This is a genomic window from Luteitalea sp., from assembly GCF_044337415.1.
Taxonomy (GTDB): domain Bacteria; phylum Acidobacteriota; class Vicinamibacteria; order Vicinamibacterales; family Vicinamibacteraceae; genus Luteitalea.
This window is the reverse complement of sequence record NZ_JBIINP010000010.1, coordinates 1-54,071: the sequence shown is the minus strand read 5'-3', so window position 1 is coordinate 54,071 and position 54,071 is coordinate 1. Positions and strand designations below refer to the sequence as shown.

Genomic DNA, 54,071 nt, shown 5'->3' with positions numbered 1-54,071 from the left:
ATCTTCGTAGTGGCCGCCGTCGTGACCCCGAGCCCGGACGTCGTGTCACAGTTCCTGCTCGCGCTGCCGATGTTCGTGCTGTACGCCTTCAGCATCGTCGTCGCCTGGGTGTTCCAGAAGCGCACGCCGCCGGCCGAGGCCTGACCTGCGCGCCGGGACTACTCGACGCCGGTCAATGTCCCGATAAACTTACCGATGCGTTTGACGGCTGCCTATGCGCCCCAGTAATATACCCGGTAGCTTCATCTCGCATGAAGGTTCGTTTCAGCAGAAGAAATTCGAGGACACGCACATGACACGCCTCTTCAGGGTAGGTCTCGCCGCCACGATGGGTCTGGCGATGGCTGCGCCTGCAGGGTTCGCGCAGCAGCCGGCGGCGCCCACGCCCGCGCCGGCCGCGAGCCTGGTGGTGACCGAAACCCGCAGCGCCGCCCCGACATTCCAGGGCGATACGGGTCTCTGGTTCGTGCCGCTCGGCGAGGTGCTGCCGGCGGGTCGCTGGTCGGCCAGCGCCTACTACACGAACTTCGATCGCCAGGAAGGCTTCACGAACATCGGCATGTTCCCGCTGACCTTCGGGTATGGCGTCGGGGGACGCGCCGAGTTGTTCGCGGCGGTGTCGGCGGTCACGCGTATCGACCGCGACATCCGTCCGGTCTTCGTGCCCGGCAATGAGGCCGGCGGCCCGAACAACGAGTACCCGCTGGTCAGGCAGGGGTGGTCGGGCTCGACGTTCGGCGACATCCACGTCGGCGGCAAGGTGGCCCTCACCTCCCAGGCCAAGGGCGCCCCGGTGGCGATGGCCCTCAAGGCGATGGTCAAGCTGCCCACCGGCTCGGCCGACAAGGGCACCAGCTCCGGCCAGGCCGACTTCTTCCTCGACTACATCGTCAGCAAGGAAGTCAACGAGCGCATCGACCTGTCGGGCTACGCCGGCGTGGCCGTGCGCGCCGATGCGGAGCGCACCGACCAGAGCAACGGCCTGCGCTACGGCTTCGGCCTCGGCTTCCCGACGCGCAGTGGCCTGAAGCTGACGGCGGAGCTGTTCGGCGAGGCGTACTTCGACGACACCATCACCTCGAGCGGCCTCAGCGCCTTCGACGGCTCGCTGAGCACGGGCACCTGGCCCATCAAGAGCCCGCTCGACGCAGCGATTGGCGCCACCTACTTCAGCAGCAAGGGTTTCTTCGCCGGCGCCGGTGTCACCTACGCACTGAAGCACGACGGGCGTAACGACCTGTACCGCTTCCAGGAGAACGAGGGCCTCGACAAGGTGTCGATGCAGTTCCGCATCGGCTACCACCCGGGTGTGGCCACGGCGTACGTGACCCCGGCCCCGCCGCCGCCCCCGCCGCCCCCGCCGCCGGCCGTCCAGGAGAACCGCCCGCCGACGGTCAAGGCGCGCTGCAACCCGTGCACCGTGGAAGTTGGCAAGAGCGCGACGATCACGGCCGACGCGAGCGACCCGGATGGTGACCCGCTCACCTACAAGTGGTCCTGCCCGGCTGGCACGATCGCCCAGCCCGGCAACCGCGAGACGCTGTGGACCGCCCCGGGCCAGGAAGGCCCCGTCCCCTGCACCGTCACGGTGACCGACGGCAAGGGCGGCACGGTGACCGACACGGTGACGATCCAGGTGGTCAAGCCGGCCATCAAGGACTACACCTTCGAGGACGTGCACTTCGACTTCGACCGCTACACGCTGCGGCCCGAGGCCACCCGCATCCTCGACGAGGCCATCAAGGCGCTGACCGACAACCCCGAGCTGCGCATCGAGGTCGAGGGTCACACCTGCAACATCGGGACGGCGGAGTACAACCTGGCCCTCGGTGAGCGCCGCGCCTACTCGGTGCGTGATTACCTCGGCTCGCGCGGCATCGGCGCCAACCGCATCCGCACCGTGACGTACGGTGAGGAGCGGCCCAAGCACGACAACAGCCGCGAGGAAACGCGCCGCCTCAACCGCCGCGCCGCCCTCACGGTCCGCGTGACGCAGTAACAGCCCCCAGGCTTCACCAGAATGGGCCCGCATGGCTTGCGCCGTGCGGGCCCTTTCTGTTTCCGCCTGCAGAACAGGGGCTGGGCGCTGGGCGCTGGGCGCTGGGCGCTGGGCGCTGGGAGCTGGGAGCTGGCCTCAGCCTCGCCCCCTTGCCCTTGCCCTTGCCCTTCCGCCCTTCCGCCCTTCGGCATGAGGCATGAGGCATGAGGCATGAGGCATGACGAGCCGTTAGGCGTTACGCGTTAAGCGTTACAATCGCCCCGCCGTGCCCTCCCGTCCCGGTCAGTCCAAGGTGCTGCTCGATGCCCTCCTCGAGAGCCACGACCCGGTGGGCGTGGAGGCGACCATCGCGCGCCTGGCCATCCTCGGCCGCCCCGCCCTGCGGCCGGTCATCCTGCGCCTCGGCGCGGTCGACGACACCCATCGCCCCCGCCTGCTGCGCGTGCTCGAGCGCATCGGCGACCCGTCGGCGCTGGCGGCCATCCGTCCGTATCTGGCGCACACGGTCACCGACGTCGCGGTCGCCGCCGCCGATGCCATGGGCGCGCTGCTCGACGCCAGGGACGGCGCGGTCGCGTCGGCGGCACTCGATGCGCTCACGGGCACCCTCCTCGACACGGGGCTGGGCGACGCCGTGCGCCTGCGTGCCCTCGAGGCCATCACCAACGCGCAGGATGCGACCGGTCAGTACGAGGCCGACGTCGTAGTGCCGCTGCGGGCGCGCCTGCAGCAGGACCCCTCCCCGGCGCTCCGCGAGGCCGTGCAGGCCGCGTCGGGCGCGGCGCCCACCGAGCGCGGTGCCTCGTCGGGCGAGGCCGTGCTGGAAGCGGCGGCCTCGGGCGACCTCCCGGGCGACGCCGAGCACCTCCGGCAACTGGTCACCTCGCACGGGGCCGAGGCCCCGCTGACCGTGCTCCACCGCCTCGTCGAGCGGACGCGCGCGCACGAGGCGACGGTGGCGCCCGACGAGGTCGACGCGTGGCGGGTGATTCGGGCGACGGCGCACCTGGCACTGGCAGCACGAGGCAGCCGGCTGGCGGTGTACGACCTGCGAGAGACGCTGGAGACACTCGGGGAACACACGCCCGTGGGCATGCTGTCGGCCCTGCAGCAGGTGGGCGATGTGTCGGCGCTCGATGCCGTGGTCGAGGCCTGGCTGGCCACCGACAACGCGTGGTTCCGCGGGCAGCTCGCGACGACCTTCCAGGCGGTCGTCGCTCGCGAGAAGATCACGCGGCGCCATGCCGCCATCAAGAAGATCGCCGCGCGCGCGCCGGAAGCCCTCGCGGCGCTCTGGGGGTGACTCGGGGCTCGGGGCTTGGGGCTCAGGGCTCAAAGAGCCTCCTGACATCCTGACGAACGTCGGGGTCGGGAGGCTCTCTGAGCCTTGAGCCCTTCTAGTACGCCTTCGCGAAGCAGGCCATCACCGTCGCGGGACGGCCGGTGACGAAGCAGGCCTTGCCCTCGTGCGAGGGCGCGACGAACGGGTAGTTCCTGATCGTGGCCTGCGTCTCGGTCTTCACCTGCGCCTCGACCGCCGCGTCGTCGCACCACGGCGCGAACACGAAGCCCGGACGCGCCCCCGCCATCAGCGTCTTGAACTCGTCGTAGCTCTCCGTGTAGTGCGTGCGCTCCTCGCGGATCTGCGTCGCCTTCTCGAACAGTGATGCCTGGATGGCCTTCAGCCAGTCCTGGACCTGCGAGACGAGCCCGTCCATCGGCACGAAGGCCTTCTCGCGGGTGTCGCGGCGCGCGAGCACCACCTGCTGCTTCTCGATGTCCTTGGGGCCGATCTCGAGGCGCACCGGCACGCCGCGCATCTCCCAGTCGGCGAACTTCCAGCCGGGCGTGTAGGCGTCGCGGTCGTCGAGCATCACGCGCACGCCGGCGGCCACCAGCTGGTCCTTGATGGCCTGCGCGTGCGGCAGCACGGTCTCGCGCCAGTCGCCGCGCGGGATCGGCACGATCACGACCTGGTACGGCGCGATGTTGGGCGGCAGCACGAGGCCGCCGTCGTCGCCGTGCACCATGATCAGCCCGCCGATGAGGCGCGTCGACACGCCCCATGAGGTCGTCCACGCGTGCTGCTCGACCTTGTCGCGGCCCTGGAACTTGATCTCGAAGGCCTTGGCGAAGTTCTGCCCGAGGTTGTGCGACGTGCCGGCCTGCAGCGCGCGGCCGTCGCCCATCAGCGCCTCGATCGAGTAGGTCTTAGAGGCGCCCGCGAACTTCTCCGCGTCGCTCTTGCGCCCCTCGATGACCGGCATCGCGAGTTCGGTCTCGACGAACTCCTTGTACACGCCGAGGATCTTCAGCGTCTCCTCCTCGGCCTCGACCTCGGTCTCGTGGACCGTGTGCCCTTCCTGCCAGAGGAACTCGGTAGTGCGCAGAAACGGCCGCGTCACCTTCTCCCAGCGCACCACGTTGGCCCACTGGTTGATGAGGATGGGGAGGTCGCGCCACGACTGCAGCCACTTGGCGTACATCGTGCCGATGATCACCTCCGAGGTCGGCCGGATGGCGAGCTTCTCCTCGAGCTTCTCCTTGCCGCCGTGCGTGACCCAGGCCACTTCCGGCGCGAAGCCCTCGACGTGCTCGGCCTCCTTCATCAGGAGGCTCTCCGGGATGAACAACGGGAAGTAGGCGTTGACGTGTCCGGTCGCCTTCAGGCGCGCGTCGAGCAGCTGCTGGATGCGCTCCCAGATGGCGTAGCCGTAGGGGCGGATGGTCATGCAGCCCTTCAGGCCCGGCGTGTAGTCGGCCAGTTCCGCGCGGAGCACCACGTCGAGGTACCAGCGCGAATAGTCCTCGGTCTGCGAAGTGATCGCCGTGACGAAGGCCTCGCCCTTGGCGCCACCCTTCCCCTGTTGTCCCTGCCCCTTGCCCTGCTGCTCGCTCATGATCCTCGTCAATCCGATCTGCGCTGCAGCACGTCGCTGCAGTGATGGCTCCACCTGTCGTCGCGGCGCTCCGGGAAGTCCGTCCGGTAGTGCCCGCCTCGGCTCTCTTCCCGGCGCAGCGCGGCGCGGCCCATCAGCCACGCCACGGTCACCAGGCTGCGCACCTGCGCGGCCGCCAATCCCTCGCCCGGGGCTACTGCGCGCGCCGCCCAGGCCCGCGCGAAGAACGCCTCGGCATCGCGTAACCCCTCGGGCGTGCGCACCAGCCCGAGGTCGCGCCAGGCCCGTTCCCGCACCTCGGCCCCGTCGAGCCCGGCCGGCCACTCCCCGCCCGGTTCCGGCAGCGGGTGATCGCACACGACCAATCGATCAGAGGTCCACGCCTCGCGCGCCCGTGGCGCCTCGCCCATGGCCACGCCGGCGCGCGCGCCGAACACCAGGCCCTCGAGCAGCGAGTTGCTCGCCAGTCGGTTCGCTCCGTGTACGCCGGTGCAGGCCACCTCGCCGGCCGCGTACAGACCGGGCACCGACGTGCGGCCGTCGAGATCGGTGACCACGCCGCCCATCACGTAGTGCACCGCCGGGCTGACCGGAATCGGCTCCCGCGCCAGATCCAGGCCGACCTCGCGGCACGCCTCGGAGATCTGCGGAAAGCGCGCGTGCACGTCCAGGTCGGTCAGGTGTGCCAGCGACAGGAACACTGGCGCGCCTGTGCGTTGCGACTCGCGCACGATCGCCCGCGCCACGCGGTCGCGCGGGGCCAGTTCCGCGGCCGGCTCGTACCGCGCCATGAACGCCTCGCCCTGCGCGTTCAGCAACCGGGCGCCCTCCCCACGCAGGGCTTCCGACAGGAGGAAACGCGCCCGTCCTGGCACGTCGAGCACCGTCGGATGGAACTGCACGAACTCGAGGTCGGCCACCTCGGCGCCGGCCTCGAAGGCCATCGCCATGCCGTCGCCGGTGATGACGGCAGGGTTGGTGGTCTGCGAGAACACGTGTCCCGCGCCACCGGTCGCCAGCAGCGTCGCCACCGCGCGCGTCTCGCGGCGCTGCCCGTCGGCATCGCACCAGGCCGCGCCCACGCAACGGCCGTCCTCGATCAGCAGGTCGGTGACCACGGCGTGATCGACGAGCGTGATGGCCGCCGACGCCGCGACCTGCTTGTGCAGCACCCGGCTGATCTCGCGCCCGGTCGCGTCCTCCGCATGCAGCACGCGCCGCACGCTGTGCGCAGCCTCCCGGGTCGGCGACGGACGTCCGTCCGGCGAGCGATCGAACGCCGCGCCCCACGCGAGGAGTTCCTCCACGTAGGCAGGGCCGGACTCGACCAGCATGCGCACGGCGCCCGGCTCGCACAGGCCGTCGCCGGCCGCCAGCGTGTCCTCGTAGTGCAGGGCCGGCGAGTCGTCATCGCCCATCGCCGCGGCGATGCCGCCCTGGGCCCACACGGTGCTCCCCTGCCCCGGGTCGCCCTTGGTGAGGATGCAGACACGCCCGCGCCCCGCCAGCGCCAACGCCGCGCGGAGCGCCGCGATGCCGCTGCCGAGTACCAGGAAATCGGGTGTGGTCGTCACCAGTGGGGTGTCAGCTCCTGTCCGCGCGGACCGCAACCCCGCCGGGACCCTGCTATCCTACCACCCGCCTTCGCCACGGCTGCGGCAGGCACACCGGCGTTTTCCGCCCTGTTTTCGATCATGCTCCCCACTGTTCTCGAGGTGCACACCCGGTCCGCCGTGGTGTCGCGGATCCTGATCGCGCCCGGCCTCATCGGCTCGCTCGGCGCCCGCGTGCGCGAGGCCTGCCCCAACGCATCGCGTCTCGTCGTCGTCTCCAGCCCGACCGTGTGGCGACTGCACGGCCAGGCCATCCGCGACGGGCTCGGACTCGCCGTCGACGACGAACCGGTGCTCGTCAACGACGGCGAGAAGGCCAAGACGATGGCCACGATGGGCAAGGTGCACGACGCCCTCGTGATGCGCGGCATCGACCGCAAGGCCGTGCTCGTGGTGGTGGGAGGCGGCGTCATCGGCGACCTGGCGGGGTTCGCCGCGGCGAGCTACCTGCGCGGCATCCGCCTGGTGCACGTGCCCACGACCGTGGTGGCACAGACCGACAGCGCCATCGGCGGCAAGGTGGGCGTGAACCACCGCCTCGGGAAGAACCTGCTCGGGGCCTTCCACCAGCCGGCGCTCGTGGCCGTCGATCCCGTGGTACTCGGCACCCTGAACCGCCGCGAACTGCGGGCGGGCCTCTATGAGGTGGTGAAGTACGGCGTGATCGCGTCGGCGCCGTTGTTCGCGCGCTGCCAGGAGACCATGCCGGCGCTGCTCGACGGCGACGCGGCGGCGCTGCTGCCGGTCATCACCGAGTGCTGCGCCATCAAGGCCGATGTCGTCACCAAGGACGAGCGCGAGGACGGCCTGCGGAAGATCCTGAACTTCGGCCACACGATCGGCCATGCCCTCGAGGCCGTGACGCAGTACCGGCTCCTGCGCCATGGGGAAGCCGTCGCCTACGGGATGAAGGCCGCCTCGGCCATCGCGGTGGCGCGGGGCACGTGGGCGCGCGAGGCGCACGACGCGCTGGTCGCCCTGCTCGAGGCCATGGGCCCGCTGCCGGCCATCGCGCACCTCGATCCCGACGCCATCGTGGCCGCGACCAGGCGCGACAAGAAGGTCGTGGCCGGTACGCTGCACTTCGTCCTGCCGACGCGCATCGGCGAGACGACGATCGCGACCGACGTGGACGAGGCGCAGGTCAGGCAGGGGCTGGCGGCGCTCGGGCTGTAGAACCTCGGTGATTTCAAGATTTCAGAATTGCAGGACTTTCAGGGCCTCGTCGGTCGTGAAATTCTGAAATTGGAGATTCTGCGATCACGTCTTCGGGGCGAGCTTGAAGTCGCGGATGCGCGCCAGCAGCAGGCGCGGCGGGATCTGCAGCGCCGCCGACGCCCTGGCGTGATCCCAGCGGGCATCCTCGAGCGCCTGCGCGATCTTGCGGCGCTCCACTTCCATCAACACGCGGCGTGACGCCTCGGGCAGCGTGCCCGACAGGTCGATGTCGTCCCAGGGATCGCGCGGCGGTGCCACCGGCGCATCGCGCACGATCTCGCCCGCCCCCAGGTTGAGCTGCGGCGCGTGAATCGTGTCGCCCTCGGCCAGGATGACGGCGCGCTCGATGCAGTTCTGGAGTTCGCGGACGTTGCCGGGCCAGGCATGCCGCTCGAGCGCCTCCACCGCGGTCATCGACAGGTGCGGCGGCCGCTTGTTCTGCTCGCGCGCGAACCGCTCGACGAAGTGCCTCGCCAGGATCGGCACGTCGCTCGCGCGCTCCCGCAGCGGCGGGATCGTGATCGGGAAGACCGAGAGCCGGAAGAACAGGTCCTCGCGGAACCGACGCTCGGCCACTGCGGCCCGCAGGTCGCGATTGGTCGCCGCCACCAGGCGCACATCCACGTGCAGGGTCGTGTTGCTGCCGACGCGCTCGAAACTCCGCGACTCCAGCACCCGCAGGACCTTGGCCTGCAGGTTGACGGGCATCTCCCCGATCTCGTCGAGGAACAGCGTCCCGCCGTGGGCCACCTCGAACTTGCCCGGCTTGCGGGCGTAGGCCCCGGTGAACGCGCCCTTCTCGTGCCCGAACAGCTCCGACTCGAGCAGCGTCTCGGGAATGGCCGCGCAGTTGATCGCGACGAACGGCCCGTCGGCGCGGTCGCCGTGCGCATGCAGCGCACGGGCGAACAGCTCCTTGCCGGTCCCGCTCTCGCCGCCGAGCAACACCGTGGTCTCGGTCGGCGCCACGCGACGCAGGCTCTTCAGTACGTCGAGCAGCACGGGGTGCTCGCCGATGATCGTCGGGGCGCCATGCCGCGAGCCCAGCGCCTCCTTGAGGAGCAGGTTCTCGGTGACCAGCCGTCGCTGCTCGATGGCGCGGCTGACCATGAGCAGGAGGTGCTCGTGGTCGACCGGCTTGGGCAGGTAGTCGAGCGCGCCCTCGCGCACGGCGGTGACGGCTTCCTCGATGGCGCCATAGCCGGTCATGAGGATCACCGGGAGGGCGGGGTCGAGTTCCTTGGCCGCGCGCAGCACCCCGAGGCCATCGCCCGTGGGCAGGCGGAGATCGGACAGGACCAGCGCGGGGCGGTGGAGTCGGAGCGCATCGACGGCGGCCGGCTCGTCGGCGGCCTCGATGATGCGGTAGCCCTGCCGCGACAGGACGGTGGCGAGCACGTACCGCAGGTCGTCGTTGTCGTCGACGAGCAGGACGTCTGGCGTGTCGCGCGGTGCGGCTGACATCGGGAATCAGGCAGACACGAGGGGGCCCGGCACGCTCGCCACCCCACCCGTCCGTGAGTCCGTCAGTCTACTGGATCCACGCCGGGGGCACGCCAGCGGCGCGGGCTTCCTGCTGCAAGGCCTCGTGGGCGGCGGTCGCCTTCGCGAACGCCTCCTCGGCCTTGGCCACCTGTGCCTTGAGGTCGATGCGCTCGGCACTGGCGCGGGCGGCGATGTCGGGGTTGGCGGCCTGCGATTCGAGGGAGAGGCGGTCGCCGAGGGCCTTGAGTTGGCGAACCTGCGTGCGCGCCGCCGCGAGCGCACCATTGACCACCGCCGCCCGCGCCTTCCACCCGTCCTCATCGTCTGCAGGCTCGGTCTTCTTCGCGGCCTCGGGGGCCGCAGGCGCCCTGGTCTTCGCCTGATCGGCCGCGGCTGCGGCGCCCTCGGTGCCCTGCGCCGCGGCGGCCGCGTCGACGAGGCTGGCAGTGGCCTCGGACGCTGGAGCGCCAGGACCGGCCGGCGCCCCAGCCGGCGCCAGGACCGCGGAGGCTGGCAGGTCGGCGTTGGTCAGCACCTTGGCGCTGGCCTTGATCTGCTCCCGACGTGCCGCCTCCTGCCGCGCCACGTCGCCAAGCGACTGCGCGGCAACCGGATGCGCCGCGATACCGAACATCAGGCAGGCCATCAGGCCCAGGCCTCGAGCAGTCATCTCATGCCTCCCTGGCACACCCCGCGGCAGACCGTGCCGCAGACAGGCGTCCTCCGAATGATCGGCCACTGGCCGCAGAAACTTGACTCAGCTGCCTGCGCCGGTGCGCCAGGCCAGGAGCGTGACCGGCGCCCCGGAGGCCGTTCGCCCGATCGTGGCCGTGGCGCTCGCACGCGCGCCGTCGCGCCCGGCGGCCACCCCGTGCACGCGGAGGCGCTGATTCGTGTCGCGCCCAGGCTCATCGTCTCCCTCCACATCATCGGCGACCCACACGGCCACCGAGGGCGCCGGAGGCCGGGTGGGCCACAGCGAGAACACGCCAGGGGCGTGACAGGTCCACGCCAAGCGCCAGCGCGGCGTCTCGGCGGGCCAGCGACTCGCGGCGTCCTCCACGGCCTGGAGTGCCGTGGTCTCGCCGACGTCGTCGAGGGGCACGACCGCGCCAGGCCATGCCGGGCAGTCGAGGGGCACCGCGAGCACATCGACGCGAGACCAGTCTGGCACGCGGGCGAGCGCGAGCGCGGCCACCTGTGTCGCGGCCTCGGCAAGGCGAGCCGTCTCCTGCTCGTCGGCCAGGGCCGTGGCCACCTCGCGGTCCACGCGGACATGCCCGACCAGCCAGCCCGTGACACCGACCAGGCACGCCAACAGCAACAAGGCGGCCGGCAAGGCCGCGCCCCTCTCACTGCCCCCAGGCGAGATTGGGCAGCACCGTGAACGTGTCGACCTCCACATCATGCACCTCCTGGGCGGGATGCCGCGCCTGCCCGGGTATCGCGAACCACTCGGGACGACGCCCCCTGACGGCCGGACTGCCTGCCTGCACACGCCAGGCGAGACGCACGGCACGCACGCGCAACAGGTCGGCGTCGAATCGCCACCTGCCGCTGCCGCACCACGGCCCATCGGTGAAGTCCGCGGGTCCGAGTTCCACGGGCGGCCCCGGGAGGGGCCCGAGCAGGCCGAGGCGCGGCGTGCCGTCGGCTGCGGTCACGCAGGTCTCGAGGCCGGGCACGGACGGCGAGCGTGGTGCCGCCGGCGACCCGTAGTAGCGGGCGCGGAGCGACACCACCTCGTCGGTCACCGGTTGGCTGGGCGCGGCGCCGTCGGCGCGGCGCAGCTGGCGTCGCGCGGCGTCGAAGGTGAACGTCGACACCTGCACCACGGCCAGGACGGCCGGCGCCGGGATGTCCTGGTCCACCGCCGTGGCGAGTTGCACGAGGAGGCCCGTCGCGTCGCTCACCGACCCGATGACCAGCGCGCCGGTGCGGCCATAGAGCAACACCGTGTCGCCTCGCCGGAAGCCACACGAGGGGTGGGTGCCGCAGGCCGGATGCCAGGCGAGCGGCACCTGGGTGGCGCCGACGGCGATGGTCCCGATCACCGGCGCCTGGGCGGCCCGTGCGGGCACCGACACCCACGAGAATCGATCGGCCCAGGCCGTGCCCGGGGCATCCGGCGCGCCGAGCAGGCGCCGTGGCCACACGGCCGGTCCCACCTGCGAGATCGGCCCCTCCCCCAGCAGGTCGGCGCCGGCGCCCGCAGGCGCGAGAGCCGCGGTCACGAGCGCGTCGGTCGCACGTGCGCGCTGCAGCAGGTCGGCGTGTTCCGGCACGGTCTGCACGACGTCGAACAACGGCGGCAACGCCCCGACCACCGTCGCGATCGTCGCCAGTACCAGCGCCAGTGCGACCAGCATGTCCAACAGCGTCGTGCCGGCCTCCTGGCCGCTGGTCCTCATGGCTGCCGTGCTCCCCACGGGCACTGCACACCCGGCGCGAATGCCTCGGTCCCGGCCAGGCGCGTCGACACACGGACCCACACGCGCACGCATCCCTCAGGGCCAGCGACGAACGCCCACTGCCGGAGGAATCGCGCGGCCGGGCCTGGCGCCGGACCGGCCGCGTCCCAGTGCCCGCGGGCATCGAGCCACTCGCTGTACCCCGGCTCGATCGACGTGAGCACGCCGATGTCGACCTCGCGCAAGCCGGTGCCGCCGGGCGCGAACGCCGCAGCGCCGCCCAGCCCGGTCTGCTCGTCGCGCACGAGGTCAGGGCCCGATCGCAGGTGCGCGAGCGTGCCCGCTTCCGCAAGCCGTTGCGAGGCGAGCAGGGCCGCGGTCGCCCGCGTGCGCCCCTCGTGCGTGGATCTCCGTGCGGCGAGGACGAGCGGCCACAGCCCGCCGAGCAGGACCACCAGGAGGCCGGAGGCCACGACGGCCTCGAGCAGCGCGGCGCCCCGATCGGTGGCCGGCGGCACTGCGCGCCCCGCAGGCGATCTCCGTGCGAGACGAGAGGGTGAGGAAGGCATGCCATGGGCAAGGCAAGCCCGGGGCCAACGTGAAGGCGACGGATCTCCCCGATATCTACGAGGGCGGCGGACGCGGGGCGGCAGAAATCGCCAACCGGCGGTCGCGTCGGGATGGCAACGGCTGCGAGGTGTGCCGTGCGCGCGCACGGCAAGCCACCACGGATTTGGCGTCCGATGCTTACGCGACGCGCTCGACGTGCACGAGGCACAGCACGCCGTCGACGTCGCCGTCAGGGCTGCGCAACGGCATGGCTGTCACGGGCACCGGCGCGCCAGGCGCGCCAGGCCCGACGACGGTGGCGTCGTGCCGGGCCATGCGCTGGAGGCATTCCTGCGCCATCCGGCGGAGGGGCTCCGTGCCCTCGAGCGTCCACAGCACCTGGCCCTCGACCCGCGTGGGCAAGCCCAGCCAGCGAAGGGCTTCCGTGTTGGCGACGCGCAGGTTGCCGTCGCGCCCGAGCACGAACAGGCCGCCGGGAAGACTCTCGACCACCTGATCGAAGAAGCCGGCCAACGCCTCGTATCGCGCCTGGTGCGCCAGCTCCTGGCCGCGCAGCCGGGTCAGCGCATCGGACATGGCCGAGGCCAGGCCCGCCTCGCTGCTCCGCCCCCGCGTCCGGGCCGCCTCGAGCGTCGCCGTGCGGTGGGCGGCGCGCCGCACCGACAGGGCCAGCACGAAGCAGAACAGGACCAGCGGTCCGACGAGCCAGAGGTAGGTCTGGAGCGGCATCAGCGGTAGAACCCAAGATACCAGTCCAGCACCGGCTGGCCCACCAGGGAGGCCAGCAGCGCGGCGGGGGCCAGGAAGGAGCCGAACGGCAGGGCCGTGGTGCGAGCGTCGGCCTTGAAGGCCAGCAGCACGGCACCGACGAGCCCGCCGGCCATCGACGACCAGATGAGCGTGAGGATCATCAGCGGCCAGCCCAGCACCGCGCCGATCATCGCCAGCATCTTCACGTCGCCCATGCCCATGCCCTCCACGCCCCGGACCCGCTCGTACAGCGCGCCGGTGGCCCACAGCACGCCGCCGCCGAGGACCACCCCGAGCAGCGAGGAGACCCAGCCGGGAGGCGTCACCACGAACGACGCGATCAGGCCGGCGATGGTGCCCCCCACGGTGATCTCGTTGGGAAGGATGCGGCAGTCGAGATCCGTGAAGAAGAGCACCAGCAGCGCCGAGGCAAACAGCACCCGCACCACCAGCAGGCCGTCCCAGGGGAACCACACCGCGTGCAGCATCCACAGGGCGGCATTCAGCAGTTCGACCACCGGATAGCGCCAGTGGATGGACGCGCGGCAGAACGCGCACCGGCCACCGAGGGCGAGCCAGCTCACCACGGGCACGTTGTGGTACCAGCGCAGCGGGTGCTCGCACGAGGGGCAGTGCGAGGCCGGGAACGACACCGACAGGTCGCGCGGCAACCGGTAGATGCACACGTTGAGGAAACTCCCGACCACCAGCCCCAGGAGGCCGAGGAGCGCGACGAGGACGGGGTCGTGAGTCACGGTTGACCTCGACCGGCAGCCTTGCGGGGCTCCACCGGCATCGGCCACAGGCTCGAGTGCCGATGCACGTCGACGCGACCGGTCGTCATGTCGATGGCAAAGGGCACGCCGGTGGGGTCGACGGGCAACTGCCGCAGGTAGCCCGCCTGGAACAGCTGCGGCCACGACCAGGGTGCGGTCGCGCCGGCGGCGCGCGCCTTGTCGACCAGCGCCTGCAGCGCGTCGATCCGATCGAGGGCATCGAGTTGCACCAGGCGCCGCTGCGCGTCCCGCCGCAGGAACTCGTTGTCGGGCGTCTGCGCCAGCGCGCGCCACAACAGGCGCGAGGTGTTGCGGTCCCCACCCTGCGTGAGCGTCACGGCCGCCAGCGACTTCATCCACCACGGCGCGCCCGGCACAGCCGCCCCGCGTGAGAACGCGTCGGCCGCCTTGGTGTAGTCGCCGGTCCACCAGTAGTGCACGAATCCGATGTCCTGGTGGTACTCCCAGCGATGCGGATTGGCCGCGATGCCCTTCTCGAGCAGCGCGATGGCCTGATCCGGGCGTCCGGGGCCGCCGGGAGGCTGCTCCGAGAGGAAGATCGCGCCGAACCGGTAGGCGATGTTGAAGCGGGCATCGAGCGACGTCGCGAGATCGAGGAACGGGTGCAGGTTCTCGAATCGCCTGGGGCCGCCGGTGCGGAGACGGGTGGCGCCGAAATGCTGCAGTGCCCGCATCCAGTACAGGTCGGCCGCCAGCATGTCGAAGGACAAGACCGCGCGCCGCGCGACCTCCGGCGTCTGCAGGTACAACACCGCGGGGAGTTGCTGTGTGGGTCGCTGCGCGAGGGCGAAGGCCTGCAGGCCCGCGGCAGTGGCCAGCAGCAGGCCCGCGGCAGCGAGCCAGCGCCAGGGGCCGGCAGCGGGGCGCGCGGTCGACGCGGCGGATGACGTCACTTGAAGTCCCGGCGCTGGAAGATCGCGACGGCAATCGCGAGCATCGCGACGCTGTAGGCGGCGCCGTACCCGACGGCGCCGATCACCTGTCCCCACGGCACCGGCACGCCGTGCACGACCTCGGCCTTGACGTCGAACAGCGCCAGGTTGGGCAGCACCCACGACGCGGCGCGCGCGACCCACACGGTCGGGCCCGAGGCGCCGATCGTCTCGAGCGTGCGGAGGTCGCCCACGAAATGCCCCGCGACCCAGATCGCGGAGGTGAACGTGGCCGAGAGCAGCGCCGACGAGTACGTCGAGAAGAGCAGCGCGATGGCGGTGACCACCGCGAGTTCCACGTAGATCAGGCCGAGGGCGATCAACAGCCGCGGGTCCACGGCCGGGGCGGTCCAGACCGCCTGGACGCCGGCAGGCGTGAGCCGCCAGTAGACGAGGAGCACCGCGTAGAGCGCGACGGTCATGACGGTGATGTTCACCGCCAGCGTCAGCAGGAGGCCGACGTACTTGCCCAGCAGGAACACCGGCCGCGGCAGGGGCTTGGACAGCGTCGCATGCACGCTGCGCCGCTCCACCTCGCGGGCCACCAGCTGTATCCCGATGAAGATGGCGATGCCGACGCCGAACAGCAGCGAGGCCGCCAGGCCGAGGTCCTTGATGATCTTGACGTCCTGCCCCGCCACCAGTTGCCCGATCACGAGCGACGTCCCGACCAGCAGCACCGCGAACAGCAGCAGGTTGTAGAAGACACGATCGCGGACGGCCTCGCGGAACGTGTTGAGCGCGACCACCCAGGTCAGGCCCATCATGCCGCGCCCCCGTCCGGGACGTCGCGGCGCTTGCCTTCGACGTACTTCAGGAACACGTCCTCGAGCGTCTCGCGCACGGGCTGCAGCGACAGCACGCGCACGCCGCGGGCCGCCAGGTCCTGCAGCAGGGACTCCGGCGCGACCGTGCCCGGCAAGTGGGCCTGCACACGGTCGCCGCCGAGCGAGGTGAGCATGGCTCCCGTTTCCTGCAACCTGCCCCGGGCTCCCTCGTCGAGGCCATCGAGCACCAGTTCCCAGGCACGCACGGAGAACTCGACGAGGTCGGTCATGCTGCCGATCGCCTGCAGGCGCCCCGCGGCGAGGATGGCCACGCGGCTGCACAGCGTTTCGGCGTCCGACAGGATGTGCGAGCTGAACAGGACGGTCTTGCCCTCGTCGCGCAGCGAGAGGATCAGGGCGCGGACATCGCGCCGGCCGATGGGGTCGAGCCCCGACATCGGCTCGTCGAGGATCACGAGATCGGGGTCCTGCACCAGCGCCTGCGCCACCCCCAGCCGCTGCACCATGCCCTTCGAGTAGCGCCGCACCGCCAGCCGCCGCTCGGCGCCGAGGCCGACGCGGTCGAGCAGGGTGGTGGCGCGGCTGCGGGCGTCGCGCGCACGGAGGCCGCACAGCTGGCCGTAGTACGCCAGCAGTTCCTCGCCGGTGAGGTAGTCGTAGAAGACGGGGTTCTCCGGCAGGAAGCCGACGCGCGCGCGGGAGGCCACGTCGGACACCGGCACGCCGAACAGCCGCGCGGTGCCGGAGGTCGGCGTCACCAGGCCCATGAGGAGCTTGAGCGTGGTGCTCTTGCCGGCACCGTTCGGCCCCAGGCACCCGAACACCTCGCCTGCCGCGACCGACAACGTGAGGTCGTCGAGGGCGCGATAGGGCCGGGGTCGCCAGAAGCCGACCGGATAGTCCTTCGAGAGGTGTTCGACGGCGATGACCGGATCAGTCATGGGTTGCCGGCGAGGCGCCCGTCGGGGGGGCCGGCGCCCCCTCAATCGGCAGCCGTGGCCATCACTTCACGGCTGCAGGAGCGGCCTTGCTGATCTCGTACTCGAGGATGTACTCCAGCACCCGGGGGGCGATCCCGCCCGGGATGCGGACACCGTTGATGAAGAAGGTCGGCGTGGACTGGACGCCGAGGCTCGCGCCGAGGGCCGTGTCGCTCTTGATTGCCGGGATCACGGAGGGATAGCGCGCGTCGAAGTCGGTGATGCCGGCGACCTGCTTCAGGCCGTCCTTGACCAGTTCGGGCGACAGCGACGACTGATTGGCAAAGAGCCAGTGCTCGAACTCGTTCGCCTTGCCGACGGTGCGGGCCATCCGTACAGCCGCGGCCGCCTCGCAGGCGGCCTGGTGCGAGCCGCTGGGCGCGCTGGCGTTGCACTCGCCCTCGAGCGGGAAGTCGCGCGAGATGAACTTGACCTTGCCGGCGTACCGGGCCCAGATCGGCTCGTACAACTCGAAGGTCTGGCGGCACGGCGGGCACTGGTAGTCGTTGAACTTGACCACCACCACTGCGGCGCCCTCGGCATCGGCCGGCACGATCATCCGTGGCTGCTGGTCGTACGACGCGCGCAACTGTGCCTTCTGCTCGTCGGTGAGGGGCGGCTCGCTGGCGGCCTGGGCCGCGGCCGCGGCCGACGCGCGCTCGGCCGCCGTGGCGGTCGCACCGCCGGAGACCGCGGTGGACGCCGCCGGGTCCTTCGGGAAGAAGGCGGCCGACGCGGCGGTCGCGCCAATCACCAGGGCACAGGCAGCCAGGGCCAGCGGCGTGGCGACCAGCCGACGGAGATCACGAGAGAGGCGTTCTGGCACGTCGATCATGGGGACACTCGCCGCGGCTCCGGCGATGAAGAACAGGCCGACGACGGCCGCGTAGGTCGCCAGGCACAGCAGGCACAGGGTGCCGATCACGAAGAACGTGGCCCACGCGAGGTACAGCACGAAGCCGAGTCCGACCAGCGCGGCAAGGAGCAGGTAGCTGGCGAGGGCCTCGAGCCGTCGCCCGAGCGTGACCAGCGCCAGCAGGGCCGCGAAATAGCCTGCGCCCAGGATCGAGACCGGCACACCGAGCAGCCGACCGTAGGCGCTCTGGTACACCTGCGTGCAGTTGAAGGTGGCGTTGACGTCGCAGAAGCTCTCGTAGCCGGGCGTGGTCGCGAGCTGGTAGTGCACGACCACGGCCGCAACGGAAGCGACCAGGCCGACGAGGATGCAGACGAGAGCGGCAGAGTGGGCGCGCGACGACATGGGATCGCAGGAATCCTAGCATGCCGTCCGAAGGCCCCGGCACACGCCCGGTGCGGCGGGTCAGTGCTGTGCGAGGGGCGAGATGGTGGCGCCCGCCGTGAATGGCTCGGGGGGCGCGGTGCCAGTCGTGTCCTGCCAGATGGTCGCCACCTGATTGGTGGCGAACCCGCGTTGACCGGTCGTGGCCGAAAGCGGTTCGGCACGGAAGTAGTACCCGGTCGTGGTCGGCGCGCCGGTGCAGTCGGCCGGGCGAACGCGGCTGCCCTGCCCCGCCACCAACTGGAAGCCGTAGCCGCTCTTCGGCGTGATGTCGATGTCGGGCGAGGCGAACCGCTCACTCACGAGCGTCGTGAGCGACGTCGTGTAGTTGGTGCTGCCGCACGTGCTGGCGAACGTCGATTGCGCGGTGACCAACGTGCGGAGCGTCTGGATGGCAGACGCCTCGTTGGCCACGGCCCGCGCCCTGAGCAGGCCGGGGATCGCGATGGCGGCGACGATCCCCAGGATGGCGACGACGATGAGTAGTTCGATGAGGGTGAATCCGTGAGATGAACGCCGCGTCGGCATGGCAGAGTGACCCCTCCAGGTCCCGCCCGGATCTCTGCAATTCCGGGGCCGTGCATCGCGACGGGGCGAACAGCGGGCAGCGTGGCGCGGCGCCGCGCCCGTGCCGTGCGGAGCGTCTCGCTTCGTGAGTGCACACGGACGAACGCCCCGCACGGCGCAGGCCGTGCGGGGCGTTCGGGTCGGACGAGTGGCGGCTGGCTTACTGAACGGTCGCCGTGCCGGCAGGAATCGGGTCGGCGATGCGGTTCCCGATCGGGTCCTGGAACACGGTGCCGCGCTGGTCGGTCGCGAAGGAGCGCTCACCGGTCGTGCCCTGGTTGGTCGGCCACGCATCGGCGAAGTACGCACTCTCCGGCGTGGTGTTGTTGCAGGCCTGGTTGGCGAAGGCCGTCGAACCCGCGCCAGCCACGACCGCGACCTCGTAGCCGCTCTTGGACGTCTCGCCACCGTTGATGCCCGCGTTGACGGCCGGGTCGAGGTCGGGGCTCACGAAGCCGGCGGTGCCGCCGTTGGGCGGGGCCACCAGGTCGGCCAACGACACCGCGAATCCGCCCGCCGCGCAGCTGGACGAGTAGGTCGCCTCACCGCTGTTGATCGAGCGGAGCGAACCGATGGCCGAGGACTCGTTGCCCGACATGCGGGCGCGCAGCAGGCCCGGGATCGCGATGGCCGCGATGATGCCGATGATGGCGACGACGATGAGCAGCTCGATGAGCGTGAAACCCTGGTTGTTGCGGATCTTCATGATGTCCTGTCTCCTCTGTGCGTCCTGCGTGACCCCTGCGTGTGAGCCGCGGTCAGCGGCCCCGGAACCTTCGTGCCATTCGATAAAGCAAGCGCGGTGCCAGCAGGGCCCTGCACGCGGGATCGGCACAGATCCACCGAATTCCTGAGGTTTTGACGCACGAGGGCGTCGTCCGGCCGTCAGGGCCGCTTCCCGTACCGACGGCTGGGTGACCAATTGTGTCAGTACCGACAACTCACGTTACCGCGCAGCGCCATTAGTTGTCAGTCGGGAGCGCACGCCAGGGAGCGGGAGGGCGGAGGTGAGGCGGGGCCGGTGTCGACCAGGCGGCCCGCGATGGCGGCCCGTGTGAGGGCCCCCGCACCCGGTACCCGGCACCCGGTACCCGGTACCCGGTACCCAGCCGTTGCTAGAGGTTGTACTTCTTGGCGTAGTACCGGAACGAGCGGAAGCTCATGCCCAGCAGTTCGGCCGCCCGCATCTTCACGCCATCGGCGCGGCGGAGGGCCTCGGCCAGGTACTCCCGCTCCATGTCCTGGACGTGCCGCTCCAGGTCGAAGCCCTCGTCGGGGAAGAGCGGCGCTGGCGCAAGTGTCGCTCCCGCGTCAACGGTGGTCGACGCGGCGGCCACGGCAAGTGGCGCGACGCTGAGCAGGTGGTCGGGCAGGCTGGCCAGGGTGATGGCCGGCGAGGTCTCCAGCGCCACGGCCCGCTCGAGCACGTTCTCGAGCTCACGGATGTTGCCCGGCCACGGGTGGCGCAGCAGGGCGTCCATCGCCTCGGGCGTCAGGTCGGCGCCCGGGCGCCGCATGTCGCGAGCGAAGCGCGCGACGAAGTGGCGCGCGAGCACCGGGATGTCGTCGCGACGCTCACGGAGGGGCGGCAACGCCACCGGGATGACGTTGACGCGGTAGTACAGGTCCTCGCGGAACGTCCCGTCGGCCACCATCTTCGACAGGTCGCGGTTGGTGGCCGCGATGATCCGGATGTCGGCGGCCAGTTCGTCGTGCCCGCCGACGCGCCGGAAACGCCGTTCCTGCAGCACGCGCAGCAGCTTGACCTGCATCATCGGGCTCATCTCCCCGAGTTCGTCGAGGAAGATGGTGCCCTTCTCGGCCTGCTCGATGAGGCCGCGCGTGGTGGCCATGGCACCGGTGAACGCCCCCTTCTCGTGACCGAACAGCTCGGACTCGAGCAGGGTCTCGGTCAGGGCGCCGCAGTTGAGGGCGACGAACGGGCGATCGGCGCGTGGCGAGAGCCGGTGGATGGCGCGGGCCGCCATCTCCTTGCCCGTGCCCGACTCGCCGGTGATCAACACGGTGCTCGACGTGCCGGCGATCGCCTCGATCATGGCGAACACGCGCTGCATCGCCGGGCTGCGCCCGATCATGCTGTCGCGCGCGTGCGGCCGGCCGTCGTCGACCTGCCCCTCGCTTCCCGGCGCCTCGTCGGCAGCGGCAGGCGCCTGATCGCGGAAGTGTCGGCGCTCGAGCGCCTGCGCGACCACGCGCTTCATCTCCTCGACGTCGAACGGCTTGCTGATGTAATCGAGCGCGCCGGTGCGGAGCGCCTCGATGGCCGTCTGTGTCGACGAGAAGGCGGTCATGAGGATGCCCGGCAGGTCGAGCTGCAGGGTCTTGGCCTCACGCAACACGTCGATGCCGCTGCAGTCGGGCATCCGGATGTCGGAGATCAGGAGGTCGAAGGGACGCTGGCGCAACGCGGCGAGCGCCTGCGCGCCGTTCTCCGCGGCCACTACCTCGTATCCGTCGCGGGTGAGCATGATCGCGAGGAACTCGCGCATCGAACGCTCGTCGTCCACCAGCAGGATGCGTGCGGAAGGGTGAGTCATGGACCTGCGGTCTGACGCGCTGCGTCAGGCCCTCTGGAGTTCGGCCGCGCCGTGCGGCTGCGACACCGGCGCGGGGAGCACCACGGCGATCTCGGTGCCCTGCCCCGGCGTCGACGTGACGGTCACGCGGCCGCCGTGGTCGGTGACGATGCGACGGACAATGGCCAGGCCAAGGCCGCTTCCCTGCCTGAACCCGCTCTGGAACGGCTGGAACATCCGCTCGACTTCAGCCGGGGCCATGCCGATCCCGCCGTCGCGCACCCACAGGCGGGCCGCGCTGGCATCGTCGGAAGCGCCGCGGGCCACTCCGAGCACCAGCGTGCCGCCCTGGGGCATGGCCTTGAGCCCGTTGCTGGCGAGGTTCCACACCACCTGTCGCACCTGCGCCTCGTCGACGTCATGGTAGACCGGTTCGGGCAGGTCGAGGCGGACCTCGAGGGGCGGGGTGGCGCCCGACACCTGCTGTCGCAGGAGCGCGCCGACCTCACGCACCAGTGCCGCGACGTCGACGCGCGCGCGGGTCACGCGCTGCGGGCCGGCGTACGAGAGGAAGTTCTTGATGATGTCGTTGAGGCGCTGCGACTCGCGCATGACGATGTCGAGCAGCGTCGCCTGGTCGTCGCGCAGGCTCAACTCGCCGCGCAGCAACTGGATCGAGCCGCTCATCGACGCCAGCGGGTTCCGGATCTCGTGGGCGATGCCCGCGGCCATCTCGCCGACTGCCGCCAGTCGTTCCTGCCGCTGGCGTTCGGCCTCGCGCTGGTTGATCAGCGTGACGTCCTGGAACGTCACGAGCTGGCCGGCGCGCTGGCCGGCCTCGCCGAGCAGCGGCGCCAGCGTGGCGCCCAGTTCGAGGACGGTGCCGTCCTGCCGCGTGAAGGGAATGGTGACGCGTTCGGGAGCGTCGGCGTCGGGCACCGGCGGCAGCGGCAGCACCAGGCCGAGGGGCTGCCCGAGGACCTGCTCGGCAAGCCGCCCGGTGATGGCCTCGGCGGTGCGGTTGAAGAGCACGACCTGCCCCTGCGCATCGGTGACCACCAGGCCGCCGGCGAGGCTGTCGATCACGCGCTGGCTGAGGGTCGTGAGGTCGGCCAGGCTGCTGGTGGCACGGGCCAGGTCGGCGCCGGTCCGCGTCAGCGACTCGGAGAGGTGCCCCACGAGCAGTGCCGTCGCCACCACCCCGCCGATGTTGGCGATCACGGTGTACACGCCGAGCGCGAGGGGCGGCAGCCGGCCGTGCCGCAGCGGATCGCTCATCGGCGCGGGCACGGACAGCCACTCGTACTGCACCGCCGCCATCAGCAGGATGCCGGTGGCGATGACGGCCGAGGTCTGCAGGCCGGCGCGTCGACCGCCCAGCACGCTCGCGGCGAGGGTGGGCAGCAGCAGCAGCGGCGTGTAGGAACTGAGCAGGCCTCCCGTGCTCCACACGACGGCGAGCACGATGGCGGCGTCGGCGGCCGACTGCAGCGCCAGCGCACGCGCCGACATGCCGGCGCCCACCAGCAGGCCCCAGGCGCTGCCGGCCAGCGGCACGAGCGGCAGCAGCGCCAGCCACGCGGCCTGCCGCAGGTGCCCCTGCCCCGCCGTGAAGGCCGCGAGCGGCGCCAGCAGCGAGACGGCGACGAGGGCCCGCAGGCCAGCGAGCCAGGACAGCGCCGCGCGCCGTGGCCGGAACCACGGCGCGGAAGAGGGCGCGTCCGCCGGGGGCGGCGTGCGCATCTAGGTCAGCTTCGAGATGAGGTCGAAGATCGGCAGGTACATGGAGATCACGATGCCGCCGACGACGACGCCGAGGAACGAGATCATGATGGGCTCGATCAGGGTGAGCAGGCCGGCCACCGCCGTGTCGACTTCGTCTTCGTAGAAGTCGGCGATCTTGGCCAGCATCATGTCGAGGGCGCCGGTCGCCTCGCCGACGCCGATCATCTGCGTGACCATCGCCGGGAACACCTTCGTGTCCTGCAGCGGCTTGGAGACGGTCTCGCCGCGCTCGATGCTCGCGCGGGTCTCCATGATGGCGTCCTCGATGATGGCGTTGCCGGCCGTGCGGGCGGTGATCTCGAGCCCGTCGAGCAGCGGCACACCGGAGCTCATGAGCGTCGACAGCGTGCGGCAGAAGCGCGCCACCGCGACCTTGCGGAGGATGAGGCCGAGAATCGGCAGGCGGAGCAGCAACCGGTCGATGACGTGGCGGCCGTTGTTGGTCCGATAGTAGGTGCGGACCGCGAACGCCACCGCGGCCAGGCCCATGATGATGAACGGGCCGTAGGTCACCAGGCCGTTGCTCATCGCGATGACGATGCGCGTGGGGAGCGGCAGCGTGGCTCCCAGGCCCGCGAACATCTGCGCGAAGGTCGGGATCACCTTCCACAGGATCACGCTGACCACCAGCGCGGCGATCACGATCACCGCCACCGGATAGATCATGGCGGACTTGACCTGCGAGATGAGCTTGACGTTCTTCTCGATGTAGGTCGCCAGGCGCTTCAGGATCGTGTCGAGGATGCCGCCCGCCTCGCCGGCCTGGATCATGTTGGTGAACAGGGCGTCGAAGGTGCGCGGGTGCTTGCGCATGGCCTCGGCCAGCGACATGCCGCTCTCGACGTCCTCGCGCGTCTTGAGGATGGTCGCGGCGAAGCCCTTGTGCGGCTCCTGGCGCCCGAGGATGTCGAGGCACTGCACCAGCGGCAGGCCCGCGTCGATCATCACGCTGAACTGCCGCGTGAAGATGGCCAGGCTCTTGGGCGGCACCTTGCCGCCGGCCCGGGCGCCGGCCCGCGCCGCCTTCACCTTCACCGGGTCGATGCGCGTGATCAGGATCTGCTCGCGACGCAGCGCCGCCACCGCGGCCTCGAGCGACTCGGCCTGCCGCTCGCCGTTGACCGTCTCGCCGGCCCTGGTCCGTCCGGAAAATGCAAACGCCTGCATCAGTTCACCCTCTCAACGTCCTGGAAGATCCGGGTACCGGGTACCGGGTGCCGGGTGCCGGGTTCGATGGCCTCATGTGTCGGTGTGGCGAGAACGGGCTCGACATCCCGGCATCGCAGCATCGCGGCATTGGTCGTCCCTACCGCCTGACCGGCACGCCGGGCATGCCGGGCCGGTTCATGCCGGCGCCCGGCACGATGCCGCTGCCGCGCTGAATCATTTCCTGCAGCTCTTCCTTCATCGACGAGGCGGACATGGCCGTCTCCAGCGTGATCTGGCGCGCCATGTACAGCGAGGCCAGCGACTGGTTCATCGTCTGCATCCCGAGCTTCTCCTGCCCGGCCTGCATCATCGAGTAGATCTGGTGCACCTTGTCGTCGCGAATCAGGTTCCGGATGGCGGGCGTCGGCACGAGAATCTCGAGCGAGACGACGCGGCCAGGGGCGTTGGCGCGGCGCAGGAGCGACTGACAGACGATGCCCTCGAGCACGAGCGAGAGCTGGGTGCGGATCTGGGACTGCTGGTGTGCCGGGAAGACGTCGATGATGCGGTTGATTGTCTGCGAGGCGGAGTTGGTGTGCAGGGTCGCGAAGGTGAGGTGGCCCGTCTCCGCGATGCGCAGCGCCGACTCGATGGTCTCGAGATCGCGCATCTCGCCGATGAGCACCACGTCGGGATCCTCGCGGAGCGCGGCGCGCAGCGCCAGGCCGAAGCCCTGCGTGTCGCTGTGGACCTCGCGCTGGTTCACCAGGCAGCCCTTGTGCTGGTGGATGTACTCGATCGGATCCTCGATCGTCAGGATGTGCTCGTTGCGCTCGGTGTTGATCTTGTCGATCATCGCCGCCAGCGTCGTCGACTTGCCGCTGCCGGTCGGGCCGGTCACCAGCACGAGCCCGCGCGGCCGCTCCGACAGCTTGGCGAGGATGGGCGGCAGGTTCAGTTCCTGGAAGCCGCGGACCTTCTCGGGGATCAACCGATAGACCGAGGCGACGGCGCCCCGCTGGTTGAAGATGTTGCAGCGGAAGCGCCCGACGCCACGGATGCCGAAGGAGAAGTCGAGTTCCTGCGTCTCCTCGAACCGCTTCTTCTGCGCGTCGGTGCACACGCTGTACGCGAGCTGCTTGGTCTCGGGCGCGGTGAGGGCGGGCAGCTTGAGGGGCACGAGCTTGCCGTGCACGCGCACCGTCGGCGGCGCGCTCGTCGTGAGGTGGAGGTCGGAGCCGTCGAGCTCCACCGTCGTCTTCAGCAGTTCGGGCAGTGTCGCCATTGGTCTGTCTGGTGCCGCGCGCCGGGCCCGCGGTCGGCCGCGGTCAAGGGTCTGCGGTCCCGGCACATCCGGCCGCGGACCGCGTGTGGACGCTGCGCGCGCCGGCCCGCTAATCGGCAGGCCGACGGGTCGCGTGAACGCCCGATCCCGGCTGACTGCAACCTCGACGCCAGAAAACGTCACCCCCGGGCCTCCACGGGTGGAAATCAGGCAAGTGGCGTCGAGTCAGTGGCTTGCGGACGTCTGGCGAGATGGACGCCGGGCAGCGCCACTGACCGAAGTGCGGGAATTGCGTACCGGGCCTGACGGTGGGGCGACAGTTTTGGGAATCGGGGAGCGGGAAGCGGGTCACGGGAAGCGCCGCTCCCTGCTCCCCGATACCCGATACCCGCTACCCGATACCCGCTACCCGGTGCTACTTCACCGTCTCCCGCGTGACCTCTTCCGTCGTGGTCACGCCTTCCTTGACCTTGAGCAGGCCGCTCTGGCGGAGGGTGATCATCCCTTCCTCGATGCCCTTGCGCCGGAGATCGAGGGCGGAGGCGCCGGTCAGGATCAGCTCGCGCATCTGGTCGGTGACTTCGAGGACCTCGTAGAGGCCGACGCGTCCCTTGTAGCCGGTGCGGTTGCAGGTGTCGCAGCCCTGGCCCTTCATGGGCACGACGACCTGGGCGTCCTCGGGGGAGAAGCCGATGTCGATGAGCGCCTGGGGCGGCACCGGATGCGGCACCTTGCACTTGGCGCACACCCGGCGGACGAGGCGCTGGGCGCAGATCAGGTTCACCGAGCTGGCCACGAGGAAGGGCTCGATGCCCATGTTCATCAGGCGGCTCACGGTGCTCGGCGCGTCGTTGGTGTGCAGGGTGGAGAGCACCAGGTGGCCGGTGAGGGCGGCCTTGACGGCGATCTCGGCCGTCTCGAAGTCGCGGATCTCGCCGACCAGGATGATGTTGGGGTCCTGCCGCAGGAACGAGCGGAGCGCGGCCGCGAAGGTGAGGCCGATGCTCTCGCGCACGTTCACCTGGTTGACGCCCGCGAGGTTGAACTCGACGGGGTCCTCGGCGGTCATGATGTTGGTCTCGAGCGTGTTGAGCTGCGAGATCGCCGAGTAGAGCGTGTTGGTCTTGCCGCTGCCGGTCGGGCCGGTGACCAGCACCATGCCCCAGGGCTTCTCGATCTGCGTCTTGAACTTCGACAACGAGCTGGCCTCGAACCCCAGCTTGGTCATGTCCAGCATCAGCTTGTCCTTGTCGAGGAGGCGGAGCACCACCTTCTCGCCGAACAGCGTGGGCAGGCAGGAGACGCGGAAGTCGATCTCCTTGCTGTGGCCCTGGTCGTTGATGCGGATCTTGATGCGCCCGTCCTGCGGGAGGCGCTTCTCGGCGATGTCGAGCTTGGCCATGATCTTCAGGCGCGAGATGATCGCGTCCCTGAACTTCATGGGCGGGTTCATGACGTTGTAGAGGATGCCGTCGACGCGGAACCGGATGCGGAACTCGCGCTCGTACGGCTCGATGTGGATGTCGCTGGCGCCCTTCTGGATGCTCGACGTGAGCACCATGTTGACCATGCGGATGACCGGCGCCTCGCCGGTCTGCTTCTCGAGCGCCGCAACGTCGATTTCCTCGAGGTCGTCGAGCACCTCGACGGCGTCGTTGTTGGCGTCGGCCGCCTGCTGGGCATCCTCGAGGGCGCGGTTGGCGAGCTCGAGCGTGTTGGGCAACGCCGAGGCGCGCGTCGGCGTCGCGTAGTACTTCTGCAGTGCGTCGCCGACGGCCTGCTCGGAGGCGACCACCGGCTCGACGTTGTAGCCCGTCATGAACTTGATGTCGTCCATGGCGAACACGTTGGTCGGGTCGGTCATCGCCAGCGTGAGCGTGGCGCCGGCGCGGCTGAGCGGGACGACCTGGTACTTCTGGGCGGTCTCGGCGGGAATCAGCTTGACGACGGCGGGGTCGATCTCGAACTTGCCGAGATCGATGGACGGCACCCCGTACTGGCGGCTCAGCAGCGCGGTGATCTCCTCATCGCGCACGAAGCCCAGCTTCACGAGGTTCAACGCCAGCTTGCCGCCGTTGGCCTTCTGGTAGCCCAGGGCCTCCTGCAGCTGCGTGGGCGTGATCTTCTTCTCCTTCAGCAGGAGCTCGCCGATTCTGACCGCCATGTTCCCCTGACGAGATGATGCACCCTGTCGAGCACCCGGTGGGACAACCGTGTGCCGGCCCGGGCCTGGGAGCCCGGACGCAGGAGGCCCTCTCCGCCAAGGCAATCGGCACGGGCCCTGCAGAAACTTAGGCGGGGCGGCACAACCAACTCAAGAACTCAAAATTCAGGATTCAGAATGAAGGGAGGCGGCGCCGCTAGAACACCACGCGCACGCCGAGCCCGAATCCGTCAGACGCCGCCTGGTCGAGCCCGACGGCCACGTAGCCGTCCGCGAAGATCCCACTGCGGACCGCCACGCTGCCCCCGGCGGTCAGGGTCGGCCTGGCCTCGCCGGCCGTGCTCATCCGGACGCCCCCACGGACGGCCGCCTTCCCCTGCCGGAACCGCTGTTCGATGCCCGCCGCCAGCGACCGCAGGTCTCCGGTGACATCCGGGGACCGTGTCAGATCGGCGTCCAGGGACACCAGGAGGGTGTCGGTCGCCCGGAGCGCGGCGCCGGCCCGCACCTGGCGGGTCAGGCTGGCGCGGGCGCCGTCCTCCGCCTCGAACTCCGGCTCGAACAGGTTGCGCACGGTCAGCCCGAGCTTCACCCGTCGCAGGTCGGCCATCACCCCGGCATCGACGTCGGCGCGATGGCTCCCGCGGGTGGGCAGGTCTCCCGCCAGGTCGAGCGGGTCGCCCGGCACCGGCGCGACGAGGGCCGACCCGGCCGATCCGTACACGTACTTGATCGTCGCCCCCACGTGCAGCCCGGACACGATCGACTGGAGGACGTTGACGCCGACGTGTGTGGTGGTGAGGCGCGTGAGGGCGGCAGGTGCGCCGGCCGGGGCCGTACCTCCCACGCCCGGAGTCCGGGCCGCCACCGACGTCAGGCGATAGAACGTGGCCCCGACGGGCCAGGTGCCGAGCGCAACCAGGGTGCCGCTGCGGAGGCCCTGCCCCTCACGGGCGGGCCCGGTCGGGAGCGGGGCGTCCTCGACCGTGGCGCGGTTGTACTCCACGACCGCCGAGAACAGATCCCCCGTCACCAGGCCCGCAGGGTTCCAGTAGGTCGCCGAGGCGTCGTCGGCCACGGCCACGAAGGCGCCCCCCATCCCGAGGGCGCGCAATCCGACGGCCTCCATGCCCTGTGCGGCCGCCGGACGGGCGTTCGGGCCCACGAGGAGGCACCCCAGCAGGAACAGGCGGCCGACGGTCATCTGGTGAGTGTAACGGACCGGGGTGTCCGCTTCCGAACATCCATCACATGGGTTGCGTACTATACGCGTGACGCCCAAGCTCCCTTGGACGACACGCCGTGTCGCGGGGTGCATCCGGTTCGTCCCGGCTCAGTTTGTCCATGTCCACCGCATCCTCGTCTCCGGCGGCCCCGCCGCTTTCCTTCGTCCAGCGCGTCATCGGCGTGGTCGTCTCCCCGGGGGAGACCATGGCCCGCATCGCCGCCGCGCCGCGCTGGGTCGACGTACTGGTCTTCACGACGGTCCTGGTGGCCGCCGGCTTCGCGGCGTTCCTGTCGTCGGACGTCGGCAAGGCGGCCTACGTGGACCAGGCCGTCGCCAGCATCGAGTCGTTCGGGCGGACGGTGAACGCCGACATCTACGCGGCACTGCAGAAGCAGGCGACGATCGCGGCGTGGATCCAGGGCGGGACCATCCTGTTCTTCTCGCCCATCGTGGCCGCCGCCATCGCCGGCATCCTGTACGGGGTGTTCACGGTGCTGGGCGGCGAGGCGCAGTACAAGCAGGTCCTCGCGGTGGTCGCGCACGCGGGGGTCATCAGCCTGCTGCAGCAGGTGTTCTCGCTGCCCATGAACTACATGCGGCAGACGATGAGCAGTGCGACGAACCTGGCGGTGTTCTTCCCGGATCTGGCCGAGGGCTCCTTCGTGGCCTCGGTGCTGGGGTTCATCGACCTGTTCTGGATCTGGTACCTCGTCGTGCTCGCCATCGGCCTGGCGGCGGTCTATCGCCGCCGCTGGACCTCGGTGGCCGGCGGGTTGTTCGTGGTGTACGTGGTCATGGGCCTGGCCATTGCGGCCATCAAGGCCGTCCTGGGGGGAAGATGAAACGTTCGACCAAGCGGTGGCTCGGCGCCGCCGTGGTGCTGGCGATCGTGGCCGGCCTGGCCTACGCCAACTTCGCGTTCCGCAAGAAGACGGGCAAGGAGGTCACGGTCGAGGCGATTCAGGCCCGTGATCTCGTGCAGATCGTGTCCGCGTCCGGGAAGATCCAGGCCAAGCGGACGGTCAACATCAGTGCGGACAACATGGGCCGCGTGACCCAGCTCTCCGTGGAGGAGGGCGACCGGGTCAAGCGGGGCCAGTTCCTGATGCAGATCGACCCGCGCAACCTGGCGTCGGCCGTGCAGTCGGGCGAGGCCGGGCAGCAGGCGGCGCGCTCGCAGCTGGAGCAGCAGCGTCTGTCGATCGTGACGGCGCGCGAGACGCTGTCGCTGGCGCGCGAGGAACTGAAGCGCCAGGAAGAGCTCTGGGCGCAGCAGCTCACCACCAAGCAGGCGCTCGATCAGGCGCGCAACGCCGTGACCGTGCGGGAGGCGGAACTCCGCCAGCGCGAACAGGACATCAAGACACAGGATCAGCGCATCCGCCAGGAAGGTGCCGCGCTGAACCAGGCGCAGTACAACCTGAGCCGGGCGCGCATCGAGTCGCCGATCGACGGCATCGTCTCCCGCCGCAACATCGAGGAGGGCGAGACGGTGGTCATCGGCACGATGAACAACGCCGGCACGGTGTTGCTGACGATCGCCGACATGTCGATCATCGAGGCCGAGGTCGAGGTGGACGAGACCGACATCCCCTCGGTGCGCCTCGGCCAGGTGGCCAAGGTGACCATCGACGCGCTGCCGGGCAAGGAATACACGGGCAAGGTCACCGAGATCGGCAACAGCCCGATCCAGGCGACGGGTGCCGCCAGCGCCGGGCAGGCCGCGACGAACTTCAAGGTCACCGTGCAGCTCGACCAGACGATCGACGAAGTGCGCCCGGGCTTCACCTGCTCGGCCGAGATCGAGACGGCCACGCGCAGCAAGGCCGTCGCCGTGCCCATCCAGGCGATGGCCGTGCGCGACCTCGTGTACGACAAGGCGGGCGCCATCGTCCGGCCGCCCAAGCAGGACGCCAAGGCCAAGAAGTCGCCGACGCCGGCCACGCCCACCGAGCTGCCCGAGGGGCAGACCCGCAAGGAGACCGAGGGCGTGTTCGTGATGCGCGACAAGAACACCGAGTTCATCCCGGTGCGCACCGGGATCGCCGGCGAGCGCTACTTCGAGGTGCTGTCGGGCATCAAGATCGGCGACAAGGTCATCACCGGGCCCTTCAACTCGGTGCGCGACCTGCAGGATGGCGACGAAGTGCGCCTGGCCGAGTCGGACGCCGCCAAGAAGAAGTCGTAAGCCGGATCCTCATGAACAAGTTCCTCGACGCGGTCGCCCTCGCCCTCTCGTCGATCTGGGCCAACAAGCTCCGGTCGTTCATGATGGTGCTCGGCAACGTGGTGGCGGTGACCTCGATCATCGCCGTGGTCTCGCTCATCCAGGGGATGAACGGGTACGTCGCCGAGTCGATCGTGCAGGAAGTCGGCGTCGGGACGTTCCAGATTGCCCGGGTGGGCGTGATCACGAACGAGGAAGAGGAAGAGGAGGCGCGCCGGCGCAACCCCGACGTGTCGTTGGTGGACCTGCGGGCGATCAAGGGCATCGGCGGCAACATCGACGCGGTCATGGCGCAGTCCAACAGCCAGGCCAACGTCACGTTCCGCAGCGAGACGCTCGAGAACGTCGGCATCCGCGGCGTCTCGGCCGACTACGACCAGTTCGGTGGCTACGAAGCCGAGCGCGGCCGCACGATCAGCCGCATCGAGATCCAGCGGTCACGCCCGCTGGCCTACATCGGCATGGAGACGGCCGACAAGCTGTTCAAGGGCCGCAACCCCATCGACCAGACCATCATGGTCAACGGCGTGCACTTCCGGGTCGTGGGCGTCAACGAGAAGAAGGGCAGCCTGTTCGGCAACTCACAGGACGACTTCGTGCTGATCCCGCTCGGATCCTTCCAGAAGATGTTCGGGTCGCGCCGGAGCTTCGAGATCACGGTCAAGCCCGTCGATCCGTCGCTGGTGCCGCAGGCCATGGAGGAAGCGCGCATCGCGCTGCGCACCTCCCGCAAGCTCCGCCCGCGCGACAAGGACAACTTCGGGATCGTCACGTCGGACACCTTCATGGCGCTCTGGCAGAGCTTCAGTCAGGGGGCCTTCGCCGTGCTGATCGGCCTGGTCTCACTGTCGCTGCTGGTCGGCGGCATCGTGATCATGAACATCATGCTGATGGTGGTGAGCGAGCGGACGCGCGAGATCGGCCTGCGCAAGGCGCTCGGGGCCCGGCGCCGCGACATCGTGTGGCAGGTGCTCACCGAGTCGACGACGCTCTCGGTCGTCGGGGGCATGATCGGCACGTTCCTGGGCTTCGTGGTGGCCTGGCTGGTCGCCTACTTCTCGCCCATCCCGGCCAAGATCGAGCTGTGGGCCGTGGTGATGGGCATCAGCATCACGGCCTTCGTCGGCGTGTTCTTCGGCCTCTATCCCGCGATTCGCGCCTCCAAGCTCGATCCCATCGAAGCCCTGAGGCGGGAGTAGACCCGTGGCCATTCGCGTCGGCATGCTCTGGGAAATCCTCCGTATCGCGCTCGACACCCTGCGCGCCAACAAGCTGCGCTCGGCGCTCACGATCCTCGGCGTCGTCATCGGCGTGATGTCGATCGTCGCGATGACGGCGCTGATCACCGGGTTCGGCAATTCGCTCGAGAACCAGATCAGGGCCTTCGGCAGCAACACGGTCTTCGTGCAGAAGCTGGGCTTCCAGAGCTTCTCGAGCGGCCGAAGCTTCCTCGAGCTGATCAAGCGGCCGAACCTGACCAACGACGATGCCAAGGCGGTGGCCGAGTCGCCGCTGGTCAGCGACGTCGGCCTGCAGTTGGGCGGCAACGGGCCCTTCGCCGCCATCGAGCGCATGTCGTTCGGCGGCCAGGGCACCAAGCCGTTCGCGGTGATCGGCGCGACGTCCAATTTCGGCGAGCTGAACTTCATCCCGTTCCTGGCGGGTCGGTTCTTCGGCGATTTCGAGGTCCAGAACAGGCGCAACGTCATCGTGCTCGGCTACTCGCCTGCCGAGGCGCTGTTCCTGACGCGCGGCATCGACCCGATCGGCAAGGTCATCCGCGTCGGCCGCGACTCCTACACCGTGGTCGGCGTGATGGACAAGCGCCCGGCCGCACTCGGGGACGCCAACGGTTTCGCGGTCATCCCCTGGACGACCTACGAGAAGCGCTACCCGACGCCGCGGCTGCGCGGCATCCTGTTCCGCCCGCTCACGCTCGTGGTCTCGGCGGCCGAGGGCGTCAACGTGGATCAGTTGCGCACCGAGATCGAAACGATCATGCGCACCCGGCACCGGCTGAAGCTCGGTGAGGAGAACGATTTCGACACGGTGACCGCCGACTTCATCGTCGGGTTCCTGCGCCAGTTCACCCAGGCTGTCGTGCTCGCGCTGTTCGTCATCTCGTCGATCGCACTCATGGTGGGGGGCATCGGCGTGATGGCCATCATGACCATCTCGGTCACCGAGCGGACGCGCGAGATTGGCGTGCGAAAGGCCCTCGGCGCGCGCCGCCGCGAGATCCTCGTGCAGTTCCTCATCGAGGCGGTGTTCCTGACGATGCTCGGGGGACTGCTGGGGATCCTGCTCGGCGCCGGCATCGGGTATGCCGTCAACGTCTTCGCCGGCTTCCCCGTGGCGCTGCCTTTCTGGTCGTTCGCCCTCGGCGTCGGCTTCTCGGCCACCGTCGGCATCCTCTTCGGCATGCTGCCGGCCATCAAGGCCGCCAAGCTCGACCCGATCGAGGCGCTCAGGTACGAGTAGGCGGGGCTCGGGGCTGGGAGCTGGGAAGGGCGACACGCCCATCTCACCCTTTGGCGTTTCGCCCTTCGGCCTTTCGCCTTTCGGACCTTTGCCGTTTTCGTCATTCCCGGCATCGCAGCATCGCGGCATTACGAACAAGGGGCGGGGGCTCGGCGAATGCCGAGCCTTCCGCCCCTTGTTCGCGTCACGGCTCTGTCATAGCATCGCGGCGTGTAGCTCTTTCCCCCCTTCGAGGGTGCTCATGCCCACCTATGCAGCGGCGTCCATTCGCAACGTGGCAATCGTCGGCCACAACGGTTCCGGCAAGTCCCAACTGATTTCTGCCCTGCTGTTCACCGCAGGCGCCACCACCCGGCTCGGGCGTGTGGACGACGGCACGGCGCCGACCGACTTCGACGAGGAAGCGATCGCCCGCAAGCACACCCTGGCCGCCACGCCCGCGTGGCTGGACTGGCAGGGCACCAAGGTCAACCTGGTCGACACGCCCGGGTTCGGCAATTTCCTCAGCGAGACGGGCGCCGCCCTCCGCGTCACCGACGCCGCGCTCATCGTCGTCGACGCCGTGGCCGGTGTCGAGGTGCAGACCGAGCGCGTGTGGCAGATCGCCGAGGACGAGCGGTTGGCGCGCTTCGTGGTCGTCAACCGTCTCGACCGCGAGCGCGCCAGCTTCGCGCGGGCGCTCGAGGACCTGCACTCGACGTTCGGTCGCACGCTCGTGCCGGTGCAGCTGCCATTCGGCGAGGAGAAGGGGTTCCGGGGCGTCATCGACCTCATCGCGCAGCGGGCCTACACCTACGAGGGCGGCACCGGCAAGGGCAAGCCCGTCTCGATTCCCGAGAGCCTGTCGGCCGAAGCCCGGAGTGCCCGCGAGGCCCTGGTGGAACTGGTTGCCGAAGCCGACGATGAGTTGATGTCGCGGTTCTTCGACGAGGGTACGCTCACCGACGACGAACTCGTCGCGGGCCTGCGGACCGCCGTGAGCAAGGGCGCCATCGTGCCGGTGTTCTGCGCCTCCGGGCTCGAGAACATCGGCGCCGACCGCCTGCTCGAGGCGTGCGTGCAGTACGCGCCGTCGCCACTCGCCCGTCCGCTGGCGGGAGTGGCCACGGCCTCGGGCGCCGCCGTGACGATCGCGGCCGACGAGACCGCGCCCGCGCGCCTCTTCGTGTGGAAGACCGTGGCCGACCCCTTCGCCGGGCGCATTTCGCTCTTCCGCGTGGTGTCGGGCGTCGTGAAGAACGACACGACGATGACCAACCTGGGGCGCGGGTCGCAGGAGCGCATCGCGCACCTGCTGGCACTGCAAGGCAAGGCGCAGGCGCAGGTGAACGAGCTGCATGCCGGCGACCTCGGCGCCATCGCCAAGCTGAAGGAGGCCCAGACCGGAGACACGCTCGCCGAGAAGGCCACCGACGTCGCGCTGCCGCCCATCGCCTTCGCGGCGCCGCTGATGTCCTACGCGCTCGAGCCGAAGACGCGCGGCGACGAGGACAAGATCAGCACGGCGCTGCACCGGCTGCAGGAAGAGGATCCGACCATCCGGACCGACCGGGATCCGCGCACGCACGAGCAGCTGATCTCCGGGCAGGGCCAGATGCACCTCGAGGTCACCGTCGCCAAGCTGAAGCGGCGGTTCGGCGTCGAGGTGACCCTCAAGCTGCCGCGCATCCCCTACCTGGAGACCATCACCGCCGGGACCGAGGCCCACGGCCGCCACAAGAAACAGACCGGTGGACACGGCCAGTTCGGCGACTGCAAGATTCGCGTCGAGCCGCTGCCCCGCGGGTCCGACTTCCAGTTCGAGGACGACATCTTCGGCGGCTCGATCCCGCGGCAGTACGTGCCTGCCGTCGAGAAGGGCATCCAGGAAGCGCGCCTGCGCGGCTTCCTCGCCGGCTTCCCGATGGTCGACTTCAAGGCGACGGTCTTCGACGGATCCTTCCACCCCGTCGACAGCAACGAACTCGCGTTCAAGATGGCCGGGGGCATCGCGTTGCGCGACGCGATGACGCGCTGCAAGCCGGTGCTGCTCGAGCCCATCATGCAGGTCGAGGTCCACGCACCCAGCGAGTTCGCCGGTGATCTGATGGGCGACCTCAACGGGCGGCGCGGACGCATCAGCGGCATGGAGGCGCGCGGCCAGGCCACGGTGATCAAGGCCCAGGTGCCGATGGCCGAGATGCTGACCTACGAGCAGCACCTCACGTCGGCGACCGGCGGACGCGGCTCGTACAACATGGCCCACTCCCACTACGAGGAAGTGCCCGCGCACCTGCAGGCCAAGATCGTGGCTGCCCACAAACCCGATCACGTGGAGACGGAAGCCTAGGCGACTGACGTCTACAAGTCTCAGGTCTCAGGCAGGACGTCCCTCCTGAGACTTGAGACTCGAGCCTGGGCGCGTGACGATTCCGCGACGCCGAGTTGCGCTAGGCTTGTCGGCGATGACTCGCCGTCGCCTCGTCCTCGCCTCCTCGTTGCTCTGCGCCGCCGCGTGGGCTGTCGCACCGATCGCGCAGGTGCCCTCGCCGGCCTCCACCGCGAACCTGAAGTGGTTCAAGGGCAACACCCACACGCACACCCTGAACAGCGACGGCGACAGCACGCCCGACGAGGTCGTGCGCTGGTATCGCGACCACAAGTACAGCTTCCTCGTCCTCACCGACCACAACTACCTCACCTCGGTCGATGGGCTGAATGCGCTCCACGGCGCCGACGACAAGTTCCTCGTCATCAAGGGTGAGGAGGTGTCGAGCGGATTCGCGGGCAAGCCGCTCCACATCAACGCGCTCGACCCGGCCCGCCTCGTGCCGGCGACGCGCGAGGGCGCCAGCGTCGCCGAGGTCCTGCAGAAGAACATCGACGCCATCCGCATGGCCAACGGCGTGCCGCACATCAACCACCCGAACTTCGGCTGGGCGATCACGGCCGACGACCTCGCGCAGGTGCGCAACAACCGCCTCTTCGAGGTCTACAACGCGCACCCGATGGTCAACAACGTCGGCGGCTCCGGCCACCCGAGCCTCGAGCAGACCTGGGACGCGCTGCTCTCCCGCGGCATCCTCCTGTTCGGCCTCGCGACCGACGATGCGCACGAGTTCAAGAAGCTCGACGACCTGGCATCGTCCCGCCCCGGCATGGGCTGGGTGATGGTGCGCGCCGAAAAACTCGAGGCGAGGGCGATCGTGTCTGCGCTGGACCGCGGCGACTTCTACGCCTCCACGGGGGTCGAGCTCGACGACTACCAGGCCTCGACCTCCGCCATCACGATCAAGGTGAAGCAGCGCTTCTGGGGCAGCGGCCGCGAGGACAACATGAAGGCCGGCTACCGCATCGAGTTCGTCGGGAAGGGCGGCGCGGTGCTGCAGGACGTGCAGGGCACCGAGGCGAGCTACGCGATCAAGGGGTCGGAGGGCTACGTCCGCGCCCGCATCACGCAGTCGGACGGCAAGATGGCCTGGACGCAGCCTGTGATGGTCGGGCGGTAGAACAGCTCGCCGCTCAGGGCTCAGAAAAGCACTCACGCAGGGCGCAGGCGCTCTGAGCCTCGAGCCGGAAGCCTTGAGCCCCGTGGGTTCTCGCGAGCGGACGCGCTTGTGTTGGGCGTTCTGGTGAGGCGTTAAGCGTTAAGCGCTAAGCGCTAAGCGTTAATCCGGCAGCCGGCCCGGGTCGTTCCGGTCGTACCGGGCGTGGCCCGACGAGAACGCTGGCGGGGCCTTGGGCCTCTCGCGGGCGGCGGGGTCGAGTTCCGGCCCGTCGAACATCGTGGAGCGGATACGCTCGCGCTCCCCTCGCGCCATGCCCCCGAGGTCGGCGAACAGGCGTAGCCCGAGGAAACTCCACAGCATCCCCTGGATGCCGAAGAAGTACGTCAGCGGCAGGCCGATCAGGATCGAGACGAGGACCACGCTCGCGCGACTGGCCTGCCAGGCGATGCCCGTTTCCAGCCACACCGGCGAGCGCACCGGCGCGATGATCGTGTCGAGGATGGCGGCCAGCAGGAGGCCGCTGGCCATGGGTCGGCCGCGGGCCGCCAGCGTGGCGAGCAGGTCGTCCGGGGGGCTGAGGCGCAGCGCGAGGCCGGCGAACCCGATTCCCCAGGCCAGGCAGACCAGGATCATCGCGAGCGCGCCCGGGATGCTGCGTCGCGTCCGCACCAGCCGCGCCCGCACATCGGGTTCGTCGGCAGAGGCCCGCCAGGCGACCACTAGGCGCACCCCCAGCAGTGCCAGCGCCAGCACGGTCTCCGCGAGGAACAGGAGCACGGCCACGCCGTAGTGCTCCTGCTGGACGAGCGCCGCCGACGGGAACACGAAGGCCACGATGGACCAGAGGCCATGGCCGGCGCCGAAGCGGAGACCGAGGGGCAGCGCGGCGCGAAGGGCCATACCGGAACCTAACGCGACGGGCATGCCCCCCGAACAGCCGGGCGCGGCAACCGGGGGGCGAGCGCAGGCGCCAGAAACGACAAGGGCCGCGTCCGGGGGACGCGGCCACGTGCCGTGCTCGATGTCGTTGCCGGCTCCGGGGAGCCGGCCGCGCGAGGCTACTCGGCCTTCTTGGCCGACTTCCGGGCCCGCTTGGGCTTGTCGTCGCCCTCGGTGGCGCCCTCGTCCTGCAGCTTCTTCACCGCAGCCCTGGCACGGCCGCGGATGCCCTTGGGCTCCTCGGCGGCCTCGGCCGTCGGGACGTCGGCGTTCGGATCGTACTCGCTGCCGATCAGCTCAATCTGGGCGACCTCCGCCGCGTCGCCGCGGCGATGCCCCAGCTTGAGCACGCGGGTGTAGCCACCCGGACGCTCCACGAACCGCGGCGCGAGGGTGTCGAACAGCTTGGTGACGACCTTGGCGTCGGCGATGTCGCGGGCGACGAGGCGTTCCGCAGTCATGCGGCGGATGCGCTTCTCCTCGTCGGTCCCCTGCGTGCCGATGCTGCGCTTGGCAATCGAGATGATGCGCTCGACGTAGGGGCGCAGTTCCTTTGCCTTCGGCACCGTGGTCTGGATCCGCTCGTGGCGGAGCAGCGCCTGGGCCTGGTTGCGCAGGAGGGCGATGCGGTGCTCGGTGACGCGCCCGAGCTTGCGGTGTGCAACTCCGTGTCTCATCGTTTTACTCGTCTCATCCGCAGGGGGTGCCGGCACGCCCGGGCCCGGGGCGACGGGCGGTGGGCTACCTGCAGCCCACGGCTCCGACGCCTGCAGCCCGACGCCTGCAGCCTGCCACTGGTCCTACTGAGGCTGCTCCACGCTCATGCCGAGGCTGAGACCCATGGTCTGGAGGATCTCCTTGATCTCGTTGAGCGACTTGCGGCCGAAGTTCTTCGTCTTCAGCAGGTCGTTCTCGGTCTTGGCCACCAGCTCCCGGATGGTCCGGATGTTGGCGTTCTTCAGGCAGTTGTACGACCGCACGGACAGCTCCAGCTCCTCGATGCTCTTGTCGAGGTGCTCGTTGCTCTCCTCGGTGAGCGTCGCGGGGGTGGCATCGCCGCCCTCGCCGACGACCACGTCGTCATCGTCGTCGCCGCCGAAGATGAAGAGGTGGTCGCGCAGCAGCTGCGCGGCCAGCTCGATGGCCTCGGTGGGCGAGATGGCGCCGCTGGTGCTCACCTCGAGCGTCAGCTTGTCGTAGTCGGTGTTCTGACCGACACGGGCCGACTCCACCAGGTAGTTCACCTTGCGGACGGGCGAGTGGGTCGAGTCGACCGGGATCCAGCCGATGCCGAGATCCTCGTCGAAGTTGCGGTCGGCCGCCACGTAGCCGCGCCCGTTCTTGAGGCGCATCTCCATGTACAGCTTGCCGCCCTCGGACACCGTGGCGATGTGCGCGTCGGGATCGAGGACCTCGACCGACTGGTCGACCTCGATGTCACGCGCCAGCACCGGCCCGGGCTTGTCGACCCGGAGGTACAGCATCTTGGTCTCGTCGCCGTGCAGCTTGAACGGGACCTGCTTGAGGTTGAGGATGATGTCGGTGGCGTCCTCCACCACGCCCTCCACGGGCGAGAACTCGTGCTGGACACCCTCGATCTTCACCGCAGTGATGGCCGCGCCCTCGATGGACGACAGCAACACCCGGCGCATCGCATTGCCGATGGTGGTACCCCACCCACGCTCGAACGGCTGCGCGGTGAACCGCCCGAACCGGCCGGTCTGGCTCTCGCGTTCGACGTCGAGTCGCTTCGGGCGCTGGAACCCCTTCCACAGCATCGATGTAGTCCTTTCCAGTCTGGGAACGGCGGACGGGGCCCGAGGACCACGCCGCCCGCCAGCGCAAGCGCCTTCCGGCGCCGCGCGTTACTTCGAGTAGAGCTCGACGATCAGCTGTTCCTGCACGGGCAGGTTGATCTGCTCGCGCGTCGGCAGCGACACCACGCGGCCCGACGAGGCGGCTGCATCGAGGGCGAGCCAGTCGGGAATCCCGCGGCCCTTCACTTCCTCGATGGCGTGGAGAATCGCCGGGTTCTTCTCGCTCGACTGCCGCAGGCTCACCACATCGCCCTGGCGCAGCTGGTAGGACGGGATGTCCACCTTCTTGCCATTGACGAGGAAGTGGCCGTGCTTGACCAGCTGGCGCCCCTGGGCCCGCGACGTCGCGAACCCGAGACGGTAGATGGCGTTGTCGAGGCGGCGCTCCAGGAGCTGGAGCAGCGTCTCGCCGGTGATGCCTCGCTGCCGGTCGGCGGCCTCGAAGTAGCGGCGGAACTGATTCTCCAGCACACCGTAGATGCGCTTGACCTTCTGCTTCTCGCGCAGCTGCAGGCCGTAGCCCACCAGCTTCGCCTTGCGGGCCTTGCCGTGCTGCCCCGGGGGGAGGTTGCGCTTCTCGATCGCGCACTTCTCCGTGTAGCAGCGCTCTCCCTTCAGGAAGAGCTTCATGCCCTCACGCCGGCAGAGACGGCAGACGGGTCCGATATATCGAGCCATGTAACTCTCGTGTCCTTCTCACGACGCGCGCCGGAGCGCGCGGAACAGCACGCCGTGGGCGTGCCCTCCCTTTTGTACGACCGTGGTCGCCCGCGGCGCGCTAGACGCGACGCTTCTTGGGCGGCCGGCAGCCGTTGTGCGGAATCGGCGTGACGTCGCGGATGGTCTTCACGTCCAGCCCGACGTTGGAAAGAGCGCGGACGGCCGATTCGCGACCCGCACCCGGTCCCTTCACGCGCACCTCGACGGTGCGCATGCCGACGGCCTTGGCGGCCGTGCCGGCATTCATCGCCGCCTGCGTGGCGGCAAACGGCGTGCCCTTGCGCGATCCCTTGAAGCCGATCGCCCCGGCACTCGACCACGACACGACGTTGCCCTCGGCATCGGTGATCGTCACCAGCGTGTTGTTGAACGAGGCCTGGATGTGGGCCACGCCGCTGTGGACGACCTTCTTCTCGCCGCGCTTCTTGAAGACCTTCTTGCGGCCTGCTGCCTTCTTCTCGTCTGCCATGGTCCTACACCGTCTTCTTCTTGGCGATCGCGCCCTTGCGCGGACCCTTCCGGGTGCGCGCGTTGGTCTTGGTGCGCTGGCCGCGCACCGGCAGGCTGCGGCGGTGCCGCAGGCCGCGATAGCAGCCGATCTCCATCAAGCGCTTGATGTTGAGCGAGATTTCCTTGCGGAGGTCGCCCTCCACGCCGCCCACGTCCTCGATGACCTTCGAGATCGACCGGACATCCTCTTCCGTGAGGTCCTTGACCCGCACGTCCGGGCTCACGCCCGAAGCCTTCAGGATGTCACCGGAGCGCTTCCGCCCGATGCCGAAGATGTAGGTCAGCCCGATCTCGACGCGCTTGGTACGCGGAAGATCCACACCTGCGATACGTGCCATGCCCTATCCCTGCCGCTGCTTGTGCTTCTGGTTGTCGCAAATCACCCGAACGACCCCGCGCCGCCGGACGATCTTGCACTTCACGCAAATGCGCTTCACCGATGCTCTGACCTTCATGTCTCTCGCTCTCGGCCGGACTCGAAGAGCCGACCCTACCTGCCGTCGTCGTCGTTCTGCCGGCGGCCACCCGGTTCGAGCCGCCCGATGATCCGGCCGCGCGTGACGTCCAACGGCGACACCCGCACAACCACCCGATCCCCCACCAGGATCCGCACGAAGTTGCGGCGGATGTCCCCGGTGCCGTGCGCCGTGATCACGTGCCCCGAATCGAGGCTGACGCGATAGAGCGCCTGCGGCAACTGCTCGATCACCGTGCCGCGCAGTCCCTCACTCATGCTGCCACCGGCCGTTCGAAATCCCCGACGTACAGAATCCCGAACCCGCCAGCCGCCCCGTCAGCGGCCTGCCGCCACCGCTGCGGACCGAAGCGTCAGGATCTCGACGCCGTCGGCAGTCACCGCCACCGTGTGCTCGAAGTGCGCCGACAGCTTCTCGTCCACCGTGATGGCCGTCCAGCCGTCCGACAACACCCGCACCCCGGGCTTCCCCACGTTCACCATGGGCTCGATGGCCAGCACCATGCCCTCGGCCAGCCGAGGCCCGCGGCCCCCCGGACCGTAGTTCGGGATCTGCGGCTCCTCGTGGAGCTTGGTGCCGATCCCGTGGCCCACGAACTCGCGCACCACCGTGAACCCCTGGGCCTCCACGTACTCCTGCACCGCCTGCCCGATGTCGCTGACCCGGGCTCCGGGCTTCACCGCATCGATCCCCCGGTACAGCGAGGCCTCCGTCACGTCCAGCAGGCGCTGGGCCTCGGCGCTGATCGCCCCGACCCCCACCGTCACCGCCGAGTCGCCGTAGTACCCGTCGAGCTTCACCCCCATGTCGATCGAGAGGATGTCGCCCTCCACCAGCGTCGTCGCCGAGGGGATCCCGTGGACCACCTCGTGATTGCGCGACGCGCAGATGGTCGCGGGAAACCCGCGATACCCCTTGAACGCCGGCTGTGCTCCGGCCTCGCGCACCAGGCGCTCGGCCTCCGCGTCAATCTCCGCCGTCGTCGCCCCGGGCACCACCATCGCACGGAGCGCCTCGAGAATCCGCGCCACCAGCTGGTTGGACGCCCTGAGCTTCACCAGCTCGTCCGCCGACCGGCAGGTGATCACCGCGCCTCTCCCTGCACCACGCCCATCGCCGAGACCAGCGCGCCCTGCATCGCCGCCGCCACCGCATCGGGCGCCAGGTTGCCGTCGATCGTGAAGAACGTCGGGCGGTCGCGGTAGAAGTGCACCAGCGGCGCCGTCTGGTCCTCGTAAATCTGCAGGCGGTTGCGCACCACCTGCTCGTCGTCGTCTGCCCGGGTCACCAGGGCGCCGCCACACGTGGCGCACACCCCGAGGTCCGGCTTGGTCGGGTCGGCGTTGGTGCCGCACACGCTGCACACCCGCCGCGCATGGAGCCGTCCGACCAGCACTTCCACCGGCACCACGATGTGCAACACGGTGAGCGGCGACCGCCCGGCCATCATCCCGTCCAGCGCTTCGGCCTGTCCGACCGTGCGCGGAAAACCATCAAGGATAAACCCGAATGCCACGTCATGTCGAGAGAGACGTTCCTCGACGATGGCAATGGCCACCTCGTCGCTGACGAGATGGCCCTGATCGATGCGCGCCTTGGCTTCGAGCCCGAGCGCCGTGCCCGCCGCGGCCGACTCCCGGAGGATGTCGCCCGTCGAGACCTTCGGCACGCCGTAGTGACGGGCCAGCCGGCTCGCTTGGGTTCCCTTGCCGGCCCCCGGGGGGCCGAGCATGACCACGTTCAGACCAGGTCGAGCCAACGGGCGGCCTACCCTCTCCGTCCGCGGATGCGGGTCTTCTTCATGAAGCCGTCGTAGTGCCGCATGATCAGCTGCGACTCGAGCTGCTGTACCGTATCCATCGCCACGCCGACGACGATGAGCAGCGACGTGCCGCCGAAGAAGAACGTCACGCCGAGGCCGTTGGTGAACCAGCCCGGCAGCGCCGCGTCGAGCGTCTCGCCGATGAACGGAATCGGGGCCACCTTGAAGCCGCTGATCAGGAACTCCGGCAACAGGGCCACGGCCGCCAGGTACAGCGCCCCGACCAGCGTGATGCGCGTCAGGATCAGGTCGATGTACTCCGCCGTCCGCTTGCCCGGGCGGATGCCCGGGATGAAGCCGCCGTACTTGCGCATGTTCTCCGCCACATCGTCCGGGTTGAAGACGATGGCCGTGTAGAAGTACGCGAAGAAGATGATCAGCGCCACCTGCAGCAGGTTGTACAGCGGCATGCCCCACGCCAGCTGCTGGGCCACGCGCTGCACCCAGCTCTCCGGCGGGAACATCCCGGCGATGGTCGCGGGGAACGCCAGCAGCGACGAGGCGAAGATCACCGGCATCACGCCGCCGGTATTCACCTTCAGCGGGATGTGCGTGCTGGACCCGCCATACATGCGCCGACCGACAACGCGCTTGGCGTAGTGGACGGTGACGCGCCGGTGGGCGCGTTCCACGTACACGATCGCGGCCACCACGGTGATCATCACGAGCAGCAACAGCGCCAGCCGCAGCAGGCCAATCTCGCCCGTCTTCAGCTGGTCGAGCGTCGTCATCACCGCGCGGGGCAGGCCGACGACGATGCCCGAGTAGATGATGAGCGACATGCCGTTGCCGACGCCGCGCTCGGTGATCTGCTCGCCCAGCCACATCACGAACACCGACCCGGTGGTCAGCGTGAGCACCGTCAGCAGGCGGAAGCCCCACCCCGGCTCGTAGACGAGCGGAAGCCCCCCGGCGACGTTGGTCTGGCGCTCGAGGAAGATGGCGATGCTCAGGGCCTGGACGACCGAGAGCAGGATCGTGCCGTAGCGGGTGTACTGCGTGATCTTGCGGCGACCGAGCTCGCCTTCCTTGGAGATCCGCTCCAGGGTCGGCCACACCACCGTCAGCAGCTGCAGGATGATCGACGCACTGATGTACGGCATCACGCCGAGGGCGAAGATCGTCACGCGCGACAGGTTGCCGCCCGAGAACAGATCGTAGAGGCCGAACATCGTGTTACGCGCCTGCTCGGCCAGCAACGCGAGCGCCTCGGTGTTCACGCCGGGCGTCGGGATGTGGTGGCCAATGCGGAACACGCCGAGCAACCCCAGCGTGAACAGCACCCGGAGCCGGAGCTCCGGGACGGCGAAGATGTTCCTCAAGCTATCCATCGGTCTTCTCGATGCTCGCCAGCCGTCGGCCTCTGGCCTCGGGCCTTGGTTCGGGACGGGAGCGCCGGCGCTCGGCGCCAGGCGTTGCTCCCGTGGTTGTCTGGGCCGCCTTGGTCGAACGGAGCCAGCCTCTCGACGTCAGGCGCCCCTGGCGTCGACGACAGGGCCGGCCGTCCGATCGCAGCCTTACAGCGTCTCCGCCGTGCCGCCTGCGGCCTCGATCTTCTGGGCCGCCGCACCGCTGAACTTGTGGGCGCGGACCGACAGCTTCTTGGTGATCTCGCCGCGGCCGAGCACCTTGATCTTCTGGCTCCCCTGCGCCAGGCCCTGCCCGTGCAACACCTCGGGCGTGACCTCGGTCCCCGCGTCGAACAACGCCTCGAGCTGGTCGAGGTTGATCACCGCGTAGTCCGTACGGAACAGGTTGGTGAAGCCGCGCTTCGGGAGCCGGCGGTGCAGCGGCATCTGGCCGCCCTCGAACCCGCGCTTGCGCTTGAAGCCCGAGCGCGACTTCGCGCCCTTGTGGCCACGACCGGCCGTCTTGCCGTTGCCGGAACCCTGGCCGCGGCCGACGCGCTTGGTCGAGTGGGTAGCGCCGTCTGCCGGCTTGAGATCGCTGAGATCCATGTCTGTCTTCCTGTCGGCTCCCGGCCCCCGGCCGTCGGCCTTCTAAGGCGACGCCTAGGCGTCGGCCACGGTCACCATGTGGCGGATCTTCTGGATCATGCCGCGCATCGCGGGGTGATCCAGCACTTCCACCGTGTGACCAATCTTGCGCAGGCCCAGACCCTTGACGATCTCGCCCTGCTTCTTGTCGTAACCGATCGTGCTGCGCACGAGCGTCACCTTCAGGGTCTTCCCCTTGGGCGCCGCCGGCGCGGCCGGCTTCTGTCGACGAGTGGTTTCCGGCATCACGTCCTCAGGCGTTGACCAGTTCTTCGGTCGTCTTGCCGCGCAGCCGCGCGATCGCGGCCGGGTCCTTCAGACCCTTCAGGCCGGCGAAGGTGGCGCGCACCACGTTGTGCGGGTTGGCCGACCCGAGTGACTTGGTCAGCACGTTCTGGATGCCCGCGGCCTCGACCACCGCGCGCACGGCGCCACCGGCGATGATGCCGGTACCGTCGGGGGCGGGCTTGAGCAGCACGCGACCGGCGCCGAAGCGGCCGGTGACCTCGTGCGGCACGGTCGTGCCCTTGAGCGGCACGCGGATGAGCGACTTCTTGGCCGCCTCGATGCCCTTCTTGATGGCCGAGGGCACTTCCTTGGCCTTGCCCATGCCGAAGCCGACATGGCCAGCGTTGTCACCGACGATGACCAGGGCGCTGAAGGACAGGTTCTTGCCGCCCTTGACCACCTTGGTCACGCGGTTGATGGACACGACGGTGTCCTTCAACTCGAGCTGGCTCGCGTCGATGCGATCGCGGAATTCGTACATGTCAGTCCTCAGAACTCGAGGCCGGCTTCGCGCGCGGCTTCGGCGACGGCGCGCACGCGCCCGTGGTACAGGAACCCGCCGCGGTCGAACACGACACGGGTGATGCCCTTCTCCTTCAGCCGCTCGGCGAGGATCCGGCCCACCGCGGCCGCGCCCTTGACGTTGCCGCCGCTGGCGCCCTCGGCCAGCTGGTCCTTCACGGCCGACTCGGTCGTACCGGCCGACGCCACGGTCGTGCCGCTGGCATCGTCGATGGCCTGCACGTAGATGTGCGCAACGCTGCGGAACACGGCGAGGCGCGGACGGGCGGCGTCACCGGCCAGCTTCTTGCGCAGGCGCAGGCGGATGCGCTCGCGGCGGTCCTTCTTGGTTTCGATCTTCACGGCAGCTTCTCCGCTTCAGGCGCGCGTTACTTCGCGCCGGCCTTGCCGGCCTTCTTCTTGAGCACTTCGCCGGTGAACCGGACACCCTTCTGCTTGTAGGGGTCCGGCTTGCGCAGCGACCGCATGTTGGCAGCCACCTGGCCGACCAGCTGCTTGTCGATGCCCGTCACCGTCACGTGGGTCTGCTTCTCGATGGCCACATCGATGCCCGTGGGCAGCGGGAAGACCACCGGGTGCGAGTACCCGAGCGCGAAGTGCACGTCGCGCCCCTTCACCTCGGCACGGTAGCCCACGCCGACGATGTCGAGCTCGCGCTTGAAGCCCTCGGACACGCCCTGCACGGCGTTGGCCACCAGCGTGCGGCCCAGTCCGTGGAACTTCCGCTGCTCACGCGCCTCGCCGACGCTCGCGACGACCTGCCCGTCCTCGAGCACGACGGTCACGCCTGGCGGCAGCGCCTGCGTCAGCTGGCCCTTGGGGCCCTTCACCTCGACCAGACCGTCCTTCAGCGTGACCTGCACACCCTTCGGGACGGGGATCGGCTTCTTGCCAATTCGAGACATGTTCCTCAGTCCTTACCAGACGTTGCAGAGCACTTCGCCGCCGACACCCGCCTTGCTGGCCGCGCGACCCGTCATCACGCCCTGCGACGTGGTGAGGATCGACGTGCCCAGCCCGCCGAGCACCGTGGGCACCGACTCACGGCCGAAGTAGACGCGGCGGCCGGGACGGCTGACGCGCTCGAGGCCGGAAATCACGCGCTCGCCGCGCGGCCCGTACTTGAGGGCGATCCGCACCACCTTCTGGGGCGAGGCGGGGGTCGTGGGGTTGTCGATCAGCTTGAAGCCGCCGATGTACCCCTCGGCTTCAAGAATCCGGGCGATCTCGAGCTTCAGCTTCGACGCGGGCACGTCGACGCGCGTGTGGCGCGCCTGCACGGCATTGCGAATCCGCGTGAGCATGTCGGCAATCGGGTCAGTCATACCTGTTCCTTCGTGGGCCGGGCGCGGCGTGGGCCTCTCGACCCTCTCGCCTGCGCACCACGGCAGCGCGGTTCCCGGCGGCTCCTGCCGTCGCGGGCCTGCGCTCCCGGCCCTGTGTGGCTTACCAGCTGCTCTTGGTCACACCCGCGACTTCGCCTCGCAGGGCGAGCTCACGGAAACAGAGGCGGCACAGCGCGAACTTGCGCAGGTACGCCCGGGGACGGCCGCACCGCTTGCAGCGGTTGCGCGCGCGCACCTGGAACTTGTGCGCCTTCTCTTCCTTGGCAATCTTTGCGGTTGTCGCCATCTCAGCCCTGCCTGAACGGGAAACCGAGGAGCTGCAGGAGACGCCGCGACTCCTCGTCGGTCTTCGCCGTGGTGACCACGGTGATGTTCATGCCGCGCGGCTTGTCCACGCGCATGTAGTCGATTTCCGGGAAGAGCAGCTGGTCCTTCAGCCCGAGCGTGTAGTTGCCACGCCCGTCGAAGCCCTTCGTCGGGATACCCCGGAAGTCGCGCACGCGCGGCAGCGACATCGAGATCAGGCGGTCGAGGAAGTCGTACATCCGCTCGCCCCGCAGCGTGACCATCGTCCCGATGGGCATGCCCTGGCGGACGCGGAACTGGGCGATCGACTTCTTGGCGCGCGTGACCACCGGCTTCTGACCGGCAATCCGCTGCAGCTCGTCGGCCGCGACGTCCACGATCTTCGCGTTCGAGGTGGCCTCGCCGAGCCCGAGGTTGATCACGACCTTCGTGATCTTCGGGGTCGCCATCACGTTGGCGTACCCGAATTCCTTCTGCAGCGCGGACGCCACTTCACTGCTGTAGCGCTCCTTCAGCCGGCTCATTTGTCGATCACTCCGCCGTCCTTGCGTCGGCTGACACGGACCTTCCGGCCATCGCTCTCGACGCGCATCCCCACGCGGGTGCGCTTGCCCGAGGCCGGGTCCACCAGCATCACGTTGGAGGCGTGGATGGCCGCCTCCTGCTCCACGATGCCGCCCTGCACCTGCTTCTGGGGGTTCGGCTTCGTGTGCCGCTTCACGAGGTTCACGCCCTCGATCACCACCCGGTTGCGATCGGCATCCACCAGGGTCACCCGTCCACGCTTGCCGCGATCCTTGCCGGCGATGACGATGACCTCGTCGTTCTTGCGAATCCGCTTCAAGCCAGCCATTGCCTACAGCACCTCGGGCGCGAGCGAGATGATCTTCATGAACTTCCGCTCGCGGAGCTCACGCGCCACCGGCCCGAACACGCGGGTCCCGATCGGCTCGCCGTCGTCCTTGACCAGGACCGCGGCGTTGCGGTCGAAGCGGATGTAGCTGCCATCCTTGCGGCGCTGTTCCTTGCGCGTCCGCACGATGACGGCCTTCACCACCTGGCCCTTCTTCACGTTGCCGTCCGGCGCGGCTTCCTTCACCGACGCCGTCACGATGTCGCCGAGCCGCGCATAGCGCCCCGTCGACCCGCCGACCGGGTTGATCACCGAGATCTTCCGCGCGCCGGAGTTGTCGGCCACGTCCAGGATCGATCGCATCTGAATCATGGCGTTCTCCTAGAGGACCTTCGCCTGCTCGACGATGCGCGTCACCACGAACCGCTTGCGGCGGCTCAGCGGACGACTCTCGACGATCGCGACCGTGTCGCCGACCTTGGCCGTGTTCGCCTCGTCGTGCGCCATGAAGCGCGACGTCTTGCGCTGGCCCTTGCCGTAGACGTCGTGACGCACCTGACGCGTCACGGCGACGACGACTCCCTTGTCCATCTTGTCGCTGACGACGCGACCGACGATTTCTGCCTTGGCTGCCATAGCTCGCTTCCTGCTCTCTGCGCGGCGCGCCCTAGCGGGCGTCGGCCTTCTGACGCAGCACCGTCTTCACCCGCGCCAGGTCCCGGCGCAACTCCCGGATCTGGAGGGGGCGGTCCAGCTGCCCCATCGCCTTGCGAATCCGCAGGGTGAACAGCTCCTTGTCCAGCTCCGACGCGCGCTGCTGCAGCTGCTCGACGCCGAGGTCCTTGAACTCCGCTACCTTGGTCATCACGCCTGCTCCGCCGCGAACCGCGTCGCGAACTTGGTGTGGATCGGGAGCTTGGCCGCGGCCAGCTCCATCGCGCGCTTGGCCGTCGCCTCGTCCACCCCCTCCATCTCGAAGAGGATGCGACCCGGCTTGATCACGCACACCCAGGCTTCCGGCGCGCCCTTGCCCTTACCCATACGGGTTTCCTGCGGCTTCTTGGTGATCGGCTTGTCCGGGAACACCCGGATCCAGATCTTTCCACCGCGCTTGATGAAGCGGGTCATCGCGATACGCGCCGCCTCGATCTGTCGCGCGGTCAGCCAGCACGGCTCGAGCGCCTTCAGCCCGTAGTCACCGAAGCTGACGTCGGAGCCGCGCCAGGCCTTGCCTGTCATGCGCCCGCGCTGCTGCTTGCGGTACTTGACCTTCTTGGGCATCAACATGGCGATTCGTTCCTATCCCCGACCACCCGCGGCACGCCGCGGCGACCGGTACTGCTCCTCCTCGCGACCGAACTTGGGCACGAGGCGCTCTCCCTGGAAGAGCCACACCTTCACGCCGATCGCGCCGTACGTCGTACGCGCCTCGGCAAAGCCGTAGTCGATGTCGGCGCGCAGCGTCTGCAGCGGCAGCTGGCCGTGCAGGTACCACTCCGACCGCGCAATCTCGGCGCCGTTCAGCCGGCCCGACACGCGCACCTTGATCCCCCGCGCCCCGAAGCGCAGCGCCGACTCCACCGCCTTGCGCATCGCACGACGGAAGGCAATGCGCTTCTCGAGCTGCATGGCCACCGATTCCGCGATGAGCTGGGCGTCCAGTTCCGGCTTCTGGATCTCCTGGATGTTGATGAACACCTCGCGGTTGGTGCGCTTCTGCACCTGCGCCTTGAGCTTGTCCACCTCCGCACCCTTGCGGCCGATGATGATGCCCGGCCGGCTGGTGTGGATGTCGATCTTCAGCTTGTTGGCCGCCCGCTCGATCTCCACCTTCGACACACCCGCGTGCGCGAACCGCTTCTTCAGGTCGTCGCGCAGCTTGAGGTCCTCGTGGAGCAGCTTCGCGTAGTCCTTGTCGGCGAACCACCGCGACCGCCAGGTCTTGTTGAACCCGAGCCGGAACCCGTAGGGATGAACCTTCTGGCCCATGCGTCTCTCGTCCTATTCCTGAGTACTGGCGCCCGCGGTCTTGCGCGCGCGCGGCTGGGTGGGGGCCTGCGGGGCCCGGCGACGCACCGGCCGCTCCGCCACCTGCACCGTGAGGTGCGCCGTGCGCTTCACGACGCGGAAGGCGCGGCCCATCGGGGCCGGGCGCACGCGCTTGAACGAGGTGCCCTGGTCGGCGTATGCCGCCGACACGTAGAGCCGCTCGACGTCGCCGCCGAAACCCTCGGCCTGCTGCGCGTTGGCGATGGCCGACTTGAGCAGCGTATGGATGCTCTTGGCCACGCCCTTGGTCGAGAACTTGAGCGTCGCGAGTGCGCCGGTCACGTCCTTGCCACGAATGAGGTCCAGCACCAGCCCGGCCTTCTGGGCCGAGGTGCGGACGCTGCGGGAGGTCGCTGTCGCTTGCACCATGGTCGTCTCTCCCTACTTCCCGGCCTTCTCGGCCTTGAGCGGGTGGCCCTTGAACGCGCGCGTCGCCGCGAACTCGCCCAACTTGTGGCCGACCATGTTCTCGGTGACGTACACCGGCACGAACTTCTTGCCGTTGTGCACCGCGAGGGTGTGCCCGATCATCTCGGGAATCACCGTCGAGCGCCGCGACCAGGTCTTGACGACCTTCTTCTCGTTGGCGGCGTTCATCGCCTCGATCTTCTCGAGGAGCGGCGTGTCGATGAACGGGCCCTTCTTCAGCGATCTGCTCATGGTTCCGGCCTACTTCTGCCTGCGCGTGACGATGAACGCGTCGGTCGCCTTGCGGTTGCGCGTCTTGTAGCCCTTGGTCGGCACGCCCCACGGCGTCACCGGGTGACGGCCGCCCGAGGTCTTGCCCTCGCCGCCGCCGAGCGGGTGGTCCACCGGGTTCATGGCAACGCCGCGCACGTGCGGGCGCTTGCCCAGCCACCGGCTCCGGCCCGCCTTGCCGATCGACACGTTCTCGTGATCGACGTTCCCCACCTGACCCACCGTGGCGTAGCACTCCATGTTGACGAGGCGCACTTCGCTCGACGGCATGCGGAGCGTCGCGTACTCGCCTTCCTTGGCCACCACCTGCACCGCGGCCCCGGCGCTGCGCGCCATCTGGCCGCCCTTGCCGGGGCGGAGCTCCACGTTGTGCACCACCGTGCCCAGCGGGATGTTCTTCAGCGGCAGCGCGTTGCCCGGCAGGATGTCCGCCGTCGGGCTCGCCACGATCGCGTCGCCCACCTTCAGGCCCAGCGGGTGCAGGATGTAGCGCTTCTCGCCGTCGGCGTACGTCACCAGCGCGATGCGCGCCGAACGGTTCGGGTCGTACTCGATCGTCGACACCTTCGCCGGAATCTCCCGCTTGTCGCGGCGGAAGTCGATGATGCGGTAGGTGCGCTTGTGCCCACCGCCGCGCCACCACGACGTCAGCTCACCCTGGTTGTTGCGGCCACCGGACTTCTTCAGCGGCTCGGTGAGCGGCTTGTAGGGCTCGGTGGACGTGATTTCGTCGAAGGTCTGCACCGTCTGGAAACGGCGCCCCGCCGACGTCGGCTTGTACGTGCGAACTGGCATGGGGTCCTCGCTTACGCGATCTCCAGGATCTCGGGCACCTTCTGGTCGGCCTTCAGGCGAACGTAGGCCTTCTTCCAGTCGCTGCGGCGGCCCACGAACCGGCCCTGGCGCTTCAGCTTGCCGCGCACGGCGGCGGTGCGCACCGCGGCGACCTTGGCGCCGAACAGCTGCTCGACGGCGTTCTTGATCTCCACCTTGGTGGCGTCCACGTGCACCTCGAAGGCAAGCACGTTGCCCAGCTCGCGCTGGAGCGTGCTCTTCTCGGTCACGAGCGGCCGGCGGATGACGTCGGTGAGTTTCATGGTTCCTCGTCGATGACCTGTGGCTTGCGCCTCAGGCCAGCGCCTCCTGCAGGCGCGTCAGCGCAGCCTGGCTGGCGATGACCTTCGCGCAGTCCATCACGTCGCGCGCAGTCACCCGGTTGGCCTGCACGAGCTTGACGCCCGCCAGGTTGCGCGTCGACAGGACCAGCGCGTCGGCCGGCGCCACGTCGATCACGAGCGTCTTGCGGGTGTGCCCGAGCCCCTTCAGCAGCCGCGCGGCCTCGCGCGTCTTCGGCTCGTTCACCGCCAGCGCGTCCACCACGACCACCTGGCCGTCGCGCAGCTTGGCGGCCAGCGCATCACGCAGCGCACCCTTGGCCATCTTCTTGGGGAAGGCGTAGCCGTAGTCGCGGGGCTGCGGGCCGAGCGTCGTGCCGCCCTTGCGCCAGATCGGGTTGCGCACGTCGCTGACGCGCGCCCGCCCGGTGCCCTTCTGCTTCCACAGCTTGCGGCCCGAACCGGCCACGTCGCCGCGCGTCTTGGTCGCGTGCGTGCCCCGGCGCTCTTCGGCCTGCTCGTGCCTGACGGCTTCCCAGATCAGGTCCGTGCGCACACGATTGCCGAACACCTCGTCGCGCAGGTCGAGCGCGCCGACCTTCTGGTTGCTGGTGTTGACGACGTCGAGTTGCATTTACTTCTTCCCCTTCTTCGTCTCGACCTGCGGCACGCGCACCGGCTTGGCCTTGCGGGCCTTCCGGATCAGGACGATGCCGTTGCGCGGTCCGGGCACGGCGCCCTTGATCAGCAGGAGGTGGTTGTCGCCGTCCACCCGCACGATCTTCAGGTTGTGCACCGTCACGCGGTCGTAGCCCATGTGCCCGGCCGCGCGCATGCCCTTGACCACGCGCGACGGGTACGAGGAGGCGCCGATCGAGCCGGGGGCCCGGTGGAACATCGAGCCGTGGCTGGCGGCGCCGCCGGCGAACCCGTGGCGCTTCATGACGCCCTGGAAGCCCATGCCGCGGGACGTGCCGATGACGTCCACCACCTCGCCGTCAGCGAAGAGCGCGCTGGCGAGGACCTCGCTGCCGGCGGTCACGCCGTCACCCGAGATGCCCACCTCGCGACGCACGCGCGTCGGGGGGACGTTGGCCTTGGCGTAGTGGCCCTGCAGGCCCCGGCTCACCTTCGCCGGCTTGTCCTCGACCAGACCGATCTGCGCCGCGGCGTACCCGTCGCCCTGCGCCGTCTTGGTCTGCACCACCACGCAGGGGCCGGCCTTGATCACGGTGACCGGCGTCACGACGCCGTCAGCGCCGAACACCTGCGTCATCCCGATCTTCTTGCCGATGATTCCCGTCACCATCGTTGCGTTCTCACCTTCGGGGTCCGTCCACCGCGGCCAGCCCAGGCCCGCGGTACGCCAACCCAATCGTTGCGGGCCGCGCTCGTCGAGCGGACCCTACCAAGTCTCGCCAGACAGGGCGAGGGCTACTTGCCGTGTTCCTTGCCGAACGCCTTGATCTCGACGTCGACGCCCGCGGGCAGGTCCAGCTTCATCAGCGCGTCCACCGTCTGCGGCGTCGGCTCGAAGATGTCCACGAGCCGCTTGTGCGTCCGGATCTCGAACTGCTCGCGCGACTTCTTGTCCACGTGCGGCGACCGGAGCACCGTCCACTTGTTCTTCTCGGTCGGCAGCGGCACCGGCCCCGCCAGGCGGGCCCCCGTGCGACGCGCCGTGTCCACGATCTCCGTGGTGGACTGATCGAGCACCCGGGCGTCGTAGGCCTTCAGGCGGATGCGGATCTTTTCGCCAAATCCAGACATGTGCGTGTCTCTCGTCTCGGCTGCCGGCTGCGGGCGACAGGCACCCTGTCGCCCACGGCCTGTGGCCTGTTACTGCAGAATCTCGGTGATCGTGCCCGCACCCACCGTGCGGCCACCCTCGCGGATGGCGAACCGCAGGCCCTTTTCCAGCGCCACCGGTCCGATGAGCTCGATCTCCATCGCCACGT

The 54,071-nt window shown here is 69.3% G+C and carries 64 protein-coding genes (1 of these 64 running past the window's edge); 10 read left to right on the top strand and 54 right to left on the bottom strand.

The features are described from left to right. The 3 genes from tatC to ACIRDX_RS03620 form a co-directional block, all read left to right on the top strand. Positions 1–144, top strand: the 3' end of a protein-coding gene (gene tatC, locus ACIRDX_RS03630) for a twin-arginine translocase subunit TatC (protein WP_396624035.1). It extends 660 nt beyond the left edge of the window; only the last 144 of its 804 coding nucleotides appear in the window; the start codon falls outside the window, past its left edge; it ends in the stop codon at positions 142–144. A 196-nt stretch (positions 145–340) separates the two neighbouring features. Then, entirely contained in the window at positions 341–1,999 is a 1,659-nt protein-coding gene (locus ACIRDX_RS03625; protein WP_396624034.1) for an OmpA family protein, read from the top strand. A 265-nt stretch (positions 2,000–2,264) separates the two neighbouring features. Then, complete coding sequence (locus tag ACIRDX_RS03620) at positions 2,265–3,302, top strand: hypothetical protein (protein ID WP_396624033.1); 1,038 nt, start codon at positions 2,265–2,267, stop codon at positions 3,300–3,302. 94 nt (positions 3,303–3,396) lie between these two features. On the opposite strand, the gene proS is transcribed toward ACIRDX_RS03620, so the two are convergent. Together proS and nadB are read right to left on the bottom strand one after the other, a co-directional pair. After that, positions 3,397–4,899, bottom strand: a complete 1,503-nt coding sequence (gene proS / locus ACIRDX_RS03615; protein WP_396624032.1) for a proline--tRNA ligase — start codon at positions 4,897–4,899, stop codon at positions 3,397–3,399. 8 nt (positions 4,900–4,907) lie between these two features. Further along, positions 4,908–6,473, bottom strand: a complete 1,566-nt coding sequence (gene nadB / locus ACIRDX_RS03610; RefSeq protein ID WP_396624031.1) for an L-aspartate oxidase — start codon at positions 6,471–6,473, stop codon at positions 4,908–4,910. A 120-nt stretch (positions 6,474–6,593) separates the two neighbouring features. Here nadB and aroB point away from each other — a divergent pair, with 120 nt between their 5' ends. Continuing rightward, positions 6,594–7,688, top strand: a complete 1,095-nt coding sequence (gene aroB / locus ACIRDX_RS03605; protein ID WP_396624030.1) for a 3-dehydroquinate synthase — start codon at positions 6,594–6,596, stop codon at positions 7,686–7,688. A gap of 84 nt (positions 7,689–7,772) precedes the next feature. On the opposite strand, the gene ACIRDX_RS03600 is transcribed toward aroB, so the two are convergent. From ACIRDX_RS03600 to traF, 19 genes are all read right to left on the bottom strand, one after another. Next, positions 7,773–9,194, bottom strand: a complete 1,422-nt coding sequence (locus ACIRDX_RS03600; RefSeq protein WP_396624029.1) for a sigma-54-dependent transcriptional regulator — start codon at positions 9,192–9,194, stop codon at positions 7,773–7,775. A gap of 67 nt (positions 9,195–9,261) precedes the next feature. Continuing rightward, positions 9,262–9,885 (bottom strand): hypothetical protein, encoded by a 624-nt coding sequence (locus ACIRDX_RS03595; RefSeq protein ID WP_396624028.1) that lies wholly within the window; start codon positions 9,883–9,885, stop codon positions 9,262–9,264. Between the two features lie 87 nt (positions 9,886–9,972). After that, positions 9,973–10,554 carry a hypothetical protein gene (locus ACIRDX_RS03590; protein ID WP_396624027.1) on the bottom strand — a complete coding sequence of 194 codons (582 nt, stop codon included), beginning with the start codon at positions 10,552–10,554 and terminating at the stop codon, positions 9,973–9,975. A gap of 13 nt (positions 10,555–10,567) precedes the next feature. Next, positions 10,568–11,626: a hypothetical protein gene (locus ACIRDX_RS03585; RefSeq protein ID WP_396624026.1), complete on the bottom strand. Its 1,059-nt coding sequence runs from the start codon at positions 11,624–11,626 to the stop codon at positions 10,568–10,570. Then, positions 11,623–12,144, bottom strand: a complete 522-nt coding sequence (locus ACIRDX_RS03580; RefSeq protein WP_396624025.1) for a hypothetical protein — start codon at positions 12,142–12,144, stop codon at positions 11,623–11,625. The genes ACIRDX_RS03585 and ACIRDX_RS03580 overlap by 4 nt, the downstream gene beginning before the upstream one ends. Positions 12,145–12,373: 229 nt before the next feature. Continuing rightward, positions 12,374–12,925: a PAS domain-containing protein gene (locus ACIRDX_RS03575; RefSeq protein WP_396624024.1), complete on the bottom strand. Its 552-nt coding sequence runs from the start codon at positions 12,923–12,925 to the stop codon at positions 12,374–12,376. Next, positions 12,925–13,701 (bottom strand): prepilin peptidase, encoded by a 777-nt coding sequence (locus ACIRDX_RS03570; protein ID WP_396624023.1) that lies wholly within the window; start codon positions 13,699–13,701, stop codon positions 12,925–12,927. Before ACIRDX_RS03570 ends, ACIRDX_RS03575 begins: the two co-directional genes overlap by 1 nt. Further along, the gene (locus ACIRDX_RS03565; RefSeq protein ID WP_396624022.1) at positions 13,698–14,636 is read right to left on the bottom strand and encodes a tetratricopeptide repeat protein; all 939 of its coding nucleotides are present in this window, start codon (positions 14,634–14,636) and stop codon (positions 13,698–13,700) included. The genes ACIRDX_RS03570 and ACIRDX_RS03565 overlap by 4 nt, the downstream gene beginning before the upstream one ends. Next, complete coding sequence (locus tag ACIRDX_RS03560) at positions 14,633–15,442, bottom strand: ABC transporter permease (RefSeq protein WP_396624021.1); 810 nt, start codon at positions 15,440–15,442, stop codon at positions 14,633–14,635. Before ACIRDX_RS03560 ends, ACIRDX_RS03565 begins: the two co-directional genes overlap by 4 nt. Further along, positions 15,439–16,404 carry an ATP-binding cassette domain-containing protein gene (locus ACIRDX_RS03555; protein WP_396624020.1) on the bottom strand — a complete coding sequence of 322 codons (966 nt, stop codon included), beginning with the start codon at positions 16,402–16,404 and terminating at the stop codon, positions 15,439–15,441. Before ACIRDX_RS03555 ends, ACIRDX_RS03560 begins: the two co-directional genes overlap by 4 nt. 61 nt (positions 16,405–16,465) lie before the next feature. Continuing rightward, positions 16,466–17,704: a vitamin K epoxide reductase family protein gene (locus ACIRDX_RS03550; protein ID WP_396624019.1), complete on the bottom strand. Its 1,239-nt coding sequence runs from the start codon at positions 17,702–17,704 to the stop codon at positions 16,466–16,468. A 60-nt stretch (positions 17,705–17,764) separates the two neighbouring features. Further along, on the bottom strand, positions 17,765–18,271 hold the full coding sequence (locus ACIRDX_RS03545; protein WP_396624018.1) for a type IV pilin protein: 507 nt from the start codon (positions 18,269–18,271) through the stop codon (positions 17,765–17,767). 199 nt (positions 18,272–18,470) lie between these two features. Then, the gene (locus ACIRDX_RS03540) at positions 18,471–19,016 is read right to left on the bottom strand and encodes a prepilin-type N-terminal cleavage/methylation domain-containing protein (protein WP_396624017.1); all 546 of its coding nucleotides are present in this window, start codon (positions 19,014–19,016) and stop codon (positions 18,471–18,473) included. Between the two features lie 409 nt (positions 19,017–19,425). Next, on the bottom strand, positions 19,426–20,868 hold the full coding sequence (locus ACIRDX_RS03535) for a sigma-54-dependent transcriptional regulator (protein WP_396624016.1): 1,443 nt from the start codon (positions 20,866–20,868) through the stop codon (positions 19,426–19,428). Between the two features lie 24 nt (positions 20,869–20,892). Further along, complete coding sequence (locus tag ACIRDX_RS03530) at positions 20,893–22,590, bottom strand: nitrogen regulation protein NR(II) (protein ID WP_396624015.1); 1,698 nt, start codon at positions 22,588–22,590, stop codon at positions 20,893–20,895. Beyond that, entirely contained in the window at positions 22,591–23,799 is a 1,209-nt protein-coding gene (locus tag ACIRDX_RS03525; protein WP_396624014.1) for a type II secretion system F family protein, read from the bottom strand. It lies immediately after the preceding gene. Positions 23,800–23,938: 139 nt separating this feature from the next. Next, a complete protein-coding gene (locus ACIRDX_RS03520; protein WP_396624013.1) occupies positions 23,939–25,066 on the bottom strand; it encodes a type IV pilus twitching motility protein PilT in 1,128 nt (375 codons plus the stop codon). A gap of 415 nt (positions 25,067–25,481) precedes the next feature. Beyond that, entirely contained in the window at positions 25,482–27,230 is a 1,749-nt protein-coding gene (gene pilB, locus ACIRDX_RS03515) for a type IV-A pilus assembly ATPase PilB (protein ID WP_396624012.1), read from the bottom strand. Between the two features lie 196 nt (positions 27,231–27,426). After that, positions 27,427–28,434, bottom strand: a complete 1,008-nt coding sequence (gene traF / locus ACIRDX_RS03510) for a conjugal transfer protein TraF (RefSeq protein WP_396624011.1) — start codon at positions 28,432–28,434, stop codon at positions 27,427–27,429. Positions 28,435–28,574: 140 nt separating this feature from the next. Here traF and ACIRDX_RS03505 point away from each other — a divergent pair, with 140 nt between their 5' ends. The 6 genes from ACIRDX_RS03505 (at position 28,575) to ACIRDX_RS03480 (ending at position 36,654) form a co-directional block, all read left to right on the top strand. Next, entirely contained in the window at positions 28,575–29,300 is a 726-nt protein-coding gene (locus tag ACIRDX_RS03505) for a YIP1 family protein (RefSeq protein ID WP_396624010.1), read from the top strand. Beyond that, positions 29,297–30,646, top strand: coding sequence for an efflux RND transporter periplasmic adaptor subunit (locus ACIRDX_RS03500; RefSeq protein ID WP_396624009.1), 1,350 nt, complete (start codon positions 29,297–29,299; stop codon positions 30,644–30,646). Before ACIRDX_RS03505 ends, ACIRDX_RS03500 begins: the two co-directional genes overlap by 4 nt. An 11-nt stretch (positions 30,647–30,657) precedes the next feature. Next, complete coding sequence (locus tag ACIRDX_RS03495) at positions 30,658–31,884, top strand: ABC transporter permease (protein WP_396624008.1); 1,227 nt, start codon at positions 30,658–30,660, stop codon at positions 31,882–31,884. Between the two features lie 4 nt (positions 31,885–31,888). Beyond that, positions 31,889–33,166 (top strand): ABC transporter permease, encoded by a 1,278-nt coding sequence (locus tag ACIRDX_RS03490; RefSeq protein ID WP_396624007.1) that lies wholly within the window; start codon positions 31,889–31,891, stop codon positions 33,164–33,166. A 241-nt stretch (positions 33,167–33,407) separates the two neighbouring features. Beyond that, positions 33,408–35,495 carry an elongation factor G gene (gene fusA, locus ACIRDX_RS03485; protein ID WP_396624006.1) on the top strand — a complete coding sequence of 696 codons (2,088 nt, stop codon included), beginning with the start codon at positions 33,408–33,410 and terminating at the stop codon, positions 35,493–35,495. A 115-nt stretch (positions 35,496–35,610) separates the two neighbouring features. After that, positions 35,611–36,654 (top strand): CehA/McbA family metallohydrolase, encoded by a 1,044-nt coding sequence (locus tag ACIRDX_RS03480; protein WP_396624005.1) that lies wholly within the window; start codon positions 35,611–35,613, stop codon positions 36,652–36,654. Between the two features lie 159 nt (positions 36,655–36,813). Here the strand turns inward: ACIRDX_RS03480 and ACIRDX_RS03475 are convergent, their stop codons facing one another. From ACIRDX_RS03475 to ACIRDX_RS03315, 33 genes are all read right to left on the bottom strand, one after another. After that, positions 36,814–37,554: a hypothetical protein gene (locus ACIRDX_RS03475; RefSeq protein WP_396624004.1), complete on the bottom strand. Its 741-nt coding sequence runs from the start codon at positions 37,552–37,554 to the stop codon at positions 36,814–36,816. 158 nt (positions 37,555–37,712) lie between these two features. After that, the gene (gene rplQ / locus ACIRDX_RS03470) at positions 37,713–38,270 is read right to left on the bottom strand and encodes a 50S ribosomal protein L17 (protein ID WP_396624003.1); all 558 of its coding nucleotides are present in this window, start codon (positions 38,268–38,270) and stop codon (positions 37,713–37,715) included. A 123-nt stretch (positions 38,271–38,393) separates the two neighbouring features. Further along, positions 38,394–39,371: a DNA-directed RNA polymerase subunit alpha gene (locus ACIRDX_RS03465; protein ID WP_396624002.1), complete on the bottom strand. Its 978-nt coding sequence runs from the start codon at positions 39,369–39,371 to the stop codon at positions 38,394–38,396. Between the two features lie 87 nt (positions 39,372–39,458). Then, entirely contained in the window at positions 39,459–40,088 is a 630-nt protein-coding gene (rpsD, locus tag ACIRDX_RS03460; protein ID WP_396624001.1) for a 30S ribosomal protein S4, read from the bottom strand. A gap of 100 nt (positions 40,089–40,188) precedes the next feature. Next, on the bottom strand, positions 40,189–40,599 hold the full coding sequence (gene rpsK / locus ACIRDX_RS03455; RefSeq protein WP_396624000.1) for a 30S ribosomal protein S11: 411 nt from the start codon (positions 40,597–40,599) through the stop codon (positions 40,189–40,191). 4 nt (positions 40,600–40,603) lie between these two features. Then, entirely contained in the window at positions 40,604–40,978 is a 375-nt protein-coding gene (rpsM, locus tag ACIRDX_RS03450) for a 30S ribosomal protein S13 (protein WP_239489403.1), read from the bottom strand. 3 nt (positions 40,979–40,981) lie between these two features. Next, entirely contained in the window at positions 40,982–41,095 is a 114-nt protein-coding gene (gene rpmJ, locus ACIRDX_RS03445; RefSeq protein ID WP_110173142.1) for a 50S ribosomal protein L36, read from the bottom strand. Between the two features lie 35 nt (positions 41,096–41,130). After that, positions 41,131–41,373, bottom strand: a complete 243-nt coding sequence (infA, locus tag ACIRDX_RS03440) for a translation initiation factor IF-1 (protein WP_396623999.1) — start codon at positions 41,371–41,373, stop codon at positions 41,131–41,133. A 60-nt stretch (positions 41,374–41,433) separates the two neighbouring features. After that, on the bottom strand, positions 41,434–42,204 hold the full coding sequence (map, locus tag ACIRDX_RS03435; protein WP_396623998.1) for a type I methionyl aminopeptidase: 771 nt from the start codon (positions 42,202–42,204) through the stop codon (positions 41,434–41,436). Continuing rightward, the gene (locus tag ACIRDX_RS03430; RefSeq protein WP_396623997.1) at positions 42,201–42,848 is read right to left on the bottom strand and encodes an adenylate kinase; all 648 of its coding nucleotides are present in this window, start codon (positions 42,846–42,848) and stop codon (positions 42,201–42,203) included. The genes map and ACIRDX_RS03430 overlap by 4 nt, the downstream gene beginning before the upstream one ends. Before the next feature lie 35 nt (positions 42,849–42,883). Beyond that, positions 42,884–44,269, bottom strand: a complete 1,386-nt coding sequence (gene secY, locus ACIRDX_RS03425; RefSeq protein ID WP_396623996.1) for a preprotein translocase subunit SecY — start codon at positions 44,267–44,269, stop codon at positions 42,884–42,886. Between the two features lie 186 nt (positions 44,270–44,455). Further along, positions 44,456–44,896: a 50S ribosomal protein L15 gene (gene rplO / locus ACIRDX_RS03420; RefSeq protein WP_396623995.1), complete on the bottom strand. Its 441-nt coding sequence runs from the start codon at positions 44,894–44,896 to the stop codon at positions 44,456–44,458. A 54-nt stretch (positions 44,897–44,950) separates the two neighbouring features. Beyond that, positions 44,951–45,181 (bottom strand): 50S ribosomal protein L30, encoded by a 231-nt coding sequence (gene rpmD / locus ACIRDX_RS03415; protein ID WP_396623994.1) that lies wholly within the window; start codon positions 45,179–45,181, stop codon positions 44,951–44,953. Between the two features lie 7 nt (positions 45,182–45,188). Beyond that, positions 45,189–45,704 (bottom strand): 30S ribosomal protein S5, encoded by a 516-nt coding sequence (gene rpsE, locus ACIRDX_RS03410; RefSeq protein WP_239489409.1) that lies wholly within the window; start codon positions 45,702–45,704, stop codon positions 45,189–45,191. An 8-nt stretch (positions 45,705–45,712) separates the two neighbouring features. Beyond that, entirely contained in the window at positions 45,713–46,081 is a 369-nt protein-coding gene (gene rplR / locus ACIRDX_RS03405) for a 50S ribosomal protein L18 (RefSeq protein ID WP_396624042.1), read from the bottom strand. A gap of 32 nt (positions 46,082–46,113) precedes the next feature. Further along, a complete protein-coding gene (gene rplF / locus ACIRDX_RS03400) occupies positions 46,114–46,650 on the bottom strand; it encodes a 50S ribosomal protein L6 (RefSeq protein WP_396623993.1) in 537 nt (178 codons plus the stop codon). Positions 46,651–46,662: 12 nt separating this feature from the next. After that, positions 46,663–47,070: a 30S ribosomal protein S8 gene (rpsH, locus tag ACIRDX_RS03395; RefSeq protein ID WP_396623992.1), complete on the bottom strand. Its 408-nt coding sequence runs from the start codon at positions 47,068–47,070 to the stop codon at positions 46,663–46,665. Positions 47,071–47,191: 121 nt separating this feature from the next. Further along, positions 47,192–47,377, bottom strand: a complete 186-nt coding sequence (locus ACIRDX_RS03390; RefSeq protein WP_239489412.1) for a type Z 30S ribosomal protein S14 — start codon at positions 47,375–47,377, stop codon at positions 47,192–47,194. A 1-nt stretch (position 47,378) separates the two neighbouring features. Continuing rightward, positions 47,379–47,921: a 50S ribosomal protein L5 gene (rplE, locus tag ACIRDX_RS03385; protein WP_396623991.1), complete on the bottom strand. Its 543-nt coding sequence runs from the start codon at positions 47,919–47,921 to the stop codon at positions 47,379–47,381. Continuing rightward, positions 47,918–48,250: a 50S ribosomal protein L24 gene (rplX, locus tag ACIRDX_RS03380; RefSeq protein ID WP_396623990.1), complete on the bottom strand. Its 333-nt coding sequence runs from the start codon at positions 48,248–48,250 to the stop codon at positions 47,918–47,920. The genes rplE and rplX overlap by 4 nt, the downstream gene beginning before the upstream one ends. 3 nt (positions 48,251–48,253) lie before the next feature. Further along, positions 48,254–48,622, bottom strand: a complete 369-nt coding sequence (gene rplN, locus ACIRDX_RS03375; RefSeq protein WP_291983362.1) for a 50S ribosomal protein L14 — start codon at positions 48,620–48,622, stop codon at positions 48,254–48,256. A 9-nt stretch (positions 48,623–48,631) separates the two neighbouring features. Then, positions 48,632–48,886, bottom strand: coding sequence for a 30S ribosomal protein S17 (gene rpsQ, locus ACIRDX_RS03370; RefSeq protein WP_396623989.1), 255 nt, complete (start codon positions 48,884–48,886; stop codon positions 48,632–48,634). Positions 48,887–48,917: 31 nt separating this feature from the next. Next, complete coding sequence (gene rpmC, locus ACIRDX_RS03365; protein ID WP_396623988.1) at positions 48,918–49,115, bottom strand: 50S ribosomal protein L29; 198 nt, start codon at positions 49,113–49,115, stop codon at positions 48,918–48,920. After that, positions 49,115–49,537 carry a 50S ribosomal protein L16 gene (gene rplP, locus ACIRDX_RS03360; RefSeq protein WP_396623987.1) on the bottom strand — a complete coding sequence of 141 codons (423 nt, stop codon included), beginning with the start codon at positions 49,535–49,537 and terminating at the stop codon, positions 49,115–49,117. The genes rpmC and rplP overlap by 1 nt, the downstream gene beginning before the upstream one ends. A 12-nt stretch (positions 49,538–49,549) precedes the next feature. Further along, positions 49,550–50,239 carry a 30S ribosomal protein S3 gene (gene rpsC / locus ACIRDX_RS03355; protein WP_396623986.1) on the bottom strand — a complete coding sequence of 230 codons (690 nt, stop codon included), beginning with the start codon at positions 50,237–50,239 and terminating at the stop codon, positions 49,550–49,552. 12 nt (positions 50,240–50,251) lie between these two features. After that, positions 50,252–50,668, bottom strand: coding sequence for a 50S ribosomal protein L22 (gene rplV, locus ACIRDX_RS03350; protein WP_396623985.1), 417 nt, complete (start codon positions 50,666–50,668; stop codon positions 50,252–50,254). A gap of 12 nt (positions 50,669–50,680) precedes the next feature. Then, entirely contained in the window at positions 50,681–50,959 is a 279-nt protein-coding gene (gene rpsS, locus ACIRDX_RS03345; RefSeq protein ID WP_396623984.1) for a 30S ribosomal protein S19, read from the bottom strand. A gap of 9 nt (positions 50,960–50,968) precedes the next feature. Beyond that, positions 50,969–51,793: a 50S ribosomal protein L2 gene (gene rplB / locus ACIRDX_RS03340; RefSeq protein WP_396623983.1), complete on the bottom strand. Its 825-nt coding sequence runs from the start codon at positions 51,791–51,793 to the stop codon at positions 50,969–50,971. Between the two features lie 11 nt (positions 51,794–51,804). Beyond that, complete coding sequence (locus ACIRDX_RS03335; RefSeq protein ID WP_396623982.1) at positions 51,805–52,095, bottom strand: 50S ribosomal protein L23; 291 nt, start codon at positions 52,093–52,095, stop codon at positions 51,805–51,807. Between the two features lie 31 nt (positions 52,096–52,126). Continuing rightward, positions 52,127–52,747 carry a 50S ribosomal protein L4 gene (gene rplD / locus ACIRDX_RS03330; RefSeq protein ID WP_396623981.1) on the bottom strand — a complete coding sequence of 207 codons (621 nt, stop codon included), beginning with the start codon at positions 52,745–52,747 and terminating at the stop codon, positions 52,127–52,129. Continuing rightward, positions 52,748–53,422 carry a 50S ribosomal protein L3 gene (rplC, locus tag ACIRDX_RS03325; RefSeq protein ID WP_396623980.1) on the bottom strand — a complete coding sequence of 225 codons (675 nt, stop codon included), beginning with the start codon at positions 53,420–53,422 and terminating at the stop codon, positions 52,748–52,750. A 125-nt stretch (positions 53,423–53,547) separates the two neighbouring features. Further along, positions 53,548–53,883 carry a 30S ribosomal protein S10 gene (rpsJ, locus tag ACIRDX_RS03320; protein WP_110173163.1) on the bottom strand — a complete coding sequence of 112 codons (336 nt, stop codon included), beginning with the start codon at positions 53,881–53,883 and terminating at the stop codon, positions 53,548–53,550. Between the two features lie 69 nt (positions 53,884–53,952). Next, positions 53,953–54,071: hypothetical protein (locus ACIRDX_RS03315; RefSeq protein ID WP_396624041.1), on the bottom strand; the 119-nt coding region annotated here is incomplete at its 5' end.

What these genes read in the sequence shown, in the direction of transcription:
- ACIRDX_RS03595 (WP_396624028.1), bottom strand. Translation starts at nt 9,885, where the DNA reads ATGACTGCTCGAGGCCTGGGCCTGATGGCCTGCCTGATGTTCGGTATC.
- rpsK (WP_396624000.1), bottom strand. Translation starts at nt 40,599, where the DNA reads ATGGCAGACGAGAAGAAGGCAGCAGGCCGCAAGAAGGTCTTCAAGAAG.
- ACIRDX_RS03545 (WP_396624018.1), bottom strand. Translation starts at nt 18,271, where the DNA reads ATGCCGACGCGGCGTTCATCTCACGGATTCACCCTCATCGAACTACTC.
- rplF (WP_396623993.1), bottom strand. Translation starts at nt 46,650, where the DNA reads ATGTCTCGAATTGGCAAGAAGCCGATCCCCGTCCCGAAGGGTGTGCAG.
- rpsM (WP_239489403.1), bottom strand. Translation starts at nt 40,978, where the DNA reads ATGGCACGTATCGCAGGTGTGGATCTTCCGCGTACCAAGCGCGTCGAG.
- ACIRDX_RS03535 (WP_396624016.1), bottom strand. Translation starts at nt 20,868, where the DNA reads ATGACTCACCCTTCCGCACGCATCCTGCTGGTGGACGACGAGCGTTCG.
- traF (WP_396624011.1), bottom strand. Translation starts at nt 28,434, where the DNA reads ATGACCGTCGGCCGCCTGTTCCTGCTGGGGTGCCTCCTCGTGGGCCCG.
- rpsD (WP_396624001.1), bottom strand. Translation starts at nt 40,088, where the DNA reads ATGGCTCGATATATCGGACCCGTCTGCCGTCTCTGCCGGCGTGAGGGC.
- rplP (WP_396623987.1), bottom strand. Translation starts at nt 49,537, where the DNA reads ATGTTGATGCCCAAGAAGGTCAAGTACCGCAAGCAGCAGCGCGGGCGC.
- ACIRDX_RS03430 (WP_396623997.1), bottom strand. Translation starts at nt 42,848, where the DNA reads ATGCTCGGCCCCCCGGGGGCCGGCAAGGGAACCCAAGCGAGCCGGCTG.
- pilB (WP_396624012.1), bottom strand. Translation starts at nt 27,230, where the DNA reads ATGGCGGTCAGAATCGGCGAGCTCCTGCTGAAGGAGAAGAAGATCACG.
- ACIRDX_RS03550 (WP_396624019.1), bottom strand. Translation starts at nt 17,704, where the DNA reads ATGTCGTCGCGCGCCCACTCTGCCGCTCTCGTCTGCATCCTCGTCGGC.
- fusA (WP_396624006.1), top strand. Translation starts at nt 33,408, where the DNA reads ATGCCCACCTATGCAGCGGCGTCCATTCGCAACGTGGCAATCGTCGGC.
- rpmD (WP_396623994.1), bottom strand. Translation starts at nt 45,181, where the DNA reads ATGCCGGAAACCACTCGTCGACAGAAGCCGGCCGCGCCGGCGGCGCCC.
- ACIRDX_RS03600 (WP_396624029.1), bottom strand. Translation starts at nt 9,194, where the DNA reads ATGTCAGCCGCACCGCGCGACACGCCAGACGTCCTGCTCGTCGACGAC.
- rplE (WP_396623991.1), bottom strand. Translation starts at nt 47,921, where the DNA reads ATGAGCCGGCTGAAGGAGCGCTACAGCAGTGAAGTGGCGTCCGCGCTG.
- rpsE (WP_239489409.1), bottom strand. Translation starts at nt 45,704, where the DNA reads ATGTACGAATTCCGCGATCGCATCGACGCGAGCCAGCTCGAGTTGAAG.
- ACIRDX_RS03575 (WP_396624024.1), bottom strand. Translation starts at nt 12,925, where the DNA reads ATGCCGCTCCAGACCTACCTCTGGCTCGTCGGACCGCTGGTCCTGTTC.
- ACIRDX_RS03540 (WP_396624017.1), bottom strand. Translation starts at nt 19,016, where the DNA reads ATGAAGATCCGCAACAACCAGGGTTTCACGCTCATCGAGCTGCTCATC.
- ACIRDX_RS03335 (WP_396623982.1), bottom strand. Translation starts at nt 52,095, where the DNA reads ATGAAACTCACCGACGTCATCCGCCGGCCGCTCGTGACCGAGAAGAGC.
- ACIRDX_RS03475 (WP_396624004.1), bottom strand. Translation starts at nt 37,554, where the DNA reads ATGGCCCTTCGCGCCGCGCTGCCCCTCGGTCTCCGCTTCGGCGCCGGC.
- rplN (WP_291983362.1), bottom strand. Translation starts at nt 48,622, where the DNA reads ATGATTCAGATGCGATCGATCCTGGACGTGGCCGACAACTCCGGCGCG.
- ACIRDX_RS03555 (WP_396624020.1), bottom strand. Translation starts at nt 16,404, where the DNA reads ATGACTGATCCGGTCATCGCCGTCGAACACCTCTCGAAGGACTATCCG.
- ACIRDX_RS03505 (WP_396624010.1), top strand. Translation starts at nt 28,575, where the DNA reads ATGTCCACCGCATCCTCGTCTCCGGCGGCCCCGCCGCTTTCCTTCGTC.
- rplB (WP_396623983.1), bottom strand. Translation starts at nt 51,793, where the DNA reads ATGCCAGTTCGCACGTACAAGCCGACGTCGGCGGGGCGCCGTTTCCAG.
- rplD (WP_396623981.1), bottom strand. Translation starts at nt 52,747, where the DNA reads ATGCAACTCGACGTCGTCAACACCAGCAACCAGAAGGTCGGCGCGCTC.
- rplO (WP_396623995.1), bottom strand. Translation starts at nt 44,896, where the DNA reads ATGGATCTCAGCGATCTCAAGCCGGCAGACGGCGCTACCCACTCGACC.
- rpmC (WP_396623988.1), bottom strand. Translation starts at nt 49,115, where the DNA reads ATGACCAAGGTAGCGGAGTTCAAGGACCTCGGCGTCGAGCAGCTGCAG.
- ACIRDX_RS03500 (WP_396624009.1), top strand. Translation starts at nt 29,297, where the DNA reads ATGAAACGTTCGACCAAGCGGTGGCTCGGCGCCGCCGTGGTGCTGGCG.
- proS (WP_396624032.1), bottom strand. Translation starts at nt 4,899, where the DNA reads ATGAGCGAGCAGCAGGGCAAGGGGCAGGGACAACAGGGGAAGGGTGGC.
- rplC (WP_396623980.1), bottom strand. Translation starts at nt 53,422, where the DNA reads ATGGTGACGGGAATCATCGGCAAGAAGATCGGGATGACGCAGGTGTTC.
- ACIRDX_RS03495 (WP_396624008.1), top strand. Translation starts at nt 30,658, where the DNA reads ATGAACAAGTTCCTCGACGCGGTCGCCCTCGCCCTCTCGTCGATCTGG.
- ACIRDX_RS03520 (WP_396624013.1), bottom strand. Translation starts at nt 25,066, where the DNA reads ATGGCGACACTGCCCGAACTGCTGAAGACGACGGTGGAGCTCGACGGC.
- ACIRDX_RS03530 (WP_396624015.1), bottom strand. Translation starts at nt 22,590, where the DNA reads ATGCGCACGCCGCCCCCGGCGGACGCGCCCTCTTCCGCGCCGTGGTTC.
- rpmJ (WP_110173142.1), bottom strand. Translation starts at nt 41,095, where the DNA reads ATGAAGGTCAGAGCATCGGTGAAGCGCATTTGCGTGAAGTGCAAGATC.
- rplX (WP_396623990.1), bottom strand. Translation starts at nt 48,250, where the DNA reads ATGGCTGGCTTGAAGCGGATTCGCAAGAACGACGAGGTCATCGTCATC.
- rplQ (WP_396624003.1), bottom strand. Translation starts at nt 38,270, where the DNA reads ATGAGACACGGAGTTGCACACCGCAAGCTCGGGCGCGTCACCGAGCAC.
- ACIRDX_RS03480 (WP_396624005.1), top strand. Translation starts at nt 35,611, where the DNA reads ATGACTCGCCGTCGCCTCGTCCTCGCCTCCTCGTTGCTCTGCGCCGCC.
- ACIRDX_RS03390 (WP_239489412.1), bottom strand. Translation starts at nt 47,377, where the DNA reads ATGGCGACAACCGCAAAGATTGCCAAGGAAGAGAAGGCGCACAAGTTC.
- ACIRDX_RS03525 (WP_396624014.1), bottom strand. Translation starts at nt 23,799, where the DNA reads ATGCAGGCGTTTGCATTTTCCGGACGGACCAGGGCCGGCGAGACGGTC.
- aroB (WP_396624030.1), top strand. Translation starts at nt 6,594, where the DNA reads ATGCTCCCCACTGTTCTCGAGGTGCACACCCGGTCCGCCGTGGTGTCG.
- ACIRDX_RS03560 (WP_396624021.1), bottom strand. Translation starts at nt 15,442, where the DNA reads ATGATGGGCCTGACCTGGGTGGTCGCGCTCAACACGTTCCGCGAGGCC.
- secY (WP_396623996.1), bottom strand. Translation starts at nt 44,269, where the DNA reads ATGGATAGCTTGAGGAACATCTTCGCCGTCCCGGAGCTCCGGCTCCGG.
- rpsQ (WP_396623989.1), bottom strand. Translation starts at nt 48,886, where the DNA reads ATGGCAGCCAAGGCAGAAATCGTCGGTCGCGTCGTCAGCGACAAGATG.
- rpsJ (WP_110173163.1), bottom strand. Translation starts at nt 53,883, where the DNA reads ATGTCTGGATTTGGCGAAAAGATCCGCATCCGCCTGAAGGCCTACGAC.
- rpsC (WP_396623986.1), bottom strand. Translation starts at nt 50,239, where the DNA reads ATGGGCCAGAAGGTTCATCCCTACGGGTTCCGGCTCGGGTTCAACAAG.
- ACIRDX_RS03465 (WP_396624002.1), bottom strand. Translation starts at nt 39,371, where the DNA reads ATGCTGTGGAAGGGGTTCCAGCGCCCGAAGCGACTCGACGTCGAACGC.
- ACIRDX_RS03585 (WP_396624026.1), bottom strand. Translation starts at nt 11,626, where the DNA reads ATGAGGACCAGCGGCCAGGAGGCCGGCACGACGCTGTTGGACATGCTG.
- rpsS (WP_396623984.1), bottom strand. Translation starts at nt 50,959, where the DNA reads ATGAGCAGATCGCTGAAGAAGGGCCCGTTCATCGACACGCCGCTCCTC.
- infA (WP_396623999.1), bottom strand. Translation starts at nt 41,373, where the DNA reads ATGAGTGAGGGACTGCGCGGCACGGTGATCGAGCAGTTGCCGCAGGCG.
- rplV (WP_396623985.1), bottom strand. Translation starts at nt 50,668, where the DNA reads ATGGTGCAAGCGACAGCGACCTCCCGCAGCGTCCGCACCTCGGCCCAG.
- ACIRDX_RS03625 (WP_396624034.1), top strand. Translation starts at nt 341, where the DNA reads ATGGCTGCGCCTGCAGGGTTCGCGCAGCAGCCGGCGGCGCCCACGCCC.
- rpsH (WP_396623992.1), bottom strand. Translation starts at nt 47,070, where the DNA reads ATGACTGACCCGATTGCCGACATGCTCACGCGGATTCGCAATGCCGTG.